This window comes from Saccharothrix stipae, assembly GCF_054781895.1.
In genome coordinates, this window is record NZ_BAAGTN010000009.1 from 166,069 (window position 1) to 221,077 (window position 55,009).

Below are 55,009 nucleotides of genomic sequence, written 5' to 3' on the forward strand. Positions count from 1 at the left end.
CCGCCTCGTGTTGTGCGCGCCCAACGCATGTTGTGGCCTCACAACGTTATCAGTGAGTTGTGCTCACACGACCGGCGTTGTGCTGGCACAACGTGCAGGTCAGTGTTCACCTGGGGGTGTGCGCAACGAACGTTGCGCGTGCGCACGTAACATGGCCGGATGACCACAGACGAGAGTGCGGACTCGCCCTGGTGGGACTTCGTCCAACGCCAACTGGACGACCGCGGGATGTCCACAGCGGACCTGTCCGAGAAGACCGGTCTGGACCGAAGTCGTTTCACCGAGTGGCGGCGGGGCAAGGGCGCGTCACTCGACACCGCCCGCCTGGTCGCCAAGGCGTTCGGCATGAGTCCGTTGGAGGTGATGGTGAAGGCGCAGCTGATCAGCGCCCAGGAGGCGAAGCTGAACCGGACCAGTCCCGATCCGGCGCAACTGACGGATCAACAACTGCTGGCCGAACTGGGCCGCCGCCTCAAGCGCTCGTCCTGAGGCGGGTTCGATCGGACTCCTACGCGTTGTCGAAGCTGCTTCGGCTTCGACAACGCGTCCGCACCACGACCACCGGTGAGCCGCAGTTGTGCCCTGGCGCAAGGGTTCGCGAGGGTTATCGTGATCTTCTCGGTCTCAGGCCCTCGTGGAGGACTCATGGACGGCGCGCTCAGATACCGCATCCTGCACGTCACCCGACGCGAGGTCGGCGACCACGCCTCCACGTCGGCGAGCCTGGAGAACCACGACACCGGCGTGATCGAGAGACTGGCCGACCGCGACAACACCGCCGAGGCCGTCTGCGACACCTGCGGCGCCCAACTGCTGATCACCGCCCAGTCCGACGCCGAGGTCGCGCGGCAGCACCTCCAGCACCGGCGCTTCCACCGGCTGTGGCCACTGTTCGGCCTCCTCACCGCCGCCTGCGCCGCCTGGCTGGTGACGATCCTGCGCGCCGAGGACAGCTCCACGCTCCCATTCCTCACCGCCACCGCCGCGTGCCTCACCCTGGCCGCCCTCACGGTCCTGAGCCTGCTCTCCGCCCCCACCCGCGGCCAGTTCCCACTGCGCGTCGACCGCACCGACTACCACCCCGACGGCTCCACGAGCCACCTGGCCGCACTGGTCACCGCCGACCGGGACCCCAACCACTGACCGGGCCCGCCTCACTGACAACGACCGGCAAAAGATCAGGCCCCAAGCGCGTTGCCGCTGCTCAGGGCCTGATTCACCCGGCGAAAGGTGAGTGCCCCCGGCAGGATTCGAACCTGCGACACACGGTTTAGGAAGGCGTGTGGCGCAGCTCTGCGGTCATGTCTCCTGACCTGCGCCAAAGCGGCACCCCGTCGCCTACGTCTGCGGAGCCATTTCGCAGTGGCTTCGCGTTTCGCGCTGAGGGCTCCCAGACGACCCGACCCTGCTCGGTGGCAAGACGGCGAAGCCGTCGCGGCAGCCGATCGCCGTGCCCAGCCCACCCTAGCCGGGTAACCGCGCGATCGTCCGACCGCCAAGCCGCGGAACTCGTGGGCCTCCAGCTCACTATCTCCTCGCGTGCCGCCTCCGGACCACGTGCACCGACTCCGCGCACGGCCGACGGGCGGAGCGAAGCGGGAGCCCGGCGTGCCGCGATGCGGGGAGTCGGTGCCAACGTGCGTCCGTCCCAGCCGCGCGCAACCGCAGGCGGCGCGCGCCTTGATCCTGTAGAGCTGCTTTCGGCAAGTTCGCTGTAGCTACAGTATGCCTGGAGGATTAGTTTCTGCCGGTCCGGAGGTGCATCGGTGAGCGACGATGAAGGCGCTGCTGAAAAGTCACTATTTGGTGATGCGCGAGACAACTTCATGCAGTACATATCCCGACGAAGCATAAAATTTGACGTACGCAGAGTGACCACAGAAGAGGGCGAGTCGCAGTCGACGCTGTTCGTGGACTTTCCGAACGGTAGAGAAGTTCGTACGGTACATATAAACGCCCAAATGGCCGATTATTTTCTTGCGACGGGCCTCGGGGATATCGTTTTCCTTGGCGATTATATAGCGTATGGTGACCGGACCTCAGGGGTCATCGAAGCGCAGATTCGTAGTGCGGCACGAGGTACCTCAACTAATGATTTGCGGCTCCTTCCCGGCGTTGTACTTGCAGATAATGAAGTACTTTCTACTGCTTCCGACGCTGATGGTGAGACTGGCGGCGAGGATCCAATCGAAGATGATGTGGACGAGACGGACGCGCCTGTCGAGGATCAAAAGATAGGTAGTCATAATTGGCGGCTGGATATTATTTCTGGAAACTCTTCCATGGGTATCGAGCTATCTCCGGTCAGTCGAAAATTTGCCGTACTTACGCGTAGTCGACTCAATAGGTTCAGGCCGGACGTCAGCATGAAAATCAAAGGTTTGACGCTGGATCGCCACGACGACCTTCTCGACCTACTTGAACGGTATTCGCGCGCACTTTTCTTCGAAATTGACTTGAAGTTCAATATGTCGTTGACACTGACTAAGCAAGTTAAATTGCGCGCGGGCGGAGCAGCTTTTCGGCGGCGCAATATGAGTGACGCACCGATGGTGATGCCAAGAAACAAGTACGCCAAGCCTGCGGTTGACTTGTATTTTTACGCGCGTTCTGCAACCGGGATGCCGTTGCTTCAGTACCTGGCATACTATCAAGCAATTGAATTCTTTTTTCCTTCGTTCTTTCATTCGGAGGTGATTCGGAAGCTCAGGCAGGAGCTTCGAGATCCTCGGTTCAATGTCGATGACGATGGGGAACTGCAACGACTGCTATCCATTGCTAGCACCTCAGGAAAAGGCGGAATATCCGAGCGGCAACAGTTGCGCGCGACGCTAACGGCTTGTGTAGACGATGATAGCGTTGAGAGTTTTATTCGAAGCGGTCCTACCGTCAAGCGTCTCTTCGACGAAAAGAAGGTGATCGACGACGCGCCCGACCTCAATGTGAAGAGCAATTCTCCTCTTGTCGAGCAAGTTGCTGAGAGGGTCTACGCGATTCGTTGTAGAATTGTCCACACCAAGGAAGACGGTGGTGTCGGTGGGGCGAAAGTCATGCTTCCTTTCGGTAACGAGGCTGGAAATCTTGGTGCTGACATCGCTTTGATTCGTTTCCTGGCGCAGAAAGTGATTATTGCAGGGAGCCGTGGAAGTCTATGAATATCAACGCGTGGTCAGTAGCAGAGAATTGTCTCGCCCAAGAGTTGCCGAAACGCTGGGCCCATGTTCGCGGTGTTCGTGGCCGTGCGAATCTTGTAACTGGCCTGCTGTCCAGTGCGGATGACCGGCAGCTTCTGTTGGACGCGGCTACCCTTCATGATATTGGCTACTCTTCTTCGCTGGTAAGGACTGCCTTTCATGCACTCGACGGCGCTTACTACCTGGAAGAAATTGGCGCCCCTCGACGGCTATGCGCGCTGGTGGCCCACCATTCTTGTGCGCGTCTAGAGGCTGAATTGAGAGGTCTCTCGAGTGAGCTGTCTGTATGGGAAGATGAAAAAACGTCTTTAAGAGATGCTTTGTGGTGGGCCGATATGACGACTACGCCAGACGGAGGAAATACTACTATTCATTATAGACTCCTGGAAATTGAGTTGCGCTATGGTCCGGAGAATCTAGTCACGAAGTTCATTCACTGCGCAAAGTCAGAGTTGTTGGCTGCGGTGGAGCGGACGGAGGAGCGGATGCGGGTTGCTGGATTGGGTCACTTGGCGAAGTAGGGAGTGGTCCGCGGTTCGAAGCCGTGCTCGATCCGGAGGCGGATCGAGGGGTGGATGTTGAGGGCTTCGAGATCTTCGCGGGTTACCCAGTGGACTTCGCTGGACTCGTTGCTTGTGCGCAGCTCGCCTCCCGTGGGCTGAGCGCGGAAGCAGATGGAGAACTCCTGGCGGACTTCGCCGTCCGTGTAGGAGATGACGTGGGCCGGGTCGGAGTAGACGCCGATGATATCGGTGGGGTCTACGTCGATGCCGGTCTCTTCCTTGACCTCGCGGATGACGGTGTGGCCGATGGTCTCGCCTACATCCTGGGCTCCACCGGGGATGGAGTAGAGGTCGTTGTCGGTGCGGCGGATCATGAGCAGGCGGCCTTGGTCGTCCTGGACGAACGCGGTCACGGCTACGACGATGTTGGTCGCCTTGGGGGCGTTGGGGTCGTTGTAGTGGTCGGTGCGCGCCATGTCTCCCTGCCTACCACTTGGGTGGCTTGGCGTCGTCCCAGACGCCCTGGAAACTCTCGGCGTAGGTCTCGAAGAGGTCGCCTCCGGAGAGGCGGCGCAAGTGGAGAACCGGGGCGTGAGCTGCCATAAAGCCGTGTACGTGCGTGTTGACCAGCATCTCGTCATCGAAGCGGTAGATCGAGTTGTAGAGCGTGGTGCGGTGGCAGCGGATCTCGGCGTGGCCGGTGTCGGCCAGTGGCTTGAAGAACGCGAGGGCGTTGCGGACCTTGGCGGCGAGGGTGCCCTTGCCGATGCCCTCCTCCTCGCTGCGGCGGGCTACCTCGCGGCTGGCCGGGTCGCCAAGCAGTAGGCGGATCTTGACGCCTGCCTCGGCCTTCTGGCGGAAGGTTTTGATCAGGCTCGGGTTGTCGGTGAGGAACATGCCCGAGTAGATCAGGATCGAGATGTTCATCCGGGCCTGGTCGACCAGGTGGGACCACTGCTCCTGGGGGACGGAGTGGCGGTGCGGGTAGACCTGCACGACCTCCGATTGGGTGATCTCCTTCTTGGCATCCGGGGCGAGTGCGTTGGGCCAGAGGTAGGTCTCGGCCTCCCGGACCATGGCCGCGATGGTGCGCCGGTGGCGGGGGTACGGGGTCCGGTCGAGGTTGATCCAGCGTTCGACTGTCTTGGGGTCCACACCGGTGGCCTTGGCTACCTGGTTGATGTCAAAACCGTTGCGTAGCAACGAGTCTCGTAGGCGTTGGTTCGGCATGGTTCCCCCTGTGGAACGAGTTGGGACGTCTTTAAGCTATCAAGGACGTCTTTAGTTGTCCCGCTGTGCGGTGCTGCCGTCCCGCATTTCTGCCGAAAGTGGTTGGTGTCAAGGTGCTGGACAGAGGGTCCAGCCGACACCGACGTCAGGAGAACGGCTGTGGCGATCTCGGGTGGGAGCAGGCTCCCCACGTCGCACGACTTCGTGTTCCCGCGTGGCGCGCTGGTGATGAGCGTGGAGCCGGTGCTCAAGTTCCAGTCCGCCGAGGAGCGGGCGAAGGGGCTGCCGGTGCAGCAGGAGACGGACAAGGAGACCGGGCTGTTGGTGTGGTCGGTCCTGGTGATCGACCAGGCGGCGGAGCGGAAGGCAGAGGCCGCAGTGACGGTGAAGATCGCGGCTTCTCACCAGCCGGTGCCGCCGGAGGCGATTCCGGGCACCGACGTGCGGCCGGTGGTGTTCGAGGGGTTGACGGTGACGCCCTGGATTGACGACAAGGCGTGCCGGGGCAGCCACGGCGGTGAGCGGCACCGGTGCCGGGCGAAGCTCGGGTACAGCCTGCGGGCGACCGGGATGAAGCCGGTCGTCGTCAAGTCCGCGCCCAAGGCCGCGTGACCCCCGGTGGCTGACATGGTCCGTCTGCATGTCACCGCTGACCTGCCGATTCGGGTCGAGCCGCTGGTGTTCGCCGGGAGGGTGGAGTTCCGGCTCGGTAACGCGTTCCCGGCGGTGCTGGTCGTTGATCGGGACGCGTTGCCGCGTCTGGCCCAGGCCGTCGCCGAGGGACAGGCCGCGTTGGGGACGCCTCCTGAGGTTGGGGGTGCGTGATGGCTCAAACGAAGAAAGTCGACCCGTGGGCGGCGGCGTACGCGGTGACGTTGCTCAAGGACGCGCACGAGGCGTTGACGCACCTGATGCCTGCGCCGGACGCGTCGCCTGAGGTGCGGCGGGAGTTCTACCTGCGGTCGGCCGAGGTGTATGCGCGAGTCGCGGAGGTTGATCGGGGTCATCACCACGAGGCGCTGTATTGGGCCAAGCGCGAGCGGGCCAAGGCTGAGGGGGTTGAGTCGGATGAGCGTTGACCAGGCTGCGAAGCGGACTCGCGGTGGTGCGGACTTGGCTCAGGTTGTGCGGGACGGCTTGTCGTTGGAGCGGTTGTCCGATGCCGGGTACACGCACGCGATGTTCGAAGGAGTGATGAACCAGCTCGTCGGCTACCCGCACGAGGAACGGTCGTTGCGGATGTTGTCGCGGGCAGCTCACGTGCCGTACGCGGCCGTGCGCAGGATCTGCGCCGACTTGGCGGAGTTGGGGCATCTAACCGTCGACGCGGCCACGTTGCCGGGCGGGCTGTCAGCGCACCGGCCTCGGTTGTCACCAGCGGGGTTGGCCTATTGGGGTGGTCCTGGGGTGGCGCACGGCTGGTTGCGTGACGGTGCGGCTTGGCGCGATCCGCGGTTGGCGTCGGTGATGGGCGCACGGCTGTCGGTCGAAGACCGGGCACGCGGTGAGGTGGTCGGCTACTCGTTCCCGGTGCTGTTCCGGGTGGCGGATGCGCTGGTGCTGGTGCCCTCGCGGGAGTGGCGCATCGAGGACTTGGTGACGGCGGCTGGTGCCGATGAGGGCATGGTGCGTGTGGCCTGCCTGGATCTGGCAGCCGCCGGTCATGCCACGGCTCACGAGTGGCGGGAGCGCGGCGGGGCGAGCCGTGAGGAAACACGGTTCTCGATCACCCTCGGTGGGCTCGCGGCTTGGCTGCCGTGGATGCCTGACCCGCTCGACTACTAGCTGACCGGTGGTGTGGGCGGGCATCGGATGCGGCGGTGTCCGCCCGCACTGGCGGGTGACAACTGAAGACGATCACTGACCTGTCGGTCGTGGTCGTCGGTGAACGGACCTCAAGTCTTGGCGGGCCTGGAGCAGTTCACCGACGACGCAACGACCGGTCATTCTCGCGCGCTTTTGTTGACACACAAGGGGTTCCGGTCATGTCAAGGCTATCGGTACGTGGGGTGCGCGCGTCAAGTCGGCGCAGTGCTCCGACAGTGTGGAAGTTGTCCAACGGTCGCCCCTGTGGGGCGTGCAAGCGGTTCGGTGTCTACGCCCGTAACCAGCTCGTTTGTTGCGGTTGCCTGGGTTGGTTGCCGTTGATTTTCGCCCCCATGGGGTGTGTGCGATGAACGGCGGGAAGTGGGTCGACCCGGCTCCGTTCGAGGGCGTTCGGCCTCGGGTGCCGTGGTGGGTGCTCGTACCGGGCAAGGCCAAGTGGATTGCGGCCTTGGTGGCGCTGGTCTGGCTGGTGGTGATCGGCATCGTGCGCCTGGTGCTCGTCGTCGTCCGGTACCCGGTGGTCACGTTGGTGCCGGTGTCGGCGGCTTGGTGCTGGTGGCGGTTCGGGCTCTCGCCGCTCGTGCTAGCCCTGTTGTCGCTGGTTGCGGCGTTGCTGATCTGGGCTGGCCTGGATCGCGGGTCGTTTCTACGGCACGGCTGGTACCGGTTGGTGACCGAGTGGCGGCGGGCGACGGTGTACGTGCCGAAGTGGCGGTCGGTGATGCGGTTGGCTGACCTGGCCAAGCGGGACCGTGGGCGCGAGTACCGGCCGAAGCTGCGCCGGGTCCGGTCGGAGGGCTGGCGGGATCGGGTTCGGGTCCGGATGGTGCCTGCCCAGTCGCCGGAGGCGTGGGAGCTGCGGCGGGATGGCCTGGCGCACTCGTTCGGTGCTCGTTCGTGTCGGGTGCGGGTGCTGCCGCCTCGGGTGATCGAGCTGGATTTCGTCCACCGTGACCCGCTGCTGCGTCCGCTCACTGTGCCCGCGCTGACGGACTCGACCGAGGTGGATCTCAAGCGGGTGGTGGTCGGCCGGACGGAGACGGGCAAGCCTTGGCGGTTGCGCCTGCTCGGATCTCAGGTGCTCGTGGTCGGCGTGCCTGGTGCGGGCAAGGGCTCGGTGTTGTGGTCGCTGGTGTGGCAGCTCGCCCCGGCCGTCCGTGCGGGCCTGGTGCGGCTGGTGGGGATCGACCCGAAGGGCGGGATGGAACTCGGGCAGTGCCCGGACGCCTTCGACCGTGTCGTGTACGACAACGGACCGGAAGCCGTTGCCTTGCTTGAAGAAATCGCCGCAGAAGTCAAGGAGCGGGCCACGCGGTACCGGGGTGTGCGGCGGCTGTGGGCACGGTCGACAGGAGAGCCATTCACCGTCCTGATCGTGGACGAGCTAGCGGACCTGATCGCCTACCAGCCGGACAAGCAGCTCCGCGAACGGGCCGTGCGAGCTATCCAGACGATCACCTCACAGGGGCGTGCACCTGGCTATGCGGTCGTGGGCTTGGTCCAAGACCCGCGCAAGGAAGTCGTGTCCTTCCGGCACCTGTTCGCCACCCGTGTGGCGCTGCGCCTGGACGAGCCGCAACAGGTCGACATGGTCCTTGGCGACGGTGTGCGGCAACGCGGCGCGGCGGCACACGAGATCAGCGAGGACACGCCCGGTGTCGCCTGGGTGAAGGAGGACGGGCAGCGGGAGCCGGAACGGGCTCGGGCGTTCCACGTCACCGATGCCGACTTGGTCGAGCTGGGGGTGTTCCTGGCCGATGCGAAGGTGCACGACTTCCCGACTCGACCGGACGGCTCGGGGGAGGTAGCGGCGTGAGCGAGTACCTGACTCGTGCCGACCGGATGAAGCAACCGACGGCGCTGGACGTGGCCCGGGCCGTGGCCGAAGAGCACGGCGTCTGCGTCCGACCGCTGGCCAAGGAGCGGATCGACCTGGATACCGGGCGGGTCGGGATTGTGCCCGTGGCGTGCGGGTCGACCGTGGCGAGTGTGTGTCCGACATGCGCGGAGAAGAACCGCAGGTTGCGGATGGTGCAGTGTCGCGAGGGATGGCATCTGACCGAGGAACCCGACTTCACCCCGGACCAGCCCAGTGACGATCAGCGGGCACTGACCGCCTACCGGGCCGACCTGGTGAAGGTGTACCGGCAGGCGGTCGAAGAGGGCGACGAGATCGGCGCTGAGGAGGTTCGAGAAGAGGTCGCAGGGGTCGACGCCGAACTTCGGCAGCTCGGAGTCCGCGGTTCGCTCCCCGCGCTGGAGGCACGTCCACGGATCACCCGGAAGCGGTCGACCAGGCGGCGGCAGGATGCACCGAACCTGCCTCGGCGGCCGGTCCAGAAGCGCACGGTCGGCCGGGTCTTCGGCGGCAAGTACCAGCCCTCGACCTTCCTCACGCTGACGCTGGACAGCTACGGCAAGGTGCGCTCGGACGGCACGCCGGTAGACCCGAACACCTACGACTACCGGCGTGCGGCTCGGGACGCGGTGCACTTCGCGGCCCTGCTCGATCGGTTCGTGCAGAACCTGCGGCGGTGCGTGGGCTGGGATGTGCAGTACTTCTCGACCGTCGAACCTCAGCGGCGACTGGCGCCGCACTGGCACGCCGCTATCAGGGGTTCGATCTCGCGGGCGGAGCTGCGGGCGGTCGCTGAGGCTACCTATCACCAGGTGTGGTGGCCGAACCATGACGAGATCAAGTACGGCGCCGACAACCGGCCGGTGTGGGACTCACGGGCGAAGGGGTTCGTAGACCCGGCTACCCGCGAACCGCTGCCGACGTGGGACGAGGCACTGGACCAGGTGGAGCGTCCGGCGCATGTGGCGCGGTTCGGGGTGCAGGTGCACTCCAAGGGCATCCTCGGCGGCACAGAGGAGGCCGGTCGGCACATCGGCTACCTGACGAAGTACCTGACCAAGAGCATCGGGGAGTGCTTCGACGCCCAGACCAACCGCCAGGAGGAGCACGCCGAACGGCTGTGCGTTGAGCTGGCCGTGACACCGTGCTCGCCGCAGTGCCCGGTGTGGCTGCTCTATGGCGTCCAACCCAAGGGCGCTCGCCTGTCGATGGAACCCGGCCGGTGCAAGGGCAAGGCACACAAGCGCTCAACCCTGGGCGTCGCCGGTCGACGGGTGCTGGTGTCGCGGAAGTGGTCCGGCAAGTCGCTCGCCGACCACAAGCACGACCGCAAGGAATTCGTTCGGCAACTGCTTGTCGACGTGGGGATCACCGGGGACGACCAGCCCAAACGGGTCGTCTGGAACAACGTGCAGCCCGGTGACCCGAACGTGCCCCCAAGACCACACCTGCTGCTGCGGGCGGTCGCGGAGCGGCGTCGATGGAAGGCCGAGTACACGGCGGCGTTGCTCGCCTCGGCCAGTCCGCCAAACCGTTCGGCAACGTCTCAAGCTGCGTAAACGGGGGTTCGGGGATGAGTGGCAAGGTGCGTGAGCTGGCTGAGTTGATGTCTGTTCCGGAGATGCTGGAGGCCCTGGGCGGGGAGGTCTCGCGGGACACGTTCTACAAGTGGCGGCAGACAGGGAAGGGGCCTCGGTGCTTCTCGCTGCCCAACGGTGAGCTGCGGTGCAAGCGGGTGGACTTCCTCGCTTGGCTCGATGATTTGTACCGGGCGGCGGCATGACCACCACGTTCAAGGTTCGGTTTTGGGAGATCGCGGACTGGTCGAAGAAGAAGGGCAAGGACGGGAAGCGGAAGGCTCGGCCGTACGGCGTGCGGTGGGTGACTGACACCAAGTCGCACTCGGAGTGGTTCGGGACCAAAGCCCTGGCCAACAGTCGGCGGTCGGAGCTGATGCAGGCTGCTCGAAGGGGTGAGGAGTTCGACGTCGAGACGGGTTACCCGGTCTCGGAGCTGAAGCGGCGCAACTCGCTGTCCTTCGTGGAGTTCGCCCAGTCCTACATGGACATGAAGTGGCCGGATGCTGCTGCTACCACGCGAGGTAGCACCGTGGAGGCGTTGGCTACGGCTGGGGCCGCATTCGTCCGGGATGGAGCTGGACGGCCGGAGGTGAACGAGTTGCGGGGCGTGCTCACGCGCAACCTGCTGCCTCCGACTACCCGAGACGACGAACTGTCGCGTGAGGGGCGGGAGGTCGTTGACTGGCTGGTACGGAACTCGCGTCCGCTGTTCGAGCTGACGGACGCGGTGGCGGTTCGTGAGGTGCTGGATGCGTTGGCGGTGAAGCTCGACGGCAAGGCGGCGGCTGCGACGGTCTACCAGCGGAAACGGGCGGTGTTGTTCAACCTGCTGTCTTACGCTGTCGAGTTGGGGCTCATCCCGGACAACCCGCTGACCAGGGTGAAGCGCAAGGTCACGAAGGTGGTCGAGCAGGTCGACCCGCGTGTCGTCGCCAACCCTGGCCAGGTGGAGCGGCTGTTGACTGCGGTGACCTACGTCGGTCGGCGGAACCAGGACCGGGGCGCGCACTTGGCGGCGTTCTTCGCGACCGGCTACTACGCGGCTGCTCGGCCCGCTGAGGGCCTGGGGCTCCGTGAGGACGACTGCAACCTGCCCGAGGAGGGCTGGGGCCTGCTCATGCTTGGTGAGTCGCGTCCGGCGGCCGGGAAGCGGTGGACGGACTCGGGGGAGGTGCACGACCGGCGCGGCCTGAAGCACCGTGGGGTGAAGGACGTGCGGCCGGTGCCGATCCCGCCGGTACTCGTCCGCATCCTGCGGGACCACCTCGACCGGTTCGGGACCGGGCCGGACGGGCGGCTGTTCCGCTCACCCGGTGGAGGGGTCGTGTCGTCGTCCACCTACTACCGAGTGTGGGAGGAGGCCCGCCAGTACGCCCTGACGCCTGCTCAGGCGGCCTCTCCACTGGCTGGGCGGCCATACGACCTTCGGCACGCCGCAGTATCCCTGTGGCTGAATGGCGGCGTTCCGGCTCCCGAGGTGGCAGAGCGAGCGGGCCATTCAGTAGACGTGCTACTCAAAGTTTATGCAAAGTGCATCGACGGGCAGATCGGGACGATCAATCGGGTGATCGAAGGATTGTATCGAGACTTCAGATAGCTACTTCAATCCGAGTTTATGCAACTCCGTCGCACCGTGATGCTGTAACAACGAGCCGCCCACCATGGATATGTCGTATGTGGAGATGTGGGGGTGCAGGCTGTCGGAAATGGCCTACGTCCCGACGTTGCTGACAGATGCTCTCGAAAAAATTGGGTGGTGTGGCAATGGAGCAGCAGAACGCCAACCCTGTGGCGCTAATTGAGCGACTCTGGGGTGGAACGCTCGACTGGGCATTAGCATACGAAATATCTAGATCGCCTGCCACTAAACTTCAAGAGTTTATGGAAGCTTACTCGGAGCTTATAGTTCGAGCTCGGCCGCCGGTTCTGCGCCCTGGGATGTTGCGACCTGAGGTTCGCCGTACTTACGGGGACATGTTGAGGTCCCGTGCATCTTCCTCCGCGATCGACTCCGGGCTTAAGTTTCTTCTGTATACGCCCGAAGTGTTGATTGATGACCCGCTCGATCGGGGATTTTTGACCCTATCTTCGATCGAAGAGCAGCGGGACTCGATATCTAGGTCTGTCCATCAATTGGCCGAGGTGAGGCCACTTGTAGAGTCAGGAAGCATGAGGTTTGCCCTCTTGAGTCGTGCTCGACACCCTGCTTATTCTGGGGCTGATGTATTCGGCGACTATGAGAGTATAATTGCAGACCTTGGCGGTGCTGAAGATGTGCGGGCAGCTTTTGAGGACTTCGCGCGGTCGATTGAAAGTTCTGAGTCTAATGTCTACGGTTGGCTACTAAATGACGTGCTTTCTTCAATCACCGTGTGGACGAGATGGTCTGAGTCCTTTACTCCCCTGATGCATGGGTCGCTCGAACTGATGCTGCTGCAAAATGCTGTCATCCGTGCTGGAAAGTTGCGGACCGACGGTCGTACTGAGGCTCTTACTAAACTTGCTAACATTTCGGTCCCTGAGTTGAAGTTGAACATCGGGCAATTGGTCAATATTCGCAGGAATGATGAACTCTTTGCGGAATGGCGCCAGTCGATTGAGGCCGCTTTGGGGCATGTTAGTCAAATTTCGGAGAACGATTTGGACTGGCAGTCTCACGCGAGGGGGATACTTCGCGATGGTCTGGCAACCGTGGAGGAGAAAGCAAAAAAGAGTCTGAAGGGTTCAGGGTTTCTCCCATCTGTCGCCAGTGGCTTCAAAAGCTTCACCTTTGCCGGGCTCGGTGGTGTTGCTGGGGCCTCGATCGGCGGTGGGAGCGTTGTGGGTGCGCTGTCGGGCGCTGCACTGGGGAAAGCGGCCGAGACCATCGCAACTCTGACGGCGTCTCTGCGCTCCCGTCGGGAGCACAGGGCGGTGCTAGACATCGTCATGGCTGTCGGGGGTGAGCGCTAGAGGGCGGTGGTCGGCACCGAGGTCTCCTACGCCTCCGCCCGTGCCGCCGAAGTGGAGGAGACGGTGCTAGCAGGCTCTGTGGGGGTGGAGCGGTTTCGCAGTGGCTTCGCGAACCCCGGCAGACGGGGGCAGATTCCGGCTGACGGCGACGGACCTCAAAGATCAGGCCCTGAGCGCGTTGCCGCAGCTCAGGGCCTGATTCACCCGGCGAAAGGTGAGTGCCCCCGGCAGGATTCGAACCTGCGACACACGGTTTAGGAAACCGATGCTCTATCCCCTGAGCTACGAGGGCGCGGGGGTGAGCGTACCGGGTCGGCGGTCGGGCTTCCGGTGGTGGGGTTGTCACTCGGTGGGCCTAGGCATGTGCACCTTGGGTTAGGGGGTCGGCCCCAGGCGGTCGGCTGTACGGGCGAAGTGGGCGACCTCATCTGTTCCGCATCGGTCCAGTGAGGTACAGAAGGGGCATATCCCCCTCCGACGAAAGCCATCCCATGAGCAGCCGACCCTGGCCTGACTTCCGTCCCGGCCCGCTGGGCTCCCTCGGCGCCTGGTGGCGGCGGCTCCGTGCCCGCCCCAACGCCGAGCAGTACACGTTCGTCCCGGCCTCGACCTCCCACCAACACCCGTTCGAGTCGCCGCTGCCCAGCGCCGTCTACGGGCTCGACTTCCACGCCCGCATGACGATCCACTGGCGCGTGGACCTCACCACGGGCGCGCGGCACACCGCACCGCGCAGCGCCGCGGTCAACGACATCATCCACCGGGCCAAGGCGCTGACCGAACGGGCGATGCTCGTCCACCACGCCCCGCTGCAGCACCAGCTCGGCGCGGAACTGGCGGCCGAGCGGCAGGTCGAGGGCACGCACGTGTGGGCACGTGCGGACTCGATCGAGCTGACCGTCGAGGAGCACGACCTGGCGATGGCCCGCAAGCACATCGAACTCCTGCAGACCACCACGATGCGCCAGGCCGAACGGGACGCCGAGCGCGCGGAGATCAAGTACCTGCGCGACGAGGTGCTGACCGACCTGTCCACCGCGACGATCTGGTGGCTGGTCCGCAACGGCTACGAGGTGGAGCAGGCCGTGGTCCTCAGCAGGCACCTGGCCGAACTCGTCGGCATCGCCTCCCAGCGCCGCGACCAGCACTGGGCCGACACGCTGGTCACCTCCTTCGAGAGCGCCCTGCCCCGCCTGGACGACGGCCACCGCGTCGACGTCCGCCTGCACCTGGCCAAGGCGCTCGGCATCTACGGCGGCACGACCGTGGCCGCCGAGTTCGCCGAGCAGGTCGGCCTGCCACCGCAGCTACCGCAGCACCACACCCAGAACGGCGCCAAGCCGCTGACGTGATTGCCTAACCTGGTCCGGTGAACCACAACCTGACGGAGGTGCGCGGCGCGGCGGTGGCCGGCGCGCTGCGTGTCCTCGCCCGGCTGACGCCGTTCGTCGAACCCGAGTTGATCGGCCTGCGCGAGGTGGTGCGGCCCGGTGACGTGTGCGTCGACATCGGCGCCGCGCTCGGCCTGTACACCGTGTCGCTGTCCCGCCTGATCGGTCCACAAGGGACGGTGCACAGCATCGAGCCGCTGGTGTTCGCCCACCCCGCGCTGTCCTTCCTGCTGCGCCCGCGCGAGGGGCGCAACGTGGTGCGGCACGCCGTGGCGCTGGGCGTCAGCGAGGGCCGCGAGGTGATGAGCGTTCCGGTCCGGCACGGCACACCGGTCACCGGCCGCTCGTTCCTCACCTCGGGCGCGGACGGCCTGGGTTCCAACGCCGAGTTCGCCGACCACCTGGAGGTCCTGGTCCGCACGGACACCCTGGACCGGTTCTGCGCGGCCAACGCCATCGACCGGCTCGACTTCGTCAAGGCCGACGTCGAGGGTGCGGAACTGCGGGTGCTGCAAGGAGGTTCGGAGACGATCGAGAGGTTTCGACCGAAACTTCTCCTGGAGATCGAGGAACGGCACGTGCTGCGCTTCGGCTACCGGGCCCGGGACGTGCGGGACTGGCTGGCCGATCGCGGTTACCGGATGCACGCCTGGCACCGCAGCACCTGGCGGCCGGTCGACCGGATCGACGATCGCGTCCGCAACTACCTGTTCGTCGCGCGATAGGCCGGGCACTACAGGTCAGGCGCGGTAGGCGGGCGCGGTGGGCCAGGTCGGAGCGGGAAAGCGGAAGACCCCGGTCCCTGGGGGTGGACCGGGGTCTTCCTGTGGGCCGGTCTACGTGACGTAGACCTCAAGCTCGTGAATCGAGTATCCGTAAACCGTGGCCCGTTGGATACCCGTCATTCGTACGAATCGTGCCGCATCAGGCCGGAACGACGCAAGGTCTTGGCCACCATCACTTGCGGAAGTCGTGTAGACGGTGCGCCAAGCGGCGCCGTCGGTGGACAGTTCTATGCGATACGCCTTGGCATAAGCCGCTTCCCAGGACAGCACGATCCGACCGACGGTGCGCGTCGCGCCCAGGTCGACCTGCACCCACTGCGGGTCCGACCAGTCGCTGGCCCACCGGGTGTCCGGCTTGCCGTCCACCACGTGCGAGGGCGGCGAGTGGTACCAGCCGCGCTCGTAGCTGCTCGCGGTGGCCGTGGCGCCCGCGGCGAGGTTCGCCAGGCTGGTGCCCCGGCGGGACGGGAACTGCACGACCTGCTGGTAGGTGGGCCGGTTCTGCCAGTTCACCTTGTCGTGCGTGATGCCGCCCATGGCCCGGTGGATGATGGTGTCGGCGCACCACTGGTCACCGGCCGCGCACGACGCGTCGCCCGGGTAGACCTGCGCGGCAGGCGTGGCCGCCGCCGCGCGCAGGCTGTCCAGCAGCACCTGCCGGCACGCCGCCACGTCACCGCCGCCGCAGTAGCGGGCGCCCAGGGCGCCGTCGACGCGGTCACCGAGCACGGCGCGCAGGTCCTTGTCGACGTAGCTCCACCAGCCGTACTGGAACGACGAGCCCTTGTGCGGCGCCGAACCGTGCGCGTCCGACGGCGGTTCGTCGACCTGGATCGCACGGGTCAGCTGCCCGTACAGCGCGTCCCCGAGCCCCGGCTTGAACTGAGCCTCCACCAGCCGCGGCCACCACGCGTCGAGCACCCGGACGGCGTCGGCGTGCGCGTAGGCCTTGCTGCCGCGCGAGGTCTCCTTGCGCAGCGACCCGGACCGCTGCCAGTCGCGCAGCTTGCCGACCGCCGACGCGAGCGCCGGGTCGGTCACCGCCGCGGTGTCGATCACCCGCAGCAGGTCGGGCAGCACCTGCTCGGCCCGCAGGTCGGCGACGCCCGCCTCGGCCATGGCCCGGGTCAACGCGGCACGGTTGACACCGCCGCGCGCCACGAGAGCCCGGACGCGGTCGTCCAGCAGGTCGCCGCGGTGCACCGAGCCCATGCCGTAACCGGACGCGGAGAAGTCCGCCGCCTGCTTGTTGTTCCAGCTGACGTAGTAGTCCTGGTTGATGGAGTTCGGGTGCTGCGCGAACGGCGTGTACGTGGCCGTGTTGCGGTCGGCGTTCCAGCCCTCCCACTCGTACGCGGGTTCGGCCCGCACCGGCAGGTGCGGGTCCACGGTCGCCTTGCGCACCGGGTTGGCGCCGGAGTTGAAGTAGGCGGTGTCGCGGGAGTCCACGTAGAACCAGTTGAACGCGTACCCGATGTGCTCGGCGGCGCGCTGGAAGTCCGCCGCCGACGTGATCGCGTCGGGGTCGTTGAACTCCTGGAACCCGATGATCGAGTCGACCTCGTGCAGGTAGGTGGAGCGCAGCGAGGTGTAGGCGACGAACTTCCCGCCGACCTTCGCACGGCTCTGGACGAGGCCGTACTTGGTGCGGTGCACGACGAGCGTGTACGAGCCGGCGGGGGTCGGGTCGGCCACGGTCGGTTTCCAGGAGTTCTTGCGCTCCAACCGCTCCATCGGCAGGCACTGGCCGTGGTAGCGGTAGTGGAGGGAGTCGGCGGTGGGTGCGCCGCCGGAGGGCTCGCACAGCTCCACGGCGTAGGTGTCGGTGATGTCCTGGCCGGCCGACGTCGCGCTCCACGAGTAGTCGACGCCGCGGCCGAGCTGCACGTACATCGACACGCCGGCGAACGACACGCCGCGGGCGCGCAGGCCCGGGCCGTGCAGCTCTTGGAGCATGAGCAGCTGCGGGGCGAAGTAGCCGGTCTGCGGGCCCCAGACGGCGATGGGGTTGCCGGTGTCGGTGTGCGGGCCGGAGACGACCAGCGCGTTCGACATGCCCTGCTTCCTGGTCAGCAGGTCGGGCGGCAGGACGCCGTCGGCGAAGAGGCCCTCCAAGGCCTTGAGGTCCGCCGGTGCGTTGAGGTCCGCCGGGGTGTCCACAGAGGAGGTTTGGTCGTGGACCATCGGTTCCGGGGTGACCACGCCGCCGTCGGGCAGTGCGACACCTTGGGGTGCGGCCGGTGTCGTGCCGTACGGGAAGCGTTGGCCGTCGTGCAGGGTCAGCACGGCCTCCGGGTCGTTCTGCTCCCGGAACGACCGCCAGACCTGCTCGCCGACGGTCGCGCCGTACTTGTTCTGCGCGGCGAGCTTCACCAGCGCGTTCTGCACCTCGCCACCGCCGCCGGCGCCGAACAGCCCGCCCACCACGGCGGCGATCGCGACCAGGTCGGTCGGCTGGAACGGCTTGATGTCGTTCCAGTTGGTGATCGCGTCGGCGTGCCCGGTCAGCACGTACTCGCCCGGGAACGTCCGGTTGTTCACGGAGGTGGTGATGTAGGCGTTGATGCCCGCGATGTAGTCCTTCACGTCCTGCAACGCCTGCGCGCCGCGCGGCCCCTTGGTCGCGACCTGGTCGATCTGCGCCTGGAGGTCGGCCTCGGTGTACGGGATCTGGTTGTAGAAGCTCTGCTCCAGCACCCGGTTGCCCTCGGCCCCACCGGCGAACCCGGACAGCTGACCGCGACCGAGGTGGCGGAACAGGTCCATCAGCCACAGCCGGTCCTGCGCGGCGGCGTAACCCGCGCCGAACTCCGTGCCGGACCGGGTGGTCCCGTAGATGTGGGGAACGCCGAGGGCCTTGTCGCGCACGATCGTGACGTCGGTGCGGGGCTTGATCGTGCTCTCGACCTGGTTGGCCGCGACGCCGAAGGAGGCGTCGTTGAAGAACGCGCCCAGCTGCTCGTTGGTCAGGCCGCCGTAGCCGGACACGAGCGAGTCGTAGCGGCCGAGCTGGTCGGCCGAGTGCGCGGGACGGGTGCCGAGCGCCCGGTGGGCGAGGATCTCGGCGAGGGTCGCGTTGCCGTTCTGGCCGGGTGGCAGCACGTCGTGGCACTGGCCGAGGCAGTGGTCGTCCGGGGTGAACGCGGTGGTCCCGACCTCGGCCTGCGACGTGGCGGAGGCGGCGGAGGCAGGGGTGGGGACGGTCAGGGCGGCCGCGGCGAGGAGGGCGACCACGGCTAGCGATCGGGCGGCTCTCCGCATGGCGCGAAGCTCCTTCCAGGCAGGGATCGTGTGACGCACGTTACTGGCAGGTAGCGGATTCGCGAAAGGTCTTCGCGTTTGAATACGCCCGATTGTGTGGCTGGTGGTTCCGCTGATCGGGTGTGGAGTCTTGACCTATGGAGGTGGTATTGGGAAAAAGGTCCACATGATGCGACGTCGATCGCTGCTTGCCGGGCTTGGTGGTCTCGCCGGCGCGGGGGTGCTCGGCGGTCTGGGTGCCGCGCCGGCTCATGGTTCGCCCGTCCTGCCGATCCGCAGCTGTGCCGACTGGAACGCGAGGCCGCCGGCGCAGCCGACGAGCGTGGTGGCCGAGCGGCCGGTGCGGATCCTGATCCACCACACCGCGTCGGCGAACGTCACCGACTACTCGCAGGCGGCCGCGTACGCCAACGCGCGGTGGATCCAGGACCTGCACATGGACACCAACGGCTGGATCGACTCCGGCCAGCACTTCACCAACAGCCGGGGCGGGTTCCTGATGGAGGGCAGGCACGGCAGCCTGGCGGCGTTGCGCGCGGGCGACCGGGTCGTGGTGGGCGCGCACTGCCCGGGCCAGAACACCGCCGCCATCGGAATCGAGAACGAAGGCCTCTACATGGACGTGGAGCCGCCGAAGTTGCAGTGGGACTCGTTGGTCTCGTTCTGCGTGTACGCGTGCGAGCGGTATGGCCTCCCACCCAGTGGGATCCAGGGCCATCGGGACTACCGGGACACGCTCTGCCCAGGCGACAAGCTCTACGCCCTGCTGCCGCGTCTGCGCCAGGAAGTCGCGCAGGTGCTGAGTTGACCTCGGGTATTTCCTGGCAACTGTGAACAGGCGGAACCCGCGTCCTCCCGTGGTGAGATAACGGGGAATTAACGTCAGCTTGCGTGTTCGTGCGTGAGGCTGGGCGGGTACGAACACGAAACGCCAACGCGGGGAGGCGTCGTGATCAAGGTGATGCTGGCCGATGACGAAGACCTCGTCCGGTCCGGCCTTCGCATGATCCTCAGCAGCGCAGGCGACATGGAAGTCGTGGCCGAATGCGACGACGGGCACCTGGTGGCCGACCTGGCCCGCCGGCACCGCCCGCACGTCGTGCTGCTGGACATCCGGATGCGGTCGTCCGACGGGTTGATGGCGCTGCGCAGGCTGCGCGCCATTCCCGACCCGCCGAAGATCGCCATGCTGACCACGTTCGACGTGGACGAGTACGTCTCGGAGGCGCTCCGGCTGGGCGCCTCGGGTTTCCTGCTCAAGGACACCGAGCCCGAGCAGCTGGTGCGAGCCGTGCGCGACCTCGCGGTGGGTGGCGCGGTGCTCGACCCCGGTGTGGCGGCGCGCGTGCTGGCGGCGGTCGCCGACGGTGAACGGGCGGCCGAGCCCGCTCGGCGGTTGCTGGCCTCGTTGTCCGAGCGGGAGCGCGAGGTGCTGGTCCTCATCGGACAGGGCATGTCGAACGCCGAGATCGGCGGGACGCTGCACCTGTCGGAGGCGACCGTGAAGGGGTACGTGTCGTCGGTGCTCGGGAAGATCGGCGCGGTGAACCGGGTGCAGGCGGCGCTGGTGGCGTTTCGCGGTGGGTTGATCGCGTAGTCGATGATGGGCGCATGGCGCCAACGGTCGAGGGCACGGTCGCATCGGGGTACGAGCGCGTGGCGGAGGCCTTCGAGCGGGCGCTCGCCGAAGACCGGTCCGAGATCGCGCAGTGCTGCGTCCACGTGGACGGCGAGCCGGTCGTGGATCTGTGGACCGGGCCGCGGGACGCCGTGGTGGCCGTCTTCTCGGCCACCAAAGGCGCGACCGCGGCGTGCGCGAACCTGCTGGTCCAACGCGGGTTGCTCGATCTCGACGCGCCTGTCACGCGGTACTGGCCGGAGTACGGGGCGAACGGCAAGGAGGGCACGCTGGTCCGGTGGGTGCTGAGCCACCGGGCCGGTGTGCTCGCGCCGTCGGTGCCGTTCACGCTGGACGGCTTGGCGGATTGGGAGGCGGTGACCGCGGCGCTCGCGGCGAGTGCGCCGGTCTGGGCGCCGGGCACCGCGTACGGCTACCACGCGCAGAGCTACGGCTGGTTGGTCGGTGAGCTGGTCCGCCGGGTGGACGGGCGCGGGCTCGGTGCGTTCTTCCGGGAGGAGATCGCGAATCCGGCGGGTGCGGACTTCTGGATCGGTTTGCCGGAGGTGCACGAGCCGAGGGTGGCGACGCTCGTGACGGAGGTGCCCGGGATGCCTTCGGAGGTGCCCGCCGGGATGGAACTGTCCGAGGTGGACCTGTCCGCGTTCGTTGGACCGCACCAGATCACTGCGTTCACGTTCGGTGGCGCGTTGCCCGAGGACGCGGTTGCGGCGGCGGCCGATCGTCGCTACCGCGCGTTGGGGCTTGGTGCGTCCGGGGGAGTGGCGGACGCGCGGGGCCTGTCGCGGGTGTACCGGTGGTTGCTCGACGCGTTCACCGCGTCGACGCTCGCGGACCTGCCGCGTCCGGAGACCGGTGGAGACGATCTGGTGCTGTCGAGCCCGGCGATGCCGATCGAGCAGGTGTTCGGGCGTGGGTTCGAGGTTTCGCCACCCGTCGGTGCGGCGGTTGGTGCGCGCACGTTCGGGCACGGTGGTGCGGGTGGGACGACGGGGTTCGCCGACGTGGATCGGCGGCTCGCGTTCGGGTACACGACGAACCGGCTGGTGCTCGGGCCGCCTGGGTCCGATGTGCGGGCGGGTGCGTTGGTGGAGGCGGTGTATCGGGCGAACGGGGTGGGGTAGGGGCGGGGTTGGGAACAGAAGGTGGTGTCGAAGGTGTGGAGCATGTGTTCCATGGCTGTGCGGCTGGTCAGTGCGGTGATGTAGACGGTGGCGGTGCGGCCTGAGTCGTCTTGGCCGCTGACGGTCGCGATGCCGCCGTTGGCCAGGTCGCCGCCGTGGGCCCAGACGTGGCCGCCGCACGAGAGGGGCAGACGGGCCGTGCCGAGGCCGTAGCCGACGTCCTTTCCCAAGGGTGGAGCGGGGACGGGGGTTTGCAGTTCGGTCAGTGCCCAGCGTGGCAGCAGTCGGCCGTTGAGCAGTTCCTGCCAGAACCGGTTCAGGTCTGAGGGGGTGGATACCATCGCGCCGCCCGCGCCCGCCCATGACGGCTCGAACTCGGTGACGTCGACCAGCGCTCCGGCCTTGTCCACGGTGTAGTTGCGGGCGTGTGGGCCGCGGATGCCCTGTTCGCCGGCGGGCGGCCAGTAGGTGTCGTCCAGGCGCGCGGGGCGGATCACCAGGTCGGTCACGGCCGTGCCGATGTCACTGCGCGTCAACCGTTCGACCAGCATGCCGGCGAGGATGTAGCCGGTGTTCGAGTAGCGCCAGCCTGCTCCGGGGGCGAAGTCCGGCTCGTGGGACAGGGCGGTGCGGACCAGCTCCGCCGCCTCGACCGGTCCCGTTGACTCGGCGAGGTCCAGGAATCGGAGGTAGTCCGGCAGCCCGCTGGTGTGCTGGAGCAGTTGGCGCACCGTGATGTCGTGGCCGTTGATCGCACTTCCCGCACCGGTGCCGCGCACCACGCCGGGCAGGTAGGTCTCGATCGGCGCGTCGAGTCGGACCCGGTGCCGGGCGACCAACCGCAGGACGGCGGTGGCGACGAAGGTCTTGGTGACGCTGGCGATCCGGAACCGGCCGTCGCCGTCGACCATCGGTCGGCCCGTGCCCAGCTCGGCGGTGCCGGACGTGATCGTGACCGACCTGCCACGCCGGTCGCGGACCTCGGCCAGCGCCCCGGGGACGCCGTCCGCGCCGGTGATCAGGTCGAGTTGGGCCCTGATGGCGGCGACATCGGTGGTCGGACGGCGGTCGGCGGCGGCTGGTGCGGCCGACGCCAGGACCGACGCGCCCGCGATGACCGCGACTGCCCGGCGGATGGTCGACGGCTTGATTCGCATGGATCGAGCATGTGGCCGGGCTCGGTGTGCGGCAATGGAGCCAACCTCAGGACCGGGGGTAGGTCCAAGCCCACCCGGGTCGGGTGGGTTAGTTGCCGGAGACGGTTTCCGGGACGACGAGTTGTGGTTCCACTTCGACGCGGTTGCGGCCGTGGCGCTTCGCCCGGTACAGGGCCATGTCCGCGGCGGCGAAGAGTTGGTCCAGTTTGGCCGGTCCGGCGGCGACGCCGATGCTCACGGTGGGGCGGCGGGTGGTGCCCAGGACCACGGTCCAGTCGTGGCCGTCCACGGCCGCGCGGATGCGTTCGGCGACGGTCGGTCCGACTTCCAGCGTGCCGTCGACATCGCCGAGCAGCACCACGAACTCGTCACCCGCCCAGCGGGCGACCAGGTCGGCGGCTCGGCACTCGCGGCGCAGGAGTTGGGCGATCTCGCGCAGCGTCGCGTCGCCCGCGGCGTGGCCGGCGTCGTCGTTCACGCCCTTGAAGCGGTCCACGTCCACCAGCACCAGCCACGGGACCCGGCCGCGGGCCGCGGTGCTCTCCAGCAGGCCGGCCGCGGCGCGTTCCAGGCCGAGGCGGTTCGCCAGGCCCGTCAACGGGTCGCGCGCCGCCGCCTCCTGGGCCGCCACGGCCAACCGCTGCGCCTGGACGGCCACGCGGCGTTGTTCCAGTGCCTGGCCGAGTCCTTCCTGGAGCGTCTCGGTCGCGGTCCGGCTCGCGGCGACCGAGCAGCGCAACGCCGTGGCCTCGCCGACGTGGTCGCCCATCTCCGCGCAGATGTCCGCGAGGTCCAGGGAGAACCTCAGCAGCAGCGACGGGTCGTTGATGGACTCGGACGCGGCGACCGCGCGGCTGGCCAGGGTGCGGGCCCGGACCAGGTCCCCCTGTTCACGTCGGACGACCGCGAGGACCCAGTTGGCGACGGCCATCGCCCACTTGTCACCGGCCTCCTGCGCCTGCCGCAACGTCTCCTGGGCGTTCTCCTCGGCCTGCTCCAGCTCGCCGACACCGGCCAGCGACCGGCTGTACGCGGCGAGCAGGGCGCGGCGCATCTGCTCGTCGTCGGCCAGCTCCAGGCCTTCCTTGAGGTAGCCGCGGGCCTCTTCGAAGATCGCCGGGGCGCGTTCGGGGTCCGAGGAGATCGCGCGGAAGTTCAGCGTGCCGCCCAGGCCTTGCAGGCAGTGGCCGAGCACCTCGACGCCGGCCGCGGACGTTTCCGCCGCTCGGCGGGCGACCTGTACCGACAGTCGGAGCATGTCCACCGCGGCCCGGCGGTTCCCGATGCCCTCCAGCAGGTAGGCCAGGGCGTGCATGGCCTGGGCGGCGGCGGGGTTGTCGCTGTGCTCGCCGTCGAGGTCGGTCCAGCCCTCGGCGGCCAGTTCGAGGGCCAGGGGGATGCGGCCCAGCCGCCAGGCCAGCTTGGCCCGGTTGACCAGCACCGCGGAGCGCTGCCAGCGGTCGGCGCCGGGTGGCACGCGGCTCACCACCTGGTCGAACAGCGTGTTGGCCTCCGGCAGGCGGCCAGCGTTCAGCAACGCCTTGACCTCAAGGTCGAGTTGCGGGACCTGTCCGGCTACCAGCCGATCTCGTCGCTCCACTCGTGCTGACACTCCATTCCGACTCGGCGAGGCGGTACGCGGGACCGCTCGCCGCCGGCACGGCTACCACAGGCTACCGGCCCGAACGCCGGGTGTACCGCTCCTCGTGCAGTACTTCGTCCAGCGGCATCCGGTTGCGCCAGCCGTGCCGCTCCAGGTCGGGGGTGTCCGGCAGGCACGCGACCGGCCCGACGCACAGCCAGGCCACCGGGCGCAGCGGTGCGGGGATGTCCAGCAGGCGCCGCAGCACGTCCTCGCGGTAGAAGCTGACCCAACCGACGCCCAGGCCCTCCGCGGTGGCGGCCAGCCACAGGTTCTGGATGGCCAGGCAGACGGAGTACAGGCCGGCGTCGGCGATGGCGTGCCTGCCGAGCACGGCGGGTGAGCCGCGGTCGGGGTCGTAGGTGACGACGACGCCGACCGAGGACTCCAGGATGCCCTCGACCTTGATCCGCGCGAACAGCTCGGCCTGCCGGGTGTCCAGCTCGGCGGCGAAGACGCTGCGCTCCGCGTGCACGTGGTCGCGGAACGCGCGGCGGGTGTGCTCGTCGCGCACGACGATGAAGTCCCACGGCTGGGACAGGCCCACGCTGGGCGCGGCGTGCGCGGCGGTGAGCACCCGGCGCAGCACCTCCGGCGCGATCGGGGCACCGGTGAACTCGCCCCTGGTGTCCCGCCGACGGTGCAGGACGTCGTAGAAGCTCATTCGGACGATCGTGCCTCACGCGATCCGGTGAACCTGACCGCTGAGGGGTGGCGTGCGTCTCAACCGGGCGTTGAATGGCCGGTCATGGTTGGAACGGTGCACGGGTCCGCGCTCGGGTTCGCGGGCGGTGTCGTGGTGACCGCGCTGGCGGGTAGCTGGCCGGTGTTCGCCCTGCTCCTGCTGGTGGTGGTCGTGGTGGTCGTCTCGTGGTGGACGACCGTGCCCGGTGCGGCGCTGACCGCGGTGCAGTGCTGGGGCCTGTACGGGAGCTTCGTCGTCGGCCACGAGGGGCACCTGGTGGCGGACTGGCCCGCGTTGGCGGTGCTGGCGGTGGCGGCGACGGTCTCGCTCAGCGGGTTGGTGCGCGACCGGTCCTCCTCCATTGTGGATTCCGCGGTGGGTTGACCTTCACCCTTGGTGAAGCCGCACGGTGGTCTTGGCCGGGCCACGGGGCCCGGCCGGGGGAGGGGCGGTCGTGGAGCTGTTGACCATCGGGGCGTTCGCGCGGGCCGTCCGCCTGTCGCCGAAGGCGTTGCGGCTCTACGACGAGCTGGGGCTGCTCACGCCCGCCCGGGTGGATCCGCTGTCGGGCTACCGGCTGTACTCGCCGGACCAGGTCGAGCGGGCCCGGCTGGTGGCATGGCTGCGCCGGCTCGGGATGCCGCTGGCGCGCATCCGAGAGGTGTGCGCGCTGGCGCCCGCGCAGGCCGCGGCCGAGGTGCGCGCCTACTGGGCGCAGGTCGAGGCCGACACCGCGGCACGGCGCAGCCTCGCCTCCTTCCTCGTGGACCAGCTCTCCGGGAAGGACACCACCATGACCGTCACGCTCCGGTACGCGCTGCGGACCGACCGCGGGCTCGTGCGCGACTCGAACCAGGACGTGGGCTACGCGGGTGAACGGCTGCTCGCCGTGGCCGACGGGTTCGGCGCGCGCGGCGAGCCGCTCAGCTCGATGGCCATCGACGCGCTCGCGCCGCTGGACACCGCCATCCCGGCGGGCGAGCTGCTCAACACCCTGGCGGACGCCGTGCACCGGGCCGGCGCGGCGGTCGGGGACTACCTGTCGGCCAACCCCGGCGACGGGTGCAGCGGGACGACGTTGACCGCGGTGGTGCTGTCCGGGTCGCGGCTGGGCCTCGTGCACGTCGGCGACGCGCGGGTCTACCTGCTGCGCGGCGGCGCGTTGTTCCGCATCACGCACGACCACACGGTGGTGCGGTCGCTGATCGACGAGGGCAGGTTGACCGAGGAGGAGGCGGTCAGCCACCCGCAGCGGTCGATGCTGGTGCGGGCGCTGCACGGCAAGGAGGTGGAGCCGGACCTGGCCCTGCACGACGCCCTGCCCGGCGACCGGTACCTGCTGTGCTCGGACGGGCTGCACACCGTGGTGCCGGAGGCGGACCTCCGGGAGGTGCTGGCGTCGGCGGACGAGCCGGAGGACGCGACGCGTCGGCTGGTCGAGCTGGCCAACGGGGCCGGTGGCCCGGACAACGTGGTGTGCGTGGTCGCGGACGTGGTGCCGGGCTAGGCGATCGGCCCCTGGGTCTCGCCGTCCGGTGACCGCCGCCACTGGTCGAACGGGCGGTCCAGGTGCCACGCCGTGCCGTCGTGGGTGAGGACGCGGTCCTCGCACGTCTCCAGGTTCGACAGGGACTCGAACAGCTCGATGCTCCACCCGAACAGGCGACGGCAGAGCAGGCGGATGGTGAGGCCGTGCGACACCACCAGCGCCGTGCCGGGGTGGGCCGGCGCCCGCATCCGGGTCTCCAGGTCGGTCAGGAACGCGGCCAGGCGGTCGTCCACGTCCGCGCCCGACTCGCCGTTGGGCAGCCGGAAGAAGAAGTGCCCGAACGCGTGCCGCTGGTGCTTCAACACCTCCTGCTGCACGGGGTCCTGGAGGTTGCCCCAGTCCTGTTCGCGCAACCGCGGCTCGGCCACCGTGCGCTCCACCTGGTCGCCGAGGTCGAGGTTGCGCAGGGTGGCCCTGGTCCGCACGTACGGGCTGACGTAGACGGCCGCCGGGTCGCCGTCGAGGAGGTCCTTGACGCGCGGCCCGGCGGCCTTGGCCTGCTGTTCGCCCAGGTCGGTCAACGGCAGCGCGTGGTCGGGGACGCGGCAGTACGCCAGCTCGTCGACGTTGCCCAGGCTCTGGCCGTGCCGCAGCAGGATGATCCGCACCCGTCCATGGTGCCGGTGTTACATTCGCAGGCGAAACCGGACGGAAGGTGTCACATGGTCAAGTACATCGCGCTGTACCGGAAGCCGGCGGACGTCGAGGCGTTCGACGAGGCCTACTTCGCGTCCCACCTGCCGTTGGTCGAGCGGACGCCGGGCCTGCTGCGGGCGGAGGTGGCGAAGGTCTCGCGCGTGTTCGTGCCCGGCTTCCTCGGCGAGCACGAGCTGCACATCGTGGCCGAGATGTACTTCGAGTCCGCCGACGCCATGAAGGACGCCTTCCGGTCGCCGGAGTGGCAGGCCGCGGGTGCGAACCTGGCCGAGATCGGCGGCGTCGAGCTGGTCGCCATGGTCGCCGCGGAGGTCGTGGTCTGATGATCGCGGTGGTGATCGGCGGCGGCACGATGGGCGCCGGTGTCGCCCACCTGTTCCTCGCCGGCGGGCACGAGGTCGTGCTCGTGGAGGCGGGCGCGGACCGGGCGTCGGCCGCGCGGCGGGCCGTGGAGGCGTCGCTGGTCAAGGCCGCCGACCGGGGCAAGCTGGACGCCGTGCCGCACGAGCTGCTCCGGCGGCTGACCGTGGTCGAACGGCTCGACCCGCAGGTCGGGCGGGGTGCGGCGCTGGTCGTGGAGGCCGTGCCGGAGGACGTGGAGCTCAAGCGGCGGGTGCTCGGCGAGGCGGCCCGGGCCTGCCCGGACGCGGTGCTGGCGTCCAACACGTCCTCGTTGTCGATCTCGGTGCTGGCCGAGGGGCTGCCGGGCGAGCGGGTGCTGGGGATGCACTTCTTCAACCCCGTGCCGGTGCAGCAGCTGGTCGAGCTGGTGCACCACCCCGGGGTGGCCGCCGACGTGGTCGCCAGGGTCCGCGGCTGGGCCGAGGAGCTGGGCAAGACCGTGATCGAGGTGCGCGACGCGCCGGGGTTCGCCACGTCCCGGCTCGGCGTCGCGGTCGGCATGGAGGCGATCCGGATGCTCGAAGAGGGCGTCGCCTCGGCCGAGGACATCGACACCGGGATGCGGCTGGGCTACGGGTGGCCGATGGGTCCGCTGCGGCTGACCGACCTGGTCGGGCTGGACGTGCGGCTGGCCATCGCCGCGCACCTGGCGGCGGAGCTGGGGCCGCGGTTCGAGCCGCCGTCGTTGCTGCGGGAGAAGGTCGCGGCGGGTCAACTGGGCCGCAAGACCGGTCAGGGGTTCTTCACCTGGTAAGCAAGGTCCTGTGCGGATTCGCGAGCTAGTCCAGGACGACGTCGTCGAGGCCGACCGGCTGCGCCGGGTGGCGTTCGGCGGCATCGACGAGCCGTCGTTGCGGCCCGGTCGGCGGGGGTTGGGCGCGGAACTGGACGGCCGGTTGGCCGGCATCCTCACGATCAAGGACTTCCACCAGTTCTGGGGCGGCTCGACGGTGCCGATGGGCGGCGTCGGCGGCGTGGCCGTGGATTCCTGGGCACGCGGACGCGGGGTGGCCGGCGCGCTGCTCGACGCGGCGTTGCGGGACATGCGGGAACGCGGCCAGGTGCTGTCCGCGCTGTACGCGACCGTGCCCGCGGTGTACCGGTCGCGCGGGTGGGAGCGGTCCGGGGTGTTCGAGTGGCTGGAGTTCCCGCTCGACCGGATGCCCGCCGGCGCGCGGGTCGCGACCCGGCCCGCGGTGGCGGGTGACCTCCAGGCGTTGCAGGCGTGCTACCTGGACATCGCGTCAACCGTGGACGGGCTCGTGGACCGCAGCCCGCCCACCATCGCCGCGGACGACCTGCTCGACGAGGCCGTGGTGTCGGTGGTGCCCGGCCACGACGGCGAGGTGCGCGGGTACCTCGCGGCCGGGCGTGACGCCGACGGGCTGCGGGTGCACGACCTGATCGGCCGGGACGTGACCTGCCAGCTCGGGCTGTTGCGGGAGCTGGGCGGCTGGGCCGGTGTGCTGGACAAGGCGCGGTTGCTGGTCACCGACCCGGCCGTGACGGGCCTGCTGACCAACCAGGCGATCGAGTACACCGTGACCACGTCCACGTGGCTGCTGCGCGTGGTGGACCTGCCGGCCGCCGTGGCGGCACGGGGGTGGCCGGCGGCGGCGTGGCTGAAGCCCGCGGCCGTGGACCTCGACGTGATCGACGAGCACGCGCCGTGGCACGCGGGGCGGCAGCGGCTGGTGGTCGAGGACGGTTCGGTGCGCGTCGAGGCGGGTGGCAGCGGCGCCGTGCGGTTGCACGCGCGTGCGCTCGGGCCGTGGTTCAGCGGGATGCAGAACAGCCACGCGCTGCGCCGCGCCGGGCTGCTCGACGGTGACGGCGCGCTGCTCGATCGGCTGGTCGGCGCACCTGGCGTCCCGCGTCTGGCGGATTACTTCTAACCTGACCAGCCGTGCTGCTCGCCGTGCTGGAACTGGTCGGCATCGCCGCGTTCGCCGCCTCCGGGGCGGTCGCGGCGGTGCACGCGCGGCTGGACGTGTTCGGGGTCATCGTGCTGGCGCTGACCACGGCGTTGGGCGGCGGGATCATCCGGGACGTGCTGCTCGGCGTGCACCCGCCGGCGGCGTTGGTGAGTTGGCCGTACCTGGCGGTCGCCGGTGTCACCGGGTTGGTGGTCTTCTGGTTTCACCCGACCGTGGCGAAGTTGTGGCGGGCGGTCCTGCTGCTGGACGCGATCGGGCTCGGCCTGTTCGTCACGGCGGGCACCACGACGGCGCTCGGGCTCGGCGCACCGCCGTACGCGGCGTGCCTGGTCGGGATGACCACGGGCATCGGTGGCGGCGCGCTGCGCGACGTGCTGCTGCGGGAGATCCCGCTGGTCCTGCGCCGGGAGATCTACGCGCTGGCGGCGTTGTGCGGCGCGGTGGTGGTGGCGTTCGGCGACTACCTCGGCCTGCCCGCCGTGCCGGTGACGCTGGTCGGGTCGGCGGTCATCGTGGGGCTGCGGCTGCTCGCGCTGTGGCGGCGTTGGAACGCCCCGGTGGCCCGCGACGGGCCCGAAACTTGACGGCTAGCTCACACCGGCTTCTCAGGCGGCTCTCAGGACCAGGAGCAAGACTGACCTCATGCGCATCCTCGTTGTCGACGACGACCGGGCCGTGCGTGAGTCGCTCCGTCGCTCACTGCAGTTCAACGGCTACCAGGTCGACCTTGCCGGCGACGGCCAGCAGGCCCTCGAATCCGTCGTGTCCCAGCGTCCCGACGCCATGGTGCTCGACGTGATGATGCCCCGGCTCGACGGGTTGGAGGTGTGCCGCCGGCTGCGCAGCACCGGCGACGACCTGCCGATCCTCGTGCTCACCGCCCGTGACGCGGTGTCGGACCGGGTGTCCGGGCTGGACGCGGGTGCGGACGACTACCTGCCCAAGCCGTTCGCGCTGGAGGAGCTGCTGGCCCGGCTGCGCGCGTTGCTGCGGCGGGCCGCGTCGGACGCCGAGGAGCCCGCCGGGGTGGTGCTGCGGTTCGCCGACCTGGAGCTCGACCCCGGCACCCGCGACGTGCGGCGCGGCGACCGGCCGATCAGCCTCACCCGGACCGAGTTCGCGTTGCTGGAGCTGTTCCTGGCGCACCCCAAGCAGGTGTTGACCCGCGGCCGGATCCTGGAGGACGTCTGGGGCTACGACTTCCCGACCTCGGGCAACGCGCTGGAGGTCTACGTCGGCTACCTGCGTCGCAAGACCGAGGCCGAGGGTGAGCCCAGGTTGCTGCACACGGTGCGCGGTGTCGGCTACGTGCTGCGGGAGACACCTCCGTGATCGGTGCCGCCAACGGGCGGCTCCAGCGGGTGTCGCTGCGAGCCCGGGTGACCCTGCTGGCCGCGTTCTGCGTGGCCGGAGCCGTCGCCGTCGTGTCGCTCGGCGCGTACATGACGGTGAGCCAGAACCTGCACGACCAGATGGACGAGAACCTGCGGCAGCGCGCGCAGGCCGCGGTGAACGCCCCGAAGGTCAACAACGACGTCACCGAGATCCCCGGCGCGTTCCTGGCCGCGGGGGACATCCGGATCGGCGTGCTGGACGTGACCGGGCAGATCCTGTACCCGAAGGGCACGGTGGCGCCGCCGACCCAGCCCGCCGACCTGGACGTGGCGCGCGGGACGCGGCTGGAGAACATCTGGACCGACGTGCGCACCGACTTCCGGGTGGTCGCGGTGCCGTACGGCGACGGCCAGGCGATGGTGATCGCGCAGTCCACCAAGCCGTTGAACGTCACGCTGGGCAAGCTGTCCGTGGTGCTGTTCGTGATCAGCGGGCTGGGCGTGCTGGTCGCGGCGGCGGCGGGGACGGCGGTGGCGCGGACCGGGCTGCGGCCCGTGCAGCGGTTGACCGAGGCCACCGAGCGGGTGGCGATGACCGGTGACCTGCGGCCGATCCCGGTGTCGGGCGACGACGAGCTGGCGTTGCTGTCGCAGCGGTTCAACGCGATGCTGGGCGCGGTGGCGGAGTCGCAGGAGCGGCAGCGGCGGCTGGTCGCGGACGCGGGGCACGAGCTGCGGACGCCGTTGACGTCCATGCGCACGAACCTGGAACTGCTGCTGGCCTCGGAGCGGCCGGACGCGCCGACGTTGTCCGAGGTGGACAAGGCGGAGATCAACGCCGACGTGCGGGCGCAGCTGGACGAGCTGACCACGTTGATCGGCGACCTGGTCGAGCTGGCGCGGGAGGACGCGCCGCAGGTCGTGCACGAGCCCGTGGACCTGGTCGAGGTGGTGGAGCGCGCGCTGGACCGTGCCAAGCGCCGTGCGTCCGACGTGGACTTCGTGGTCGAGCTGCAACCGTGGTCGCTGCTGGGCGATTCCAGCGCCATCGAGCGTGCCGTCCTCAACCTCCTGGACAACGCGGTGAAGTTCAGCCCCACCGGCGGCGTGGTCAGGCTGTCGTTGAAGCAGCTGGGCGACGGCAGCGCCGTGGTCGAGGTGGCGGACTCCGGCCCGGGCATCGCCGACGCCGACCTCCCCCACGTCTTCGAGCGCTTCTACCGCTCCTCCGAAGCCCGCACCCTCCCCGGCTCGGGCCTGGGCCTGGCGATCGTCAAGCAGGTGGCCGAACGCCACGGCGGCATGGCCTACGTGGGCCGCGCCCCCGAAGGCGGCGCCATGTTCACCCTCCGCCTCCCCGGCCGCCCCTGACCCCACGAGAGTCCAACGCTCACAGCGCGAGAGTCCAACGCTCACAGCGCGAGAGTCCTACGTTCGCGACCCCTGAATTCAACGCTCACGACGAACGGTCGGCGCGTGAGCGTTGAATTCAGGTGCGCTGAACGTAGGACTCTCGCGGCTTGGGCGTTGGACTCTCGCGGGGTGAAGGTTGGACTCTCGCGGGGTCAGGGGATGGTGCGGAAGGTCATGGGGCGGGTGGAGGTGGACTTGTACTCGCCGGTCAGGTTCTCGTTGGCGCCCCACCAGTGGCCGGCCGGGACGTCGTCGGAGCCGGTGCGGATGAAGATCCAGCCACGGCCGACGCCGGTGTACTCGGTGGTGCCCGACCGGCGCGTGTCCGGGAACAGGTGGACCGGCGACCCGGACCACGTGCTGGGCACGCCGTGCGGGTTCTTCGTGCTGTCGATCACCTGCACGGCGTACTCACGGGTGGAGGCGTCGCCGTCGCGGTCGTACAGCTGCGGCGCACTGGCGACGACCATCACGTGCCCGGTCGCGTCGCCCGTGCCGCCCGCGGAGTCGTTGTACTTGATCGCGATCACGTCGCCCTGCACCAGGCTGGGCACCGTCGTCTTGGACGTGAAGTGGTCGGCACCCGCCTGGAACCCGTCGTAGTACTGCGCCGACGTGGGGCTGATGCTCCCGAACTCGGTGGTCAGGTAGCTGTCGGTGGCCCACGCGAACGTGTGCTTCAAGGACTGGGTGAGCAGTGGCGCGCACCTGGCCTTGCTCTCGTAGGTCGTCGGACTGCCGGGCACGCCCCACACGACGCTCGTGGCCACGTCCGGGTACCCCTTCTCGCCCGGGTAGAAGTTGTACGTCTGCTGATCGGGCCACGCCAGGGAGTTCAGGTTGTCGGCGAGCTCGGCCACCTCGGCGTACAGCGTGGCCGAACTCGCCTGTGCGGGCGCGGCCACCGCCAGTGCGGCGGTCACCGCGGCGGTGCCGGCGACCAGGATGCGACGGAGGCGAGGGATGGTCATCGAGGCGTCCTCTCAACGGGTGCGACGGGCCTTCCGCACTGATGGAGCGCACCCGCGAACCGCTGATACCACCCCAGGGTATGACCGCTGTCACCCCCGAAGCGCCTAACCCTTGGTGGAACCCAGGGTCAGACCGCCGATGAACTGGCGCTGGAGGACGAAGAAGACGACCAGCGTCGGGAGGGCGACCAGGAGCGAGCCCGCGGCCACCAGGTTGTTGTCGACGAAGAACGTGCCCCTGAGGTTCTGCAGAGCCGAGGTGATCGGCATCTTGTCGCCGGTCTGGATCAGCACCAGGGCCCACAGGAAGTCGTTGTAGATCCAGGTGAACTCCAGCGTCGCCAGCGCGGCCAGGGCGGGCCTGCACAGCGGCAGGATCACCTGCCAGTACTGCCGGAACACGCCCGCGCCGTCGACCCGGGCCGCCTCACCCAGCTCCGCCGGGATCGTCTTCATGTAGTTGCTCAGCACGAACACGCAGAACCCGGACTGGAACGCCACGTGGATCAGCACCAGCCCGAGCTGCGAGTCGAGCAACAACCCGCTGTCGCTCAACCAGGACGGCACCGGCGTGAGCAGGTACAGCCGGTACAGCGGCGTCACGATCACCTGCTGCGGCAGCAGGTTGCCCGCGGTGAACAGCACCAGCAGCACCAGGTTGAACCGGAAGCTGTACCGCGACACCCCGTAGGCCACCATCGAGCTGAGCAGCAGCACCAGCACCAGCGCCGGCAGCGTCACGACCAACGTGTTCAGGTAGTAGTGCGGCAGGTCGGCCTGCGTCCACGCCGACGCGAAGTTGTCGAACGTCAGGCTCTCGGCCAGCGAGAAGTAACCGTTGCGCGCGGTGTCGTCGTACGTCCGCAGCGACGCGTACAGCGCCCACAGCAACGGGGCGAGGGTCGCCAGGCACGTCAGCACCAGGAACGCGTGCAGTGCGATGCGGGCCAAAGGGACAGAGCGCGGTCGGACCGTCACGTCCGTCCCTCCTCGCGGAACACCTGGAACAGGTAGGTGATGATGAACCCGAGCGAGATCAGCAGCAGCACCACGGCCAGCGCCGAGCCCCACCCGATCCGGCTCGACTCACCGATGATGTTGTCGGTCACCAGCACGGACAGCAGCTCCAGCCCGTTGCGACCCTTGTTGATCACGTACACGATGTCGAACGCCCGCAGACCCTCGATCACGGTGACCACGAGCACCACCACGTTCACCGGCCTGAGCACCGGGAACGTCACCCGGAAGAACGTCTGCCACGCGTTCGCGCCGTCCAGCGCCGCGGCCTCCTTCAACGCCGGGTCCACCGCCTTCAACCCGGCCAGGTACAGCAGCATGATGTAACCGGTGTGCCGCCACCCGGCCGCCACCAGCACCGCGTACAGGTTGATGTCCGGGTCACCCAGCCAGTTCACCGGGTCGGTGGCGGCCGTGCCGAGCACGTTGTTCAGCAGCCCCTGCTCGGGCTGGTAGATCAGCTGCCAGATGAAGCCGACCAGGGCCAGCGAGAGCACCATCGGCAGGTACAGCGCGCTCTGGTAGATCCGCCCGAACCGCAGCTGCCGGTCCAGCAGCACGGCCAGCAGCAACCCGGCCACGGTCGGCACCACGAGCAGGAACAGCAGCCAGACCAGGTTGTGCTGCAACGCGGGCCAGAACCGCGGGTACCGGGTGAAGATGTCGACGTAGTTCTGGACGCCGACCCACTCGATGTCGGCGAACCCGCCGATCCCGTCCCACGAGGTGAAGGACAGGCCGACGGAGCCGAGCGCGGGCAGCCACACCAGCGCGATGTGCACCAACGACGGGATGCCGAGCATCAGCCCGAGCACGAGCTTGTCACGCGGTGCCAGCGCGGTGGCACGGCGACGCCTGCCGCGCCGGGACGTCGGGGAGGGGGCCGACGTCCCGGCGGGCTCCAAGGGGGACTGGGGGGCCTGCAACGCGGTCACGCCGTCACTCCGTGAAGATCGTCTTCGCCTGGTCGGCCATGCCCTTGAGGATCGAGTCGAGGTCGTCGGGGTTCTGGATGAACGCGTTGAGCCCGTTGGTCGCCGCGTCGCTGGCGAAGCGCGGGTCGGTGTCGCGGTCCAGGAACTGCGTGATGTGCGCGGCTTCCTTGATGACCTGCGCCGACTTCTTCTGCAACGCGTTGTAGCCGGACGTCTCGGCCTTGTTCGAGGTGGCGATCGACGTCGGGTCGGTCTTGAGGTAGGCCAGCTGCGCGGCGGGCGTGGACAGGTACTCCAGCAACTTGCGCGCGCCTTCGGCGTTGGCTGGCTTGCGGGACATCATGTAGCCGTCGATCGGCGCTTCGACGGTGTCCTGGCCGTGCTCGGGGTTGATCTCCGGGTAGGCGAAGAAGTCCAGGTCGTCCAGGTCCGCGCCCTTGAACTGCTGCGCGACGAACGAGCCGAGCAGGTACATGCCCGCCTTGCCCTGCTGCAACGACTGCGCGGCCTCCTGCCATTCCCGGCCGAGCGAGTTCTCCTGGTGGAACGGCAGCAGCCGCTTCCAGGTGTCGAACACCTCCCGGACCTTCGGCCCCTGCCAGTCCTCCTTGCCCGCCATCAGGTCGACGTGGAACTGGTAGCCGTTGATCCGGAAGTTCAGCTGGTCGAACGTGCCCATGCCGGGCCAGCCCTGCTTCTGCGCGAACGCGATCGGCACGAGCCCGTCGGCCTGCATCTTCGTGGACAGCGCGACGAGCTCGTCCAGGGTCTTGGGCTGCTCGTACCCGCGCTGCTGCCACACGCTCTTGCGGTAGAACACGCCCCACGGGTACTGGATGAACGGGATCAGGTACTGCTTGCCGTCCGATGCCGTGGACGCCTCCTTCAACGCGGGCGCGTAGCCGCCGGAGACCTTCGACCACACCTCGCTCAGGTCGCCGGTCAGGCCCTTCTCCGCGAAGAACCGCATCCGGTAGCCCGCGAACCAGGCCAGCACGTCGTCCGGCTTGCCCTGGAGGTAGTTGTTGATCTGCTCCTGGTACTGCTCGTGCTGCTTGGTGTTGATGCCGACCTTCAGGCCCGACTCGCCCTCGAACGACTTGAGCACCGCGGTGATCGCGTCCTTCGGCACCTGGTCGGACAGGTTGTTGCCGAACGACACGGTGTCGGTGGCGGTGGCACCGCCACCGTCGGAGCCGCATGCGGCCAGCCCGGGCACGGCCGCGATGCCCGCTCCCGCGACGATCGCCTTGAGCAGGGCGCGGCGGCCCAGCAGCGGGTGGGGACTGGCGGAGAACCTCGTCATCGTCGCTCCTACGGGTGACACTCGGCGGGTCCCAAGTGAACAAAGAGTCAACAAGAGGCCTCACAATGTGGGCTGCGCCACACGGAATGTCAAGGGTGTTCGAGGGTTGTTGTTGGAGTGTGTTGACGTTCTCGTGACAAATCGACCACTCTTGTGTCATGACGATTTGGCCCACCGGTGTGCGCGGCCTGGCGTGGGGCGCCGACTACAACCCCGAGCAGTGGCCGGAGGACGTCTGGGCTGAGGACGTCGAGCTGATGCGCCGTGCCGGGGTGAACCTGGTGAGCGTGGCGATCTTCTCCTGGGCGCTGCTGGAAGTGGAAGAGGGTCGCTACGAGTTCGGCTGGTTGGACCGCGTGCTCGACCGTTTGCACGCCGGCGGCATCCGGGTCGACCTGGCCACCGCGACCGCCGCGCCGCCGCCCTGGCTGACCACCGCGCACCCCGAGATGCTCCCGGAGACGGCGGACGGTGTCCGGCTGGCGCACGGCTCGCGCCAGTCGTACTGCCCGAGCTCGCCGGTCTACCGGACCAAGGCCGTCGCGCTGGCCCGGGCGATGGCCGAGCGGTACCGCGACCACCCGGCGCTGTCCGCGTGGCACGTCAACAACGAGTACGGCTGCCACGTCTCCCGCTGCTACTGCGACCGGTGCGCGGAGGCGTTCCGGACCTGGCTGCGGGCCCGGCACGGCACGCTGGACGCGCTGAACGAGGCGTGGGGCACGGCGTTCTGGAGCCAGCGCTACTCCTCCTGGGACCAGGTCCTCCCGCCGCGCGCGACGCCGTCGCTCGGCAACCCCGGCCAGCTGCTCGACTTCGACCGGTTCGGCTCCGACGCCCTGCTGGAGCTGTTCAAGGCCGAACGGGACGTGCTGCGCGAGATCACCCCGGACGTGCCGGTGACCACCAACTTCATGGTCACGTGGAACTTCTCCGCGCTGGACTACTGGCGGTGGGCCGCCGAGGTCGACTTCGTCTCCAACGACCACTACACCCGCGCCGAGGACCCCGAGCGGCACGTCGACCTGGCGTTCTCCGCCGACCTCGTGCGTGGGCTGGCGGGTGGGCGGCCGTGGCTGCTGATGGAGCACTCCACGTCGGCGGTGAACTGGCAGCCGCGCAACATCGCCAAGCAGCCCGGCGAGCTGCGGCGCAACTCGTTCGCGCACACCGCGCGCGGCGCGGACGGCACGCTGTTCTTCCAGTGGCGGCAGTCGCGCGCGGGCGCGGAGCGCTACCACTCGGCGATGGTGCCGCACGCGGGTGCGGACACGAAGGTGTTCCGCGAGGTCGAGCAGGTCGGCGCGGAGTACCGGCGGATCGAGGAGCTCGTCGGCTCGACCGTGGACGCGTCGGTGGCGGTCGTGTTCGACTACCAGTCGTGGGCGGCGCTGGACCAGCCCGCGCACCCGACCGCGGACTTCGGCTACCGGGAGCACGTCTTCGGGTACTACCGGGCGTTGTGGCGAGCCGGCGTGACGGTCGACTTCGTGCCGCCGGGCGCGGACCTGTCCGGCTACCGGCTGGTCGTCGTCCCGGCGCTGTACGCGGTGGACGACGCGACGCCGTACGAGCGGTACGTCGCGGGCGGCGGCCACCTGCTGGTCACCTACCTGTCCGGCATCACCGACACGCGCGGCCACGTGCACCTCGGCGGCTACCCCGGCGCGTTCCGCGACCTGCTCGGCGTGCGGACCGAGGAGTTCCACCCGCTGCGGGAGGGCCAGGTGGTGGAGCTGGACGACGGCTCGTCGGCCGCCGTCTGGACCGAGCACCTGCACGCCGACGCCGCGAAGGTGGTCGCCTCCTACACCGACGGCCCGCTGCCGGGGGTGCCCGCCGTGACCCGCAACGAGCACGGCGACGGTGTCGCCTGGTACGTGGCGTGCGGCCGCACCGGCGACGGGTTGGACCGGCAGCTGCGCACGGTGCTCGACCAAGCGGGCGTGGACCACGTCGGCCCCGGCGGCGGTGACCTCGAAGTGGTGCGTCGGCGCGGTGAGGTGGCCGGCTCCGCCGTATCGTGGCTGGTCGCGGTCAACCACGGGGGCGGCGACGCCGAGCTGCCCGCGGTGGGTGTCGAGCTGCTGTCCGGTGCGCGGGCGTCGGGCCGCGTGGTCGTGCCCGCCGGCGGCGTGGTCGTGATCAGGGAAGAAGAGGTGTGACGTGCTGGCACGTCAACGACAAGCGGTGATCCTCGAAGAGGTGCGCCGCACCGGTGCCGTGCGGGTGAGCGACCTGGTCGTCCGGCTGGGCGTCTCGGACATGACCGTGCGCCGGGACCTGGACGTGCTGGCCACCCGCGGCCTGGTGGAGAAGGTCTACGGCGGCGCCACGTCCGTGGTCGGCCGCAGCACCGACGAGCCCGGTTTCGAGGCCAAGTCGGTGCGCCAGCTGCCGGAGAAGGAGGCCATCGCCGCGTTCGCCGCGGGCCTGGTGCGCCCCGGCACCGCCATCGGCCTGTCCGCGGGCACCACCACGTGGACGCTGGCCCGGTTCCTCGACGACATCCCGGACCTGACCGTGGTGACCAACTCGATCCGGGTCGCCGACGTGCTCCAGCAGAGCGGCCGCACCGACCGCACGGTGGTGCTCACCGGTGGCGTGCGCACGCCGTCGGACGCGCTGGTCGGGCCGGTGGCCGTGCAGGCGCTGCGGTCGCTGCACCTGGACGTGGTGTTCCTGGGCGTGCACGGCATGGCCGAGCGCTCCGGCTTCACCACGCCCAACCTGAACGAGAGCGAGACCGACCGCGCGCTGGTCGACGCGGCCGGCCGGGTCGTCGTGGTCGCCGACCACACCAAGTGGGGCACCGTCGGCATCTCCACCATCGCCGCGCTGGACGAGGCGAACGTGCTGGTGACCGACGAGGGATTGGCCGAGCCCGCCCGCGCGGTGCTCGGCGAGCAGGTGGGCGAACTGGTCCTGGCGCACGTGCCGGGGCGCGGAGAGGAACTGGCGTGAGGCGCACGGCGGGGAAGCTGGCCGACGGTCGCGAGATCATCTACTTCGACGACACCCCGGACGCGCCGCCGCGCGACGCGGTCGACACCCGCGACCTGCCCCGCGCGCAGCCGCTGTCGGAGGTGCGGCGCGACCCGTTGACCGGCGAGTGGGTGGCGATCGCCGCGCACCGGCAGACCCGCACCTACAAGCCGCCCGCCGACCTGTGCCCGCTGTGCCCGTCCGCGCCCGGCAAGCCGACCGAGATCCCCGACCCCGGCTACGACGTGGTGGTCTTCGAGAACCGGTTCCCGTCGTTCGCGCAGGGCGTGCCGGAGCTGCCGTCCACTGTGGACGGAATGCCGATGGTGGCGCGGGCGGCCGGGCGCGGACGGTGCGAGGTCATGTGCTTCACCTCCGACCACGACACGTCGTTCGGCTCGCTGCCCGCGTCCCGGGTGCGCACGGTCGTGGACGCGTGGGCCGACCGCACCGAGGCGTTGAACGCGACGCCGGGCGTCGAGCAGGTCTTCCCGTTCGAGAACCGGGGCGAAGAGATCGGCGTGACGCTGTCGCACCCGCACGGCCAGATCTACGGCTACCCCTTCGTGACCCCGAAGACGGAACGGATGCTCGCCGTCGCGGCGGACTACCAGGCGTCACACGGCCGTCCACTGATGGGTGACGTACTTGCGGCCGAACGTGCGGCCGGCACCCGAATCGTCGCCGAGGGCGAGCACTGGTCGGCGTTCGTGCCCGCCGCGGCCCGCTGGCCGGTCGAGGTGCACCTCGTCCCGCACCGCCAGGTGCCGGACCTGCCCGCCCTGACCGACGCCGAGCGGGACGACTTCGCGGCCCTCTACCTGACCGTGCTGCACCGCCTCGACGCGCTCTACGACCGCCCGCTGCCCTACATCGCGGCGTGGCACCAGGCGCCCGTGCGCACCGGCCGTGACCTGGCCTGGCTGCACCTGGAGGTGTTCTCGGTCCTGCGCACCGCGGACAAGCTCAAGTACCTGGCGGGCTCCGAGTCGGGCATGGGCGTGTGGATCAACGACGCGACCCCCGAGCAGATCGCGGAGAGGCTGCGCGGCCCGGTCTCCGGCTGAGCCGACCGGCGGGACTCACAACTGATGCCCAGTTTCGTTTAAGGCTGCTCTCAGGCGGGCACCGCACAGTGGTGGACATGACCGAGAACGAGCAGCCGCAGCAGCCACCGCAGTCTCAGCCGCCTCAGCAGCAGAGCCCGTGGGCGCGCGGCGGCGGCGCCGGGCTCGGTCATGACGACGCCGGCTTCCAGCAGCAGGGTGCTGGTCGGCCGGACGCCGGCGAGGCGGGTGCCGTGCAGGGCGGCGCCGGCGTGCCGGAGTCCACGGGTGCGCGGGGAGCCTGGCAGGGAGGCCCCGCGCGGCCGGAGGACGTGACCGACGGGTCGGCCGGTGCTCCGCAGGGGAGCACCGACCGACCCGCCGACGCCGGTCTCCCGGACCCCGCCCTCTACCCGGACAGCGTCACCACGGGTCACGCAGGTCAGGCTGGGCACGCGGGCCAGGCGGGCCAGGCTGGGCACGCGGGTCAGGCTGGGTACGCGGGTCACTCATCGAACTTCGGCTCGCCGGCCGCTCACCAGAGCGCCGCCGAGCCCGTGCCCGGGTCGCCGGAGGCGCGGTCGCGTCCCGGCCACCCGGATGACTTCGGCTCACCGGCCGCCTCGCAGGGTGCCGCCGGTGGGTCGGGAACCGGTCAGGCGGGTGCCGTGCAGGGCGGTGCCGGTCCGACCGGAGCAGGTGTGGCCGGCGCCGTGCAGGGCGGCGCGGGCCAGGCCGGAACCGGTGGGTCCGGCGCCGTGCAGGGCGGCGCCGGACTGCCGGGACCCGGGCCGGAGGCCTGGCAGGGTGGCTTCCACCGGCCGGAGCACACCGGTCCGTACGGCGTGCCGCAGGGCATGTCCCAAAACGTGTCCCACAACGTGTCCCAGGGTGGCGCCGCACACGACTCGGGCGCGCCGGGCCCGTACTACGCGCAACCCGGATCGGTCGCCGCCCCGCCGCGGCCGCGGGGGCGTGGCAAGGTCGTGGCGGGTGTCGCCGCGCTCGTGCTCGCCGTCGGCGGCGTCGCGGGCGGTGTCGGCGGGTACGTCGGCTTCCAGGCCGCCGAGGACTCGCGACCGGTGGTCAACGCGCTCGACCAGCCGCAACCGGCGCGGCAGAGCTCCGACGCACCGGCGGGCTCGATCGAGCAGGTCGCCCAGAAGGTCCTGCCGACCGTGGTCCAGGTGCAGGTCAGCGGTGGCGCCGGGTCCGGTTTCACGCTCAGCTCCGACGGCCTGGTGCTCACCAACAACCACGTGGTCGAGTCCGCCGCGGCCGGTGGCGCCATCAAGGTCAAGCTCCAGGACGGCCGCTCGTTCGACGCGAAGATCGTCGGCCGCGACCCGACGTCCGACCTGGCCGTGGTCAAGGCGGAGGACGTCTCCGGCCTGCCCGTCGCCGAACTCGGCAACTCCGGCGACCTGAAGATCGGCCAGGAGGTCGTCGCGGTCGGCTCGCCGTTCGACCTCAACGGCACGGTCACGTCCGGCATCGTGAGCTCGCTCAACCGCCCGGTGCGCGCCGGCGGCCAGCAGGGCGGCGTGGACACCGTGCTCAACGCCATCCAGACCGACGCCGCGATCAACCCCGGCAACTCCGGCGGCCCGCTGGTGAACATGCGCGGCCAGGTCGTCGGCATCAACTCGGCCATCTACAGCCCGAACTCCGGCCAGTCCGCGCAGGGCGGCTCGGTCGGCATCGGCTTCGCCATCCCGGTCGACCAGGCCAGGCGCACGGCCAAGGAGCTGTCCGAGACCGGCAAGGCCACGCAGACCGTGCTGGGCGTCCAGGTGGGCGACGCGCCCCGGGGTGGCGCCGAGGTGCGCAACGTGACCGGCGGCGGCGCGGCCGAGGCGGCGGGCGTCAAGACCGGTGACGTGATCACCAAGTTCGGCGACCGGCCCATCGACACCTCCGACGCCCTGGTCGCAGCCGTGCGGTCCCGCGCGCCGGGCGAGAAGGTGCAGGTCACGATCGGCGCGGACCGCACGGTCGAGGTGACGCTGGGCAGCCAGCCGGTCGAGGTCCGCTAGTAGGTCCGCCAGACGGACCGTTCAGACCACCGGCTCGACGTGCCCCGGGCCGGTTGTGGAGGCCGCACCCGGCAGGTTCCCCTCACCTGCCGGCGTGCGGCCTCTTGCGGTCTGCGGCAGTGCTTCTGGCTCGGCCCGGGAGGACCGGCGCGGAGCCGACGGTCGGCTGCCGGCCCTCGTCCGCAGTGGATCGGCCGCGTTCCACGACACCGCCTCGCGCTTGCGCCACACTGGCCGCAGCGGCCATACCCCCCTGTTGACCAACTGGTGAGGCGCGAGATGGATGGGACGACCGGGCGGGTGCTCGTCGTGGACGACGACGTGACCGTGCGCGACGTGGTGCGCCGCTACCTGGAGCTGGCCGGGCACGAGGTCGAGCTGGTCGGCGACGGCGAGAGCGCCCTGCGCCGGTTCGCCGAGCGCGAGCCGGACCTGGTGGTGCTGGACCTGATGCTGCCGGGCGTCGACGGGCTGGAGGTCTGCCGCCGGCTGCGGGTCCGCAGCGCGGTGCCGGTGGTGATGTTGACCGCGCTGGGCGAGGAGGAGGACCGGATCGCCGGGCTCCAGCTCGGCGCGGACGACTACGTGACCAAGCCGTTCAGCCCGCGCGAGCTGGCGTTGCGGGTGACGTCGGTGCTGCGCCGGTCGCGGGTGACGGCGGCACGCTCGTCGGTGCCGGGGGATGGGGGGTTGCGTGACGGCGGGCTGAAGGTCGACGTCGGCGCGCGGTCGGTGTGGCTGGACGGGCGGGAGCTGTCGCTGACCACGCGGGAGTTCGACCTGCTGGTGTTCTTCCTGACCCACCGGGGCACCGCGTTCGGCCGGGGTGAGCTGCTGTCGCGGGTGTGGGGCTGGGAGTTCGGCGACCAGTCCACTGTGACCGTCCACGTGCGACGGTTGCGGGAGAAGGTGGAGGCCGACCCGGCGCGGCCGGTGCGGATAGCCACCGTGTGGGGTGTCGGCTACCGGTACGACGGCGGTGCGTGATGCTGGTCGAGCTCTACCACATCCTGCCGTACGCGGTGCTGTTCTCGCTGCCGCTGGCGCTGCTCGGGGCGGTGGTGCTGCGGCGGTTGTGGAGCGGGTCGCTGGCCACCGCGCTGACCGTGCTGGCGATCGTGCCGGTGGTGGCGACGATCGGCGGCGTGCTGGCGGTGAGCGGGTTCATGTTCACCCCGATCCTCACCACGACCGTGCTGGTCTGCCTGCTGGTGGCGCTGGTGACGGTGCCGACGGCGGTGCTGCTGGGCCGGGCGCTGGCGCGGCGCAGCGTGTGGGAGCGCGAGGCGCGGGCGCGGGAACGGGCCGCCGAGGCGTCCCGGCGCGAGCTGGTGGCGTGGATCAGCCACGACCTGCGCACGCCGTTGGCCGGTATCCGGGCGATGGCCGAGGCGCTGGAGGACGGGGTGGTCTCTCGGCGCGACGAGGTCGCCCGGTACGCGGGGCGGATCTCCACCGAGGCTTCGGCGCTGTCCGGGATGGTGGACGACCTGTTCGAGCTGTCCCGCATCACCGCGGGTGCGTTGCGGCTGACGCTGTCGGAGGTGTCGCTGGCGGACGTGGTGAGCGGGGTCGTGGCGGCGGAGGGCCCGGTCGCCTCGCGCAAGGGCGTGCGGGTGGAGGCCGAGGCGGCGACGTGGCCGGTGGTGCTGGGCAGCGATCCGGAGTTGGCGCGGGTGGTGCGCAACCTGCTGTCCAACGCGATCCGGCACACCCCGCCGGACGGGACGGTCGCCGTGCGGGTGGGCGTCGAGGGGTCGTCGGCGCTGCTGCGCGTGGACGACGCCTGCGGCGGCATCCCCGAGGCCGACCTGCCCAGGGTGTTCGACGTGGCGTTCCGCGGCGTGCCGCACCGGCAGCCGGTCGGCGGCGGTCTGGGGCTGGCGATCGCGCGTGGCCTGGTCGAGGCACACGAGGGCACGATCGCGGCCCGCAACCACGGGCCCGGCTGCCGGTTCGAGGTGCGGTTGCCGCTCAGCGCCGGGGGGCCGTTGTGACCTGCTCGACCCCCGGCCGCGCCGGGGTGGGTGGCGGTCACGGAACCGTCGGATCCGGTGATTGGTTACGGTGACGCGCATGGAACGCAGCGCGCAGCGCCTGGGACGCGCCCTTGTCGTGATCGTGGACGATCGGGTGGCGCACGGTGAGCACGACGACAGCACAGGACCGCTGGTCACCGAGTTGCTGGAGGAAGCAGGGTTCATCGTCGACGGCACGGTCGCGGTGGAGGGTGAGGTCGTGGGCATCCGCGCCGCACTGAACACCGCGGTCATCGGTGGGGTCGACCTGGTGGTCACCGTCGGCGGCACCGGCGTGTCGCCGCGCGACGTCACACCGGACGCCACACAGGGCGTGCTCGACCGGCCGATCAGTGGCATCGCGGAGGCGCTCCGGGCCTCGGGGTTGGCGGCGGGAGCCGTCGACGCGGGTATCTCGCGAGGGCTGGTCGGCGTGTCCGGCAGCACCCTGGTGGTGAACCTGGCCGGGTCGCGGTCGGCGGTGCGGGACGGCATGGCGACGTTGTCGGCGCTGGTGCCGTACGTGATCGAACAGCTGTCGGGTCTCGACGAGTCATGACCGAGCCGGCTGACGACGCCGTCGCTCCTGATTCCGCCGGCGGGGCTGCTGGTGGTGAGCCTGCTGCTGGTGGTGCTGGGCCTGCTGCTGGTGGGCCTGCGGGCGGCGGTGCTGCTGCGGAGGAGGCGGCGCGGCGTCGTCGGTTGGCGGAGGTGTTCGGTGACGTGCTGCCGGAGGGCTCGGCGGACGAGCCGCGCCCGAGTGGGCGCGACGACCGGTGGTACGAGGAGAACCGGCCGCCGCACCACGGCGGTTAGGCGTCCAGGGGCGGGCCGAGGATCGGTGGCCGGCGGAAGGGCCGGCCACCCACGGCCGTGAGGCGTCGGTCCGGGCGGCCTCCGACAGCTGTGAGCTGTTGTCCGGGTGCTCGTGGCGGGGTCAGTCCTGGCGCTGGCGTTGGGCGGCGAGGAGGTCGCGGATCTCCTTGAGCAGCTCGACGTCGGTCGGCTCGGACGGACCGGCCTCCTCGCCCCGCTTGCGCCGCTCCTTCAGCTTGTTCATCGGCAGCACGAAGATGAAGTAGACGATCGCGGCCACGATCAGGAAGTTGATCAAGGCTGTGATGATCGCGCCGAAGTCCATGACGGTCTTGTCGTTGTCGCCGAGCTGCACGGCCAGGCCGTTGACGTTGCTGCCGCCGAACAGCGCGATGATCGGGTTGATCAGGTGCGACGTGAACGCGTTGACGATGGCGGTGAACGCGGCGCCGATGACCACCGCCACGGCGAGGTCGATCACGTTGCCGCGCATGAGGAAGTCCTTGAAGCCCTTGATCATGGTGGCTCCTCCGTTCGGGGTGTGGGTGGTGGGGCGGGGTGTGGGTGTGGGTGTGGCCAGGTCAGCGGAGGGTAACCGCTCGGGTTCGGCTCGGTGACGCTCCGGGTACGTGTGTCGCCTCTACGCCTCTACGCCTCTACGCGGAGCGGCGGGCGACCTCCTGGACGGACCACGTGTTGCCGTCCGGGTCGTCGAAGAAGATGAAGGAGTTGTAGTCGGCGCCGGCCGGGTCCCGTCCGGGTGCCATCGCGCCGTTCTCGAAGTGCTGGGGCCCGGAGTTGCCGACCCCGTTCGCTTCGAGGTGGGCGTGGGCGGCTTCGATGTCGGAGACGACCAGTTGGCAGCCCTTGAGCGAGCCGGGCGCGCCGCTGTCGCCGAGGCCCTTGCCGAAGACGAGGGAACACGCCGAGCCCGGTGGGGTGACTTGGACGACGCGGAAGGCGTCACCGTCGCCGGCGCGGTGGTCGGTGTCGAGGGTGAAGCCGAGTGTGTCGGTGTAGAAGGCCTTGGCGCGGTCGACGTCGGATACGGGGACGATGACGACTTCCAGTTTCCAGTCCATGGTGTTCTCCCTGGTGTGGGGGGTGGGGTGGTTGCGCTCTCGGGTCCGGCTCGATTTGACATGGGGCCCTTACGGGCACCCCAGGCAGGCCGAAGCCATGTCAAATCGAGCCTCGGTGGGGGTGCGCCGGGGCCGTTGTGGGCGTTGTGGGTGCGCTGCGGGGCCGGGGGAGGGCAGGGGTTAGCGGAGGGTTAGGGCGACTGGGCCGGTCAGGGATTCGGTGGCTATTTGGTGGGCGGCGGTTCGGGTGGTGGAGATGATGGCCAGGTTGCCCTCGCGGACTGTGACTACGGAGGCGTCGGAGGCGAGGACTTGGGCGCTTGGGCCTACTACGTCGACTCGGCTGCCCGGTCTCAGCAGGCCGGCCAGGGCGGAGTCGGATAGGCGGACGGCTACTGATGACACGTCCGGGTCGATCGGGGTTAAGCGGGCGTCGGTTAGTGGTTCGCCCGATCGTGCGGCGGAGATGAGGGTGCGGCCCAGGGCGTCGGATCGGGGGATTGCGCCTGCGGGGGAGAGGGCGGGGGGTACGGCGACGGTCCGCACGTCCTCAGGGCCCAGGGGCACGCCTGGGGCGAGGTCGTGGGCGGCGACGAGGAGGTCGACGGTCGTGTTGTCCGGGAGCACGGCCACGCCGATGGCTACCAGGGCCAGCAGGGCCGCCAGGATCCTTCTCAGGTGCAGGAGCATGGTCCCGACGTTAGGGACTGGGTGTTCGGGGGGACAGCGGGAACCCCCGAGTTGTGGACAACTCGGGGGCTGTGGACAACTGGTGGGTCAGGAGGCGGCGGCGGCCGGGGTGGTGGAGGTCGCGGTCTCGGTCTTCTTGGCGGCGGGCGCCTCGCTCTTCGGAGCCGACGACGAACGGCTGTCGGTCCGGTAGAAGCCGCTGCCCTTGAAGACGACACCGACCGCGCCGTAGAGCTTGCGCAGCTTGCCGGAGCACTCGGGGCACGCGGTCAGCGCGGTGTCCGAGAAGGACTGCACCGCTTCGAACCGGTGGTCGCACTCGGTGCAGGCGTACTGGTAGGTCGGCACGGTGAGCCCTCCACGAGTCCTGGTTGGCACTCCTCCGTCACGAGTGCCAACAACGATGATGCGCCACCCGGCATATGTGGCGCAAACATCACAGGTCAACGTCACAGCGACGTGGCCAACGGCAGCCGCACGACCCCCCGTCCGGGTGTCAGCACCGCGTCCACCCGGACGTCGTGCGGTTCCGCCGGCAGCGACGGCACGAACTCCTCGTCGCGCACAAGAGCCACTTTCGGACCTGTGTACAACCTCAGCGACCGGTCGTAGTAGCCCCCGCCCTTGCCCAACCGCACCCCGGAGTGGTCGACCGCCAGCGCCGGCACCAGCACCAACGCCGCCGAGTGCACCTGCGCCGCACCCAGCAACGGGCCGACCGGTTCCCGCAGGCCGTACGCGCCCACGCGCAGCCGGCCGTCGTACGCGGCCCAGTCCAGGTCGTTGCCGACGACCACGGGCAGCAGCACCCGCAGTCCGCGCGACCGCAGGGCGTCCACCATGGCGAGCGAGCCCGGCTCCAAGGGCGAAGCGACGTAGGCACAGACGGTCTCACCAGCGGAAACCGTGAACTCGGTGAGGGTGAGCAGCACCTCGGTCGACAGCGCGGGCATCACCGCGCCGCGCCGGGCGGCCCGCAGCCGTGCGCGCAGAGTCGCCTTCCGATCACGTTCACCGGACGTCATGGCAGGTCACCCTAAGCGCGCCGTTACGCTCGCAGCTCATGAGCGCCTTCCAGACAGCAATCGTGCCGGCGGCAGGCCTGGGCACGCGCTTCCTCCCCACCACCAAAGCGGTGCCCAAGGAGCTGCTGCCGGTCGTCGACACCCCCGGCATCGAGCTGGTCGCCACCGAAGCCGCCGAAGCGGGCGCGACGAAGCTCGTGATCGTGACCTCGCCCGGCAAGGACGCGGTGGCGGAGTACTTCCGCCCGCAGCCGGAGCTGGAGGCGACGCTCGAGGAGCGCGGCAAGACCGACCTGCTCGCCAAGGTCCGCCGCGCGTCGAACCTGCTCACCGTCGAGACCGCGCTCCAGGACAAGGCCCTGGGCCTCGGCCACGCGGTCGGCTGCGCCGAGGGCAACCTGACCGGCGCGGACGAGGCCGTCGCCGTGCTGCTGCCGGACGACCTCGTGCTGCCCACGGGCGTGCTGAAGACGATGGCTGCGGTCCGCGAGAAGCACGGCGGCAGCGTGCTGTGCGCGTTCGACATCCCCAGGGACCAGATCTCCGCCTACGGCGTCTTCGACGTCGAGGACACCGGTGAGGACGACGTCAAGCGGGTCGTCGGCATGGTCGAGAAGCCCAAGCCGGAGGACGCGCCGTCGACGTTCGCCGCGGCCGGCCGCTACCTGCTCGACCGGGCGATCTTCGACGCGCTCAAGCGCATCACGCCCGGCGCGGGCGGCGAGCTCCAGCTCACCGACGCCATCGCGCTGCTGATCAACGAGGGTCACCCGGTGCACGTCGTGGTCCACCGGGGTGGGCGACACGACCTGGGCAATCCGGGGGGATTCCTCAAAGCTGCGGTTGACTTCGCACTTGAGCACCCGGATTACGGGCCCGAGCTGGGGGAGTGGTTGCGGGCACGCCTCGCCGACTCCTGAACGAGGTCAACACATGAGGTCAGTGGACGAGCAGCTCGCCAAGGTGGTCGCCGCCGCCGTGCGGCCGGCCCCCGTGCGGGTGGCCATCTCCGAGTCGCAGGGCCTGCTCTGCGCCGAGGAGGTCGTCGCCGAGCGCGCGTTGCCCGGTTTCGACCAGGCGGCGGTCGACGGCTACGCCGTGCGCAGCGTCGACGTGCAGGCCGCCAACGAGGAACCGGTCACGCTTCCCGTGGTCGGCGAGATCCCCGCGGGGTCGCGCCAGCCCAGACGGCTGCAACCCGGCCAGGCGGTCCGGGTCGCGACCGGCGCGCCGCTGCCGACGCTGGCCGACGCCGTGGTGCCCCTGGCCTACATCGACGGCGGCGACACCGACGGGCACCCGGTGAAGGTGACCGTGCGGCGCTCGGTGCCGTCCGCGGCGTTCGTCCGGCGCACCGGCGAGGACGTGCAGACCGGTGACGTCGCGGTGCGCCGCGGCGCGTCCATCGGCGCCGCCCAGGTCGGCCTGCTCGCCGCGGTCGGCCGCAACAAGGTGCTGGTCCACCCCCGGCCGCGGGTGTCGGTGATCTCGATCGGCGAGGAGCTGGTCGACGTCGACCGCACCCCCGGCCAGGGGCAGGTCTACGACGTCAACTCCTACGCGCTGGCCGCCGCGGCGCGGGACGCGGGGGCCGAGGTCAGCCGGGTCGGGATCCAGTCGTCCGACCCGCGCCGGATGCGGGAGGTCGTCGAGGGCAGGTTGCTGCTGTCGGAGATCGTGGTCGTCGCGGGTGGCGTCGGGGGCGTCATCGGCGACGAGGTGCGTGCCGCGCTCGCCGACCTCGGTGACGTCGACGTGACCAGGGTGGCCATGCACCCCGGCTCGGTGCAGGGCTTCGGCCGGCTCGGACCGGACGCGGTGCCGACGTTCCTGCTGCCCGCGAACCCGATGAGCGCCCTGGTCGTTTTCGAAGTGCTGGTGCGTCCGCTGATCCGGGCCGCGCTGGGCAAGCGCAACCCGTACCGGCGGGCGGTCAGCGCGCGGCTGCTGTCGCCGCTGACCTCGACCAAGGGGCGGCGCGGCTACCTGCGCGGCCAGCTGCTGCGCGACGCGGACAACGGCGAGTACCTGGTGCAGCCGCTGGGTACCTCCGGGTCGCACCTGCTGGCGTCGTTGGCCGAGGCGAACTGCCTGATCATGGTCGACGAGGACGTGACCGACGTGGCGGTCGGCGAGGAGATCATGGTCAGCTTCCTCGCCCAACGAGGGTGAATGCCCGGCGAGAAGACGAGCACAGAGGGGATAGATGAGTTTCGCGGGTGACGGTGGTCGGCACCCCGGCTGGCCCGCGCGGCTCGGACCGCTGCGCGTCGACGCGGGTCTGGTGGCGCTGCGCCCGCCGAAGCTGTTCGACGCCTCGGCGTGGTCGCGGGCCCGGCTGCGCGACCGGGCGTACCTGGAGGACTGGGAGCCCACGGCCGCCGAGGGGTGGCACGAGCGCAACTCGCCGCTGGCGTGGCCCGCGCAGTGGTCGTCGCTGAAGTCCCTGGCCCGGCGCGGCCAGGCGCTGCCGTTCGTGATCACCGTGGACGGCGAGCCGGCCGGGCAGATCACCGTGGGCAACATCGTGCGCGGCTCGCTGCGCTCGGCGTGGGTCGGCTACTGGGTGGCGGCCGACCGGGCGCGCGGCGGCGTGGCCACGGCGGCGCTGGCGCTCGTGGTGGACCACTGCTTCGGCGAGGGCGGGCTGCACCGGCTGGAGGCGACCGTCCGCCCGGAGAACGGGGCCAGCCTCCGGGTGCTAGCCAAGGCCGGTTTCCGCGAGGAGGGCCTGTTCCGGCGGTACCTCGACGTGGCAGGCGACTGGCGCGACCACCTCTGCTTCGCGATGACCGCCGAGGAGACCGCGCCGGAAGGATTGGTACGCCGATTGGTCGCACAGGGATACGCCCGAACTGCCTGATCTGCGGGCCGACCGGCTTATTCGGATCACCCGAAAGTGGGTGATACACCACACTTTGGTACGTACGCCAGTCGGCGTGCCTCCGACACAGGTGTGACTGTTGTGACTAGCGTGGCATGCGCACCACCGAGCGCGCCGCGGGGTAGGGGGAGGTGACGGGGATGCCGAGCTCGCTGATCGTCGTGGGGCTGGTCGTGGCCTGGTTGGTCGTCCTCGTGCCGATGGTCGCGCGCAAGCGCGCCGACGCGTCGCGCGGCGGCGTGGAGGAGGAGTACGACGCCATGCCCGATGTCGACGCGGAGTTCGAGGACTACGACCACTACGACGAGCCGGACGCCGACGAGTTCGTCGAGCACCGGTCGTTCCGCCCCGGCCGGGGCGGCTACGACCCGGAGACCGCCGCGATCGTGGCCCAGGCGAGGTACGCCTTCCGCCGCCGCGTGGTCGGGACGTTGCTGCTGCTCGCCGTGGTCACCGGCATCGTGGCGGGCGTGCTCTACCCGCTGGTGTGGTGGGGCCACGCCGCGGTGGACGTGACGCTGATCTCCTACCTCGGGTACCTGCGCCGGCAGGTGCGGATCGAGGAGGACATCCGCGCGCGCCGCGTGGCCAGGTCCGCCGGTGCCCGCCGCCGCACCGGGGGCAGGCCTGCCGGCGACCGTTCGCACGCCCTCGCCACCACCGCCGCGAAGCCCGCGCCGGACGCCGAGGCACACCGTGACCAGCCGGGCCTGTCCCCGCAGCCCAGGTTCCAGCACGAGGTCCGCCCCGGCACCGTCGTGGTCGACCCGGACGACGAGGACCCGCTGTTCGTGGAACTGGAGGGCCCCGACGCCCTCCCGTACCGACGGGCGTCGGGCGAGTAGAGGGGGGTGGCAAAACCACCCCCCGGCTACTGATATGCTTCTCCCGCACCACAACGGAACACGGGGCTGTAGCGCAGTTGGTAGCGCGACTCGTTCGCATCGAGTAGGTCAGGGGTTCGATTCCCCTCAGCTCCACAATTGACACAGCATACGAAGAGCGGGAACCGGTTCACCGGTTCCCGCTCTTCTGCATTAGTGGTCTTCCGCGGTCGCGGTGCTCGTCGGGATCGCCGGCTGGACCTCTGAAGGGGTTTCGCCCGGTCGATCAGGTCCGCAGACCGGCGGTTCGCCGGTGGAGCGCGGCGAGTGCCGACTCGGGTGTGTGTCTGCCGAGCAGTACCTGGACGGTCAAACCGTCTGCGAGGGTGATGAGCGCGTCCGCCTCGCTTCCGGCGTCGACCTCGGGCCTGATCTGCCCGTTCTCCTGGCCCGCCCGGAGCAGGACGACGAGCAGTTCGGCCAATCCGGCGTAGTGGCCGCGCTGGACGGTGGCGAGGGCGGGGACGACGGCGGATTGCGCGGTGAAGGCTATCCAGACGCGCGCGTCGAGCAGGTTCTCGTCGTCGACCGCCAGCATGGCGGTCAGCGTCTGCTCCAGCATGGTCGCGACCGACTCCGGTTCCGGGGATTCGGCGATCCGCGCCCGAGCACGTTCGGTGACCCGCTGGTTCACGTGCTCCTGCGCGAAGACCAGCATCTCCTCCTTGGTGCGGAAGCACCGTTGCACGGCTCCCAGGGACACCTCGGCTTGTGCCGCCACCTCACGCAGGGTCGCGGCCTCCAGTCCGTCCCGGCCGATCAGTTCGCAGGCCGCCTGCGCGATCCGGCGTCGTCGGTCCTCGCGGTCAACCTGCCTCGGCATGGTGACAGCTTACCGATACGACTGTATTGGAACGTGGTAGGGTCCGATACGGTCGTATCGAAACAGGAGGGTGTCACCATGGCACAACTCAGGAGCGGTAAACCGGCACTCTCGGTCCAGTGGGTGCTGGGTGCGGTACTGGTCGTCCAGGGATTCGGATCCGCCGTCACGGAGGCCCTGTGGCGGACCAGTTTCGGGGTGTCGGGCCTGCTCCGGGTGGCGGGAGCGCCCACGTGGTCGGATCTCGTCGTCGGCGCGCTCGGCGCCGCGCTGCTGGTACACGGGCTGATCCGGCGCGAGGCGGGGAAGAAGGCCGCTCGTGGTTGAGCTCTCCCGTCGAGGGTTCCTGGGCACGGCCCTGCTCGGTACGAGCGCGGCGGGGGCGTGGGCGGCGAGGGAACCGGGCGAGGGAACGGCCAAGCGCGGCGAACCGACCTTCGTGCTCGTGCACGGCGCCAACGGCAATGCCGGCTCCTTCGCCCCGCTGATCGCCGGACTGGCGATGGCGGGCCGACGGGCGTTGGCCGTGGACCTGCCGGGGCACGGACCCGCCGGGCACTTCCCGCCCTCCTATCAGGCCCCGCAGGATCCGGTTGCCCTGGCGGCCGCGCCATCGCCGCTGGCCGGGCTCCGCCTGGCAGACAACGTCGACCACGTCACGCGTGTCGTCCGCCGTGTCGCCGCGCACGGGCCGGTCGTCCTGGTGGGGCACAGCATGGGCGGTGCCACGATCACCAGGGTCGGCAACGAGGTTCCTCACCTCATCGCGCGACTGGTGTACCTCACCGCGTTCTGCTGCGTCCGGTTCCGCAGCGTTGTGGACTGCTTCGCGACCCCGGAGGGCGCGACCACGCTGTTGCCGACGCTGCCGAGCCTGACCGACCCGGAGCGGACCGGGGTGACCCGGACCAACTGGCGCTCGGCGGACAGCGGTTTCATCGCCGCCGCGAAGGCCGCGCTCGCGGACGGCTACGACGACCCCGCGTTCCTGGCCGTCCTCAACACCATGGAGCCGGACGAGTCGTGGGCCGCGGTCACCGACGACGCCCGTGGCGAGCCGGCTACCTGGGGGCGCGTCCCGCGCACCTACCTGCGCTGCACCCGCGACCGGGCCATCCCCCTCGCCCTCCAGGACCGGATGATCGCCGAAGCGGACGAGGCGACCCCGCACAACCGGTTCGACGTCCACACGCTGGACGCCCCTCACCTCGGCCCGCAACATCCCCGGCCTTTGGTCCGAGCGCTCACAAGCCTCGTCGGCTGAGTTGCGGACCCCGTGGCTCCCCGTCGGGGCGACGGGAACGGGCACCAACGGTTTTGATCAGCAGCTCAGGCCCCTGAGCAGCCACAACAGAGTTCTCATGCTGTGTAGTCAGCTCCACAGAAGACCGAGGTGTGCGAACGCCTCCAAGGGCGGGAACCGGCAAGTCCGGTCCCGCCCTTTCTGTGTGCGCGACCTCAGTGGGGTTGGGTACGTGGACGACGGGCACGATCCGGCCCGGTCCGGCGATCTTGACCTTGACGACGAAGTTCTCCACGACGGCCTTGCGCTGGTTGTGGTTGCCCGCTTGGGCAGGTCAGCCACGCGGGCACGGATGATTGCCGAGGCGTCGCCGACCAGTACCACCGCGCGGGTTTGCGGCCCGGCGGTCGGCTGCACATCGGTCCGTGCCTGCACGTCGGCCACGCTCGGAAGGGAGGGGCGGGTCGCATCATTGATCATTTGCATCCCCTGGATGGACAGTCGCACAGTGCCCAAAGTCGGCCCGATCCCGTGGATACGTACCGGTCGGATCAACTTGTCTGCGCCGATCAGATGTTTTCCGGCCCTCCATGCGCTCCAACTCGCCTGCATGTCTGACGGTTTCTCATCCGGCGTGCTAGCTTCGAAAGAAGGGGAGGCCTCCGCGTGGTTCCAGGTTATGGATTGCACTGTGTCGACTGCGCGTCCAGGTCGCATGGAATTGTTGCGTCAAGGGGGGAATAGTGTCGGTCAGGTTGAGATCGGTGGGTTTGGCGATCGTTGCCGTGTTGATAGGAATGGTTTTCGCCGTTCCTGTCGCTTCGGCTTCGGCGGAAGTGCCATGGGGTGGTCAGGTCGCCGCCGTGCCGCTGACGGAGACGTCTGGCGCGCAAGCTCCGACTGTGCGCGGTGCCGATGGCGAAGTCGGCGCTTCGGGAGCGCTGGGCTGCACGTATCCTTTCGCGTGCCTCTACAACTCGAACAAGACGAAGGTCGAGCAATTTCAGGTGGTCACCTCGGGATGGCAGCCGTTCAGCCGAACGGACGTCTACTACGCCGTGAACACGCGCAACGACGACGTCGTCTACATCCGCTACACCAACGGCACGGTCGGGTGCCTCACGGCCG

At 69.4% G+C, this 55,009-nt stretch carries 57 protein-coding genes, 2 tRNA genes and 1 pseudogene (1 of these 60 cut by a window edge); 42 read left to right on the forward strand and 18 right to left on the reverse strand.

Annotation, left to right across the window (positions count from 1 at the left end; genetic code table 11):
- Positions 1-159 precede the first annotated feature (159 nt).
- The 4 genes from ACYVLT_RS23855 to ACYVLT_RS23870 all read left to right on the forward strand — a co-directional run bounded on the left by ACYVLT_RS23855 (position 160) and on the right by ACYVLT_RS23870 (position 3,715).
- Positions 160-489 carry a helix-turn-helix domain-containing protein gene (locus ACYVLT_RS23855; RefSeq protein ID WP_461122431.1) on the forward strand — a complete coding sequence of 110 codons (330 nt, stop codon included), beginning with the start codon at positions 160-162 and terminating at the stop codon, positions 487-489.
- Between the two features lie 156 nt (positions 490-645).
- The gene (locus ACYVLT_RS23860) at positions 646-1,143 is read left to right on the forward strand and encodes a hypothetical protein (protein WP_461122432.1); all 498 of its coding nucleotides are present in this window, start codon (positions 646-648) and stop codon (positions 1,141-1,143) included.
- A 623-nt stretch (positions 1,144-1,766) separates the two neighbouring features.
- Positions 1,767-3,155, forward strand: a complete 1,389-nt coding sequence (locus ACYVLT_RS23865; RefSeq protein WP_461122433.1) for a hypothetical protein — start codon at positions 1,767-1,769, stop codon at positions 3,153-3,155.
- Positions 3,152-3,715 (forward strand): HD domain-containing protein, encoded by a 564-nt coding sequence (locus tag ACYVLT_RS23870; RefSeq protein WP_461122434.1) that lies wholly within the window; start codon positions 3,152-3,154, stop codon positions 3,713-3,715. The genes ACYVLT_RS23865 and ACYVLT_RS23870 overlap by 4 nt, the downstream gene beginning before the upstream one ends.
- On the opposite strand, the gene ACYVLT_RS23875 is transcribed toward ACYVLT_RS23870, so the two are convergent.
- Complete coding sequence (locus ACYVLT_RS23875; RefSeq protein ID WP_461122435.1) at positions 3,700-4,173, reverse strand: NUDIX hydrolase; 474 nt, start codon at positions 4,171-4,173, stop codon at positions 3,700-3,702. The genes ACYVLT_RS23870 and ACYVLT_RS23875 overlap by 16 nt on opposite strands.
- Positions 4,174-4,183: 10 nt before the next feature.
- Positions 4,184-4,927, reverse strand: coding sequence for a DUF5919 domain-containing protein (locus ACYVLT_RS23880; RefSeq protein WP_461122436.1), 744 nt, complete (start codon positions 4,925-4,927; stop codon positions 4,184-4,186).
- A 159-nt stretch (positions 4,928-5,086) separates the two neighbouring features.
- On the opposite strand from ACYVLT_RS23880, the gene ACYVLT_RS23885 reads away from it, so the two are divergent.
- The 9 genes from ACYVLT_RS23885 (at position 5,087) to ACYVLT_RS23925 (ending at position 13,144) form a co-directional block, all read left to right on the forward strand.
- Positions 5,087-5,539: a hypothetical protein gene (locus tag ACYVLT_RS23885; protein ID WP_461122437.1), complete on the forward strand. Its 453-nt coding sequence runs from the start codon at positions 5,087-5,089 to the stop codon at positions 5,537-5,539.
- A 15-nt stretch (positions 5,540-5,554) separates the two neighbouring features.
- Positions 5,555-5,752 carry a hypothetical protein gene (locus ACYVLT_RS23890; protein ID WP_461122786.1) on the forward strand — a complete coding sequence of 66 codons (198 nt, stop codon included), beginning with the start codon at positions 5,555-5,557 and terminating at the stop codon, positions 5,750-5,752.
- Complete coding sequence (locus tag ACYVLT_RS23895; protein ID WP_461122438.1) at positions 5,752-6,006, forward strand: AMED_5909 family protein; 255 nt, start codon at positions 5,752-5,754, stop codon at positions 6,004-6,006. Before ACYVLT_RS23890 ends, ACYVLT_RS23895 begins: the two co-directional genes overlap by 1 nt.
- Positions 6,007-6,040: 34 nt before the next feature.
- Entirely contained in the window at positions 6,041-6,712 is a 672-nt protein-coding gene (locus ACYVLT_RS23900) for a hypothetical protein (protein WP_461122439.1), read from the forward strand.
- 388 nt (positions 6,713-7,100) lie between these two features.
- On the forward strand, positions 7,101-8,570 hold the full coding sequence (locus tag ACYVLT_RS23905) for an FtsK/SpoIIIE domain-containing protein (protein WP_461122440.1): 1,470 nt from the start codon (positions 7,101-7,103) through the stop codon (positions 8,568-8,570).
- Positions 8,571-8,596: 26 nt separating this feature from the next.
- Positions 8,597-10,171 carry a replication initiator gene (locus ACYVLT_RS23910; RefSeq protein WP_461122787.1) on the forward strand — a complete coding sequence of 525 codons (1,575 nt, stop codon included), beginning with the start codon at positions 8,597-8,599 and terminating at the stop codon, positions 10,169-10,171.
- Positions 10,172-10,197: 26 nt separating this feature from the next.
- On the forward strand, positions 10,198-10,395 hold the full coding sequence (locus tag ACYVLT_RS23915; RefSeq protein WP_461122441.1) for a helix-turn-helix transcriptional regulator: 198 nt from the start codon (positions 10,198-10,200) through the stop codon (positions 10,393-10,395).
- Positions 10,392-11,789 carry a tyrosine-type recombinase/integrase gene (locus ACYVLT_RS23920; RefSeq protein ID WP_461122442.1) on the forward strand — a complete coding sequence of 466 codons (1,398 nt, stop codon included), beginning with the start codon at positions 10,392-10,394 and terminating at the stop codon, positions 11,787-11,789. The genes ACYVLT_RS23915 and ACYVLT_RS23920 overlap by 4 nt, the downstream gene beginning before the upstream one ends.
- Before the next feature lie 572 nt (positions 11,790-12,361).
- Positions 12,362-13,144 carry a hypothetical protein gene (locus ACYVLT_RS23925; protein ID WP_461122443.1) on the forward strand — a complete coding sequence of 261 codons (783 nt, stop codon included), beginning with the start codon at positions 12,362-12,364 and terminating at the stop codon, positions 13,142-13,144.
- A gap of 219 nt (positions 13,145-13,363) precedes the next feature.
- Here ACYVLT_RS23925 and ACYVLT_RS23930 read toward each other — a convergent pair.
- Positions 13,364-13,436, reverse strand: a tRNA-Arg gene (locus tag ACYVLT_RS23930).
- 199 nt (positions 13,437-13,635) lie between these two features.
- On the opposite strand from ACYVLT_RS23930, the gene ACYVLT_RS23935 reads away from it, so the two are divergent.
- Positions 13,636-14,496, forward strand: a complete 861-nt coding sequence (locus ACYVLT_RS23935) for a hypothetical protein (RefSeq protein WP_461122444.1) — start codon at positions 13,636-13,638, stop codon at positions 14,494-14,496.
- 17 nt (positions 14,497-14,513) lie between these two features.
- The gene (locus ACYVLT_RS23940) at positions 14,514-15,260 is read left to right on the forward strand and encodes an FkbM family methyltransferase (RefSeq protein WP_461122445.1); all 747 of its coding nucleotides are present in this window, start codon (positions 14,514-14,516) and stop codon (positions 15,258-15,260) included.
- A 111-nt stretch (positions 15,261-15,371) separates the two neighbouring features.
- Here the strand turns inward: ACYVLT_RS23940 and ACYVLT_RS23945 are convergent, their stop codons facing one another.
- Complete coding sequence (locus ACYVLT_RS23945) at positions 15,372-18,581, reverse strand: penicillin acylase family protein (protein WP_461122446.1); 3,210 nt, start codon at positions 18,579-18,581, stop codon at positions 15,372-15,374.
- A 166-nt stretch (positions 18,582-18,747) separates the two neighbouring features.
- Between ACYVLT_RS23945 and ACYVLT_RS23950 the strand changes: the two genes are divergently transcribed.
- The 3 genes from ACYVLT_RS23950 (at position 18,748) to ACYVLT_RS23960 (ending at position 21,344) form a co-directional block, all read left to right on the forward strand.
- Positions 18,748-19,389 carry a peptidoglycan recognition protein family protein gene (locus tag ACYVLT_RS23950; RefSeq protein ID WP_461122447.1) on the forward strand — a complete coding sequence of 214 codons (642 nt, stop codon included), beginning with the start codon at positions 18,748-18,750 and terminating at the stop codon, positions 19,387-19,389.
- A gap of 141 nt (positions 19,390-19,530) precedes the next feature.
- A complete protein-coding gene (locus tag ACYVLT_RS23955) occupies positions 19,531-20,178 on the forward strand; it encodes a response regulator (RefSeq protein ID WP_053719266.1) in 648 nt (215 codons plus the stop codon).
- 14 nt (positions 20,179-20,192) lie between these two features.
- Positions 20,193-21,344, forward strand: a complete 1,152-nt coding sequence (locus ACYVLT_RS23960; protein WP_461122448.1) for a serine hydrolase domain-containing protein — start codon at positions 20,193-20,195, stop codon at positions 21,342-21,344.
- 95 nt (positions 21,345-21,439) lie between these two features.
- On the opposite strand, the pseudogene ACYVLT_RS23965 reads toward ACYVLT_RS23960, so the two are convergent.
- From ACYVLT_RS23965 to bluB, 3 genes and pseudogenes are all read right to left on the reverse strand, one after another.
- Positions 21,440-22,501 (reverse strand): annotated as a pseudogene (locus tag ACYVLT_RS23965) (serine hydrolase domain-containing protein); the annotation flags it as partial.
- Between the two features lie 88 nt (positions 22,502-22,589).
- Positions 22,590-24,101, reverse strand: coding sequence for a GGDEF domain-containing protein (locus ACYVLT_RS23970; protein ID WP_461122449.1), 1,512 nt, complete (start codon positions 24,099-24,101; stop codon positions 22,590-22,592).
- Positions 24,102-24,174: 73 nt separating this feature from the next.
- Positions 24,175-24,807, reverse strand: a complete 633-nt coding sequence (gene bluB / locus ACYVLT_RS23975) for a 5,6-dimethylbenzimidazole synthase (protein ID WP_461122450.1) — start codon at positions 24,805-24,807, stop codon at positions 24,175-24,177.
- 96 nt (positions 24,808-24,903) lie between these two features.
- Between bluB and ACYVLT_RS23980 the strand changes: the two genes are divergently transcribed.
- Together ACYVLT_RS23980 and ACYVLT_RS23985 are read left to right on the forward strand one after the other, a co-directional pair.
- On the forward strand, positions 24,904-25,212 hold the full coding sequence (locus tag ACYVLT_RS23980) for a hypothetical protein (protein ID WP_461122451.1): 309 nt from the start codon (positions 24,904-24,906) through the stop codon (positions 25,210-25,212).
- Positions 25,213-25,282: 70 nt separating this feature from the next.
- Positions 25,283-26,335: a MerR family transcriptional regulator gene (locus tag ACYVLT_RS23985; RefSeq protein ID WP_461122452.1), complete on the forward strand. Its 1,053-nt coding sequence runs from the start codon at positions 25,283-25,285 to the stop codon at positions 26,333-26,335.
- Here ACYVLT_RS23985 and ACYVLT_RS23990 read toward each other — a convergent pair.
- Entirely contained in the window at positions 26,332-26,985 is a 654-nt protein-coding gene (locus ACYVLT_RS23990) for a histidine phosphatase family protein (protein WP_461122453.1), read from the reverse strand. The two genes, ACYVLT_RS23985 and ACYVLT_RS23990, sit on opposite strands and share 4 nt — an antisense overlap.
- A 54-nt stretch (positions 26,986-27,039) precedes the next feature.
- Between ACYVLT_RS23990 and ACYVLT_RS23995 the strand changes: the two genes are divergently transcribed.
- From ACYVLT_RS23995 to ACYVLT_RS24020, 6 genes are read left to right on the forward strand one after another with little or no spacing between them, the layout of a single operon-like run.
- On the forward strand, positions 27,040-27,357 hold the full coding sequence (locus ACYVLT_RS23995; RefSeq protein ID WP_461122454.1) for an EthD family reductase: 318 nt from the start codon (positions 27,040-27,042) through the stop codon (positions 27,355-27,357).
- Complete coding sequence (locus ACYVLT_RS24000) at positions 27,357-28,190, forward strand: 3-hydroxyacyl-CoA dehydrogenase family protein (RefSeq protein ID WP_461122455.1); 834 nt, start codon at positions 27,357-27,359, stop codon at positions 28,188-28,190. The genes ACYVLT_RS23995 and ACYVLT_RS24000 overlap by 1 nt, the downstream gene beginning before the upstream one ends.
- Before the next feature lie 10 nt (positions 28,191-28,200).
- The gene (locus ACYVLT_RS24005; RefSeq protein ID WP_461122456.1) at positions 28,201-29,331 is read left to right on the forward strand and encodes a GNAT family N-acetyltransferase; all 1,131 of its coding nucleotides are present in this window, start codon (positions 28,201-28,203) and stop codon (positions 29,329-29,331) included.
- Positions 29,332-29,342: 11 nt separating this feature from the next.
- Positions 29,343-29,957: a trimeric intracellular cation channel family protein gene (locus ACYVLT_RS24010; protein WP_461122457.1), complete on the forward strand. Its 615-nt coding sequence runs from the start codon at positions 29,343-29,345 to the stop codon at positions 29,955-29,957.
- Between the two features lie 58 nt (positions 29,958-30,015).
- Complete coding sequence (locus tag ACYVLT_RS24015) at positions 30,016-30,705, forward strand: response regulator transcription factor (protein ID WP_461122458.1); 690 nt, start codon at positions 30,016-30,018, stop codon at positions 30,703-30,705.
- Positions 30,702-32,078, forward strand: a complete 1,377-nt coding sequence (locus ACYVLT_RS24020; RefSeq protein ID WP_461122459.1) for a HAMP domain-containing sensor histidine kinase — start codon at positions 30,702-30,704, stop codon at positions 32,076-32,078. Before ACYVLT_RS24015 ends, ACYVLT_RS24020 begins: the two co-directional genes overlap by 4 nt.
- A 194-nt stretch (positions 32,079-32,272) precedes the next feature.
- Here the strand turns inward: ACYVLT_RS24020 and ACYVLT_RS24025 are convergent, their stop codons facing one another.
- From ACYVLT_RS24025 to ACYVLT_RS24040, 4 genes are all read right to left on the reverse strand, one after another.
- Entirely contained in the window at positions 32,273-33,091 is an 819-nt protein-coding gene (locus ACYVLT_RS24025; protein ID WP_461122460.1) for a hypothetical protein, read from the reverse strand.
- Between the two features lie 105 nt (positions 33,092-33,196).
- Positions 33,197-34,069: a carbohydrate ABC transporter permease gene (locus ACYVLT_RS24030; protein WP_461122461.1), complete on the reverse strand. Its 873-nt coding sequence runs from the start codon at positions 34,067-34,069 to the stop codon at positions 33,197-33,199.
- Positions 34,066-35,043 carry a carbohydrate ABC transporter permease gene (locus ACYVLT_RS24035; protein WP_461122462.1) on the reverse strand — a complete coding sequence of 326 codons (978 nt, stop codon included), beginning with the start codon at positions 35,041-35,043 and terminating at the stop codon, positions 34,066-34,068. Before ACYVLT_RS24035 ends, ACYVLT_RS24030 begins: the two co-directional genes overlap by 4 nt.
- Positions 35,044-35,047: 4 nt before the next feature.
- Entirely contained in the window at positions 35,048-36,349 is a 1,302-nt protein-coding gene (locus ACYVLT_RS24040; protein WP_461122463.1) for an ABC transporter substrate-binding protein, read from the reverse strand.
- 158 nt (positions 36,350-36,507) lie between these two features.
- On the opposite strand from ACYVLT_RS24040, the gene ACYVLT_RS24045 reads away from it, so the two are divergent.
- The 8 genes from ACYVLT_RS24045 (at position 36,508) to ACYVLT_RS24080 (ending at position 45,250) form a co-directional block, all read left to right on the forward strand.
- Positions 36,508-38,514, forward strand: coding sequence for a beta-galactosidase (locus ACYVLT_RS24045; RefSeq protein ID WP_461122464.1), 2,007 nt, complete (start codon positions 36,508-36,510; stop codon positions 38,512-38,514).
- A 1-nt stretch (position 38,515) separates the two neighbouring features.
- The gene (locus tag ACYVLT_RS24050) at positions 38,516-39,313 is read left to right on the forward strand and encodes a DeoR/GlpR family DNA-binding transcription regulator (protein WP_360461781.1); all 798 of its coding nucleotides are present in this window, start codon (positions 38,516-38,518) and stop codon (positions 39,311-39,313) included.
- Entirely contained in the window at positions 39,310-40,401 is a 1,092-nt protein-coding gene (galT, locus tag ACYVLT_RS24055) for a galactose-1-phosphate uridylyltransferase (protein WP_461122465.1), read from the forward strand. Before ACYVLT_RS24050 ends, galT begins: the two co-directional genes overlap by 4 nt.
- 77 nt (positions 40,402-40,478) lie before the next feature.
- Positions 40,479-42,416 (forward strand): S1C family serine protease, encoded by a 1,938-nt coding sequence (locus ACYVLT_RS24060; RefSeq protein ID WP_461122466.1) that lies wholly within the window; start codon positions 40,479-40,481, stop codon positions 42,414-42,416.
- A 279-nt stretch (positions 42,417-42,695) separates the two neighbouring features.
- A complete protein-coding gene (locus tag ACYVLT_RS24065) occupies positions 42,696-43,403 on the forward strand; it encodes a response regulator transcription factor (protein WP_461122467.1) in 708 nt (235 codons plus the stop codon).
- Positions 43,403-44,413 (forward strand): sensor histidine kinase, encoded by a 1,011-nt coding sequence (locus tag ACYVLT_RS24070; RefSeq protein WP_461122788.1) that lies wholly within the window; start codon positions 43,403-43,405, stop codon positions 44,411-44,413. The genes ACYVLT_RS24065 and ACYVLT_RS24070 overlap by 1 nt, the downstream gene beginning before the upstream one ends.
- 79 nt (positions 44,414-44,492) lie before the next feature.
- Positions 44,493-44,993, forward strand: coding sequence for a MogA/MoaB family molybdenum cofactor biosynthesis protein (locus ACYVLT_RS24075; RefSeq protein WP_053719418.1), 501 nt, complete (start codon positions 44,493-44,495; stop codon positions 44,991-44,993).
- Entirely contained in the window at positions 44,990-45,250 is a 261-nt protein-coding gene (locus ACYVLT_RS24080; RefSeq protein ID WP_461122800.1) for a hypothetical protein, read from the forward strand. Before ACYVLT_RS24075 ends, ACYVLT_RS24080 begins: the two co-directional genes overlap by 4 nt.
- Positions 45,251-45,371: 121 nt before the next feature.
- Here ACYVLT_RS24080 and mscL read toward each other — a convergent pair whose 3' ends face one another.
- The 5 genes from mscL to ACYVLT_RS24105 all read right to left on the reverse strand — a co-directional run bounded on the left by mscL (position 45,372) and on the right by ACYVLT_RS24105 (position 48,047).
- A complete protein-coding gene (gene mscL, locus ACYVLT_RS24085) occupies positions 45,372-45,770 on the reverse strand; it encodes a large-conductance mechanosensitive channel protein MscL (protein WP_461122468.1) in 399 nt (132 codons plus the stop codon).
- Between the two features lie 136 nt (positions 45,771-45,906).
- A complete protein-coding gene (locus ACYVLT_RS24090; RefSeq protein WP_461122469.1) occupies positions 45,907-46,332 on the reverse strand; it encodes a glyoxalase superfamily protein in 426 nt (141 codons plus the stop codon).
- Positions 46,333-46,512: 180 nt separating this feature from the next.
- Positions 46,513-47,022, reverse strand: a complete 510-nt coding sequence (locus ACYVLT_RS24095) for an SAF domain-containing protein (RefSeq protein WP_461122470.1) — start codon at positions 47,020-47,022, stop codon at positions 46,513-46,515.
- An 87-nt stretch (positions 47,023-47,109) separates the two neighbouring features.
- Positions 47,110-47,370 carry an FmdB family zinc ribbon protein gene (locus ACYVLT_RS24100; RefSeq protein WP_461122471.1) on the reverse strand — a complete coding sequence of 87 codons (261 nt, stop codon included), beginning with the start codon at positions 47,368-47,370 and terminating at the stop codon, positions 47,110-47,112.
- A 101-nt stretch (positions 47,371-47,471) separates the two neighbouring features.
- A complete protein-coding gene (locus ACYVLT_RS24105; protein ID WP_461122472.1) occupies positions 47,472-48,047 on the reverse strand; it encodes a 5-formyltetrahydrofolate cyclo-ligase in 576 nt (191 codons plus the stop codon).
- Between the two features lie 38 nt (positions 48,048-48,085).
- On the opposite strand from ACYVLT_RS24105, the gene ACYVLT_RS24110 reads away from it, so the two are divergent.
- From ACYVLT_RS24110 to ACYVLT_RS24130, 5 genes are all read left to right on the forward strand, one after another.
- Positions 48,086-48,967, forward strand: coding sequence for a UTP--glucose-1-phosphate uridylyltransferase (locus ACYVLT_RS24110; protein WP_461122473.1), 882 nt, complete (start codon positions 48,086-48,088; stop codon positions 48,965-48,967).
- A 13-nt stretch (positions 48,968-48,980) separates the two neighbouring features.
- Positions 48,981-50,219, forward strand: coding sequence for a molybdotransferase-like divisome protein Glp (gene glp / locus ACYVLT_RS24115; RefSeq protein ID WP_461122474.1), 1,239 nt, complete (start codon positions 48,981-48,983; stop codon positions 50,217-50,219).
- Positions 50,220-50,253: 34 nt separating this feature from the next.
- Positions 50,254-50,910, forward strand: coding sequence for a GNAT family N-acetyltransferase (locus ACYVLT_RS24120; protein ID WP_461122475.1), 657 nt, complete (start codon positions 50,254-50,256; stop codon positions 50,908-50,910).
- Positions 50,911-51,071: 161 nt separating this feature from the next.
- Positions 51,072-51,776 carry a divisome protein SepX/GlpR gene (sepX, locus tag ACYVLT_RS24125; RefSeq protein ID WP_461122476.1) on the forward strand — a complete coding sequence of 235 codons (705 nt, stop codon included), beginning with the start codon at positions 51,072-51,074 and terminating at the stop codon, positions 51,774-51,776.
- 62 nt (positions 51,777-51,838) lie between these two features.
- A tRNA-Ala gene (locus ACYVLT_RS24130) sits at positions 51,839-51,911 on the forward strand.
- A 130-nt stretch (positions 51,912-52,041) separates the two neighbouring features.
- On the opposite strand, the gene ACYVLT_RS24135 is transcribed toward ACYVLT_RS24130, so the two are convergent.
- Entirely contained in the window at positions 52,042-52,638 is a 597-nt protein-coding gene (locus tag ACYVLT_RS24135) for a TetR/AcrR family transcriptional regulator (RefSeq protein WP_461122477.1), read from the reverse strand.
- A gap of 78 nt (positions 52,639-52,716) precedes the next feature.
- Here ACYVLT_RS24135 and ACYVLT_RS24140 point away from each other — a divergent pair, with 78 nt between their 5' ends.
- From ACYVLT_RS24140 to ACYVLT_RS24150, 3 genes are all read left to right on the forward strand, one after another.
- Positions 52,717-52,965 carry a hypothetical protein gene (locus tag ACYVLT_RS24140; RefSeq protein ID WP_461122478.1) on the forward strand — a complete coding sequence of 83 codons (249 nt, stop codon included), beginning with the start codon at positions 52,717-52,719 and terminating at the stop codon, positions 52,963-52,965.
- Complete coding sequence (locus ACYVLT_RS24145) at positions 52,958-53,902, forward strand: alpha/beta fold hydrolase (protein ID WP_461122479.1); 945 nt, start codon at positions 52,958-52,960, stop codon at positions 53,900-53,902. Before ACYVLT_RS24140 ends, ACYVLT_RS24145 begins: the two co-directional genes overlap by 8 nt.
- A gap of 743 nt (positions 53,903-54,645) precedes the next feature.
- On the forward strand, positions 54,646-55,009 hold the 5' portion of the coding sequence (locus tag ACYVLT_RS24150) for a hypothetical protein (RefSeq protein ID WP_461122480.1). The gene runs 86 nt beyond the window's last position; only the first 364 of its 450 coding nucleotides appear in the window; the start codon lies at positions 54,646-54,648; its stop codon lies beyond the right edge, outside the window.

Bases quoted from the DNA above. Each gene is read 5' to 3' on its own strand.
- ACYVLT_RS23855 (WP_461122431.1), top strand. From the start codon at position 160: ATGACCACAGACGAGAGTGCGGACTCGCCCTGGTGGGACTTCGTCCAA.
- ACYVLT_RS23860 (WP_461122432.1), top strand. From the start codon at position 646: ATGGACGGCGCGCTCAGATACCGCATCCTGCACGTCACCCGACGCGAG.
- ACYVLT_RS23870 (WP_461122434.1), top strand. From the start codon at position 3,152: ATGAATATCAACGCGTGGTCAGTAGCAGAGAATTGTCTCGCCCAAGAG.
- ACYVLT_RS23875 (WP_461122435.1), bottom strand. From the start codon at position 4,173: ATGGCGCGCACCGACCACTACAACGACCCCAACGCCCCCAAGGCGACC.
- ACYVLT_RS23880 (WP_461122436.1), bottom strand. From the start codon at position 4,927: ATGCCGAACCAACGCCTACGAGACTCGTTGCTACGCAACGGTTTTGAC.
- ACYVLT_RS23890 (WP_461122786.1), top strand. From the start codon at position 5,555: ATGGTCCGTCTGCATGTCACCGCTGACCTGCCGATTCGGGTCGAGCCG.
- ACYVLT_RS23895 (WP_461122438.1), top strand. From the start codon at position 5,752: ATGGCTCAAACGAAGAAAGTCGACCCGTGGGCGGCGGCGTACGCGGTG.
- ACYVLT_RS23905 (WP_461122440.1), top strand. From the start codon at position 7,101: ATGAACGGCGGGAAGTGGGTCGACCCGGCTCCGTTCGAGGGCGTTCGG.
- ACYVLT_RS23910 (WP_461122787.1), top strand. From the start codon at position 8,597: ATGAAGCAACCGACGGCGCTGGACGTGGCCCGGGCCGTGGCCGAAGAG.
- ACYVLT_RS23920 (WP_461122442.1), top strand. From the start codon at position 10,392: ATGACCACCACGTTCAAGGTTCGGTTTTGGGAGATCGCGGACTGGTCG.
- ACYVLT_RS23925 (WP_461122443.1), top strand. From the start codon at position 12,362: ATGAGGTTTGCCCTCTTGAGTCGTGCTCGACACCCTGCTTATTCTGGG.
- ACYVLT_RS23935 (WP_461122444.1), top strand. From the start codon at position 13,636: ATGAGCAGCCGACCCTGGCCTGACTTCCGTCCCGGCCCGCTGGGCTCC.
- ACYVLT_RS23945 (WP_461122446.1), bottom strand. From the start codon at position 18,581: ATGCGGAGAGCCGCCCGATCGCTAGCCGTGGTCGCCCTCCTCGCCGCG.
- ACYVLT_RS23950 (WP_461122447.1), top strand. From the start codon at position 18,748: ATGATGCGACGTCGATCGCTGCTTGCCGGGCTTGGTGGTCTCGCCGGC.
- ACYVLT_RS23960 (WP_461122448.1), top strand. From the start codon at position 20,193: ATGGCGCCAACGGTCGAGGGCACGGTCGCATCGGGGTACGAGCGCGTG.
- bluB (WP_461122450.1), bottom strand. From the start codon at position 24,807: ATGAGCTTCTACGACGTCCTGCACCGTCGGCGGGACACCAGGGGCGAG.
- ACYVLT_RS23995 (WP_461122454.1), top strand. From the start codon at position 27,040: ATGGTCAAGTACATCGCGCTGTACCGGAAGCCGGCGGACGTCGAGGCG.
- ACYVLT_RS24000 (WP_461122455.1), top strand. From the start codon at position 27,357: ATGATCGCGGTGGTGATCGGCGGCGGCACGATGGGCGCCGGTGTCGCC.
- ACYVLT_RS24015 (WP_461122458.1), top strand. From the start codon at position 30,016: ATGCGCATCCTCGTTGTCGACGACGACCGGGCCGTGCGTGAGTCGCTC.
- ACYVLT_RS24025 (WP_461122460.1), bottom strand. From the start codon at position 33,091: ATGACCATCCCTCGCCTCCGTCGCATCCTGGTCGCCGGCACCGCCGCG.
- ACYVLT_RS24040 (WP_461122463.1), bottom strand. From the start codon at position 36,349: ATGACGAGGTTCTCCGCCAGTCCCCACCCGCTGCTGGGCCGCCGCGCC.
- ACYVLT_RS24045 (WP_461122464.1), top strand. From the start codon at position 36,508: ATGACGATTTGGCCCACCGGTGTGCGCGGCCTGGCGTGGGGCGCCGAC.
- ACYVLT_RS24060 (WP_461122466.1), top strand. From the start codon at position 40,479: ATGACCGAGAACGAGCAGCCGCAGCAGCCACCGCAGTCTCAGCCGCCT.
- ACYVLT_RS24065 (WP_461122467.1), top strand. From the start codon at position 42,696: ATGGATGGGACGACCGGGCGGGTGCTCGTCGTGGACGACGACGTGACC.
- ACYVLT_RS24070 (WP_461122788.1), top strand. From the start codon at position 43,403: ATGCTGGTCGAGCTCTACCACATCCTGCCGTACGCGGTGCTGTTCTCG.
- ACYVLT_RS24075 (WP_053719418.1), top strand. From the start codon at position 44,493: ATGGAACGCAGCGCGCAGCGCCTGGGACGCGCCCTTGTCGTGATCGTG.
- ACYVLT_RS24080 (WP_461122800.1), top strand. From the start codon at position 44,990: ATGACCGAGCCGGCTGACGACGCCGTCGCTCCTGATTCCGCCGGCGGG.
- mscL (WP_461122468.1), bottom strand. From the start codon at position 45,770: ATGATCAAGGGCTTCAAGGACTTCCTCATGCGCGGCAACGTGATCGAC.
- ACYVLT_RS24090 (WP_461122469.1), bottom strand. From the start codon at position 46,332: ATGGACTGGAAACTGGAAGTCGTCATCGTCCCCGTATCCGACGTCGAC.
- ACYVLT_RS24095 (WP_461122470.1), bottom strand. From the start codon at position 47,022: ATGCTCCTGCACCTGAGAAGGATCCTGGCGGCCCTGCTGGCCCTGGTA.
- ACYVLT_RS24105 (WP_461122472.1), bottom strand. From the start codon at position 48,047: ATGACGTCCGGTGAACGTGATCGGAAGGCGACTCTGCGCGCACGGCTG.
- ACYVLT_RS24110 (WP_461122473.1), top strand. From the start codon at position 48,086: ATGAGCGCCTTCCAGACAGCAATCGTGCCGGCGGCAGGCCTGGGCACG.
- glp (WP_461122474.1), top strand. From the start codon at position 48,981: ATGAGGTCAGTGGACGAGCAGCTCGCCAAGGTGGTCGCCGCCGCCGTG.
- ACYVLT_RS24120 (WP_461122475.1), top strand. From the start codon at position 50,254: ATGAGTTTCGCGGGTGACGGTGGTCGGCACCCCGGCTGGCCCGCGCGG.
- sepX (WP_461122476.1), top strand. From the start codon at position 51,072: ATGCCGAGCTCGCTGATCGTCGTGGGGCTGGTCGTGGCCTGGTTGGTC.
- ACYVLT_RS24135 (WP_461122477.1), bottom strand. From the start codon at position 52,638: ATGCCGAGGCAGGTTGACCGCGAGGACCGACGACGCCGGATCGCGCAG.
- ACYVLT_RS24140 (WP_461122478.1), top strand. From the start codon at position 52,717: ATGGCACAACTCAGGAGCGGTAAACCGGCACTCTCGGTCCAGTGGGTG.